Here is a 40,777-nt window from a genome sequence, read left to right as displayed (position 1 = left end):
CCCAGCGAAATCTCGGCTGCGCCGCCGTCGAGGATGCCCGCCGACAGGGAGCGCTTAAAAGCCAGCACCGACAGCATGCCCTCTTCGATCGTTCCTTTGGCAACGTAGTTAACGATTTGTACGGGCTTCCGCTGCCCCATGCGGTGAACACGCGCGATACGCTGTTCAAGTACCGCCGGATTCCACGGCAGATCCATGTTCACGAGCGTCGAGGCGTGTTGCAGGTTGAGTCCCGTGCTGCCCGCGTCCGTCGACAGGAAGACACGGCAGTCCGCATCGCTGCGGAAACGCTCTACCAGCGCAGGCCTCTTTTCCGATGGCACGCCGCCGTGGAAGCTAACGTACCCGATGCCGAGTTTCTTGAGCCGGCGAATGACGATTTCATGAGTCCGCGTCCATTGGCTGAAAACCACCGCTTTCGCTTCCGGCTGGACGAAGAGACCCTCAAACAACGCCGCCAACTCGTCAGCCTTGACGCCATGGTCAGTTTCCTGGTCCAGGAGATAGGTGCTGTTGCACGACATGCGCATGTTCTGCAAGGCGCAGGTGAGTCGTCGCTGGTCCTGATCCGACAGAAACTTCGTTTTGCGCCAGCGCTGGACAATTTTGGCCACGATGTCCGCGTTCTCCGTGTGATGAGCCATCTGCATCTCGGTCATCGGCACCAGTAGGTTCTGGTCGGTACGGTTCGGCAACTGAAGCAGCACCTCGGACTTGCGCCGGCGGATCATGACCGGCGCCAAGCTCTCACCGATCTTCTCAAGTCTGGTGTAACCCGTCACACGTCCGGCTTCATCCTTAAGCTGGTGCTCATGCAGCAGCTTCCAGGTCGGTCCGAGGCGATGCTGGTCGACGAACTGGACGATGGAAACGAGTTCTTCCAGCTTGTTTTCGAGTGGTGTGCCCGTCAGCACAACGGCATAGGGACTGTCGATGCGCTTGAGTGCTTTCGCCGCGATGGTGTTCCAGTTCTTGATGCGCTGTGCTTCGTCCACGATCACAAGCTCAGGTGCCCATGCGGAGATCAGGTCAAGGTCGGATTTCAGCTTCTCGTAGTTGGTGATCTTGCAGAAATCTTCCTCGGCGTATTCGTTCTGCCTCTGCACGAGGCCTCCAGCGACCACTCGCGACGCGCGGCCGGAGAAGCGAAGAATCTCGCTCTGCCACTGATACTTGAGCGACGTCGGGCAGACCACGAGTACCTTCGACACCCCGAAATGCCGCGCCAGAATCTCCGTCGCCGCAATAGCCTGAATGGTCTTTCCCAAGCCCATTTCGTCGCCGATCAAAGTACGCCCGGCGCGCACCGCAAACAACGCGCCTTCGGCCTGATAGGGGTAGAGCGGCGCCTTGAGTAGGTTCTTCAGCAGAGGGTCGGCAGCACCACGCGGGAACAAGTCGTCCAGCGCCGCGACGCGACGCGACGCATCCTTCCGGCCGGCGACGAAATTGAGCGCGTCGTCGTAAGCGCGCAATTCGTGACCTGTCTTCGCCGCATTGGCGAGAAAACGTCCCAGTTCGTTGAAACGAACCTCCGGTAACCGCCAACCATTAGATACGTCGAACAACGCCGCGGCGGCCTTCGCCACCCTCGCCGGACAATCTGTACCGGCGCGAAAATGGATCGTTCGCTCACCGTCGTTGCGCAGATACAGTTCCGAAAATGCAGGCTGGAAGCCGCCGGCAAAAGCCGCCTTGGCACCGCGTTTTTTTACCAGTCTGGCGAGCGTGAATTCGATATGCTTGCAGGTACCCAATTCGTTGGTCGCATAGTCGGGACAGGTACAGAAGTTTTCTCCCGGCCGTGTCCCGCGGATCGCCACACGATAATTGGATTTCGACTCCGGATTGCCGACGCGAAACTCGGAGAAAAACGGCTCCGTCCCGAGATTCTCCAGCCCGAACACCTGCTCGCGCCCAAATTGCCGGCGCAAGGCGCGCTGCCAATCGGCGGGAGGCATGTGATCCGGGGCGTGAGCACGAGAAAGCTTCGGGACTTCAGCTGCCTTGGCAACATTGCGCTTGCGTTTCATAACTTCCGCGTAGTCATGGGTTGATAGATACCTAGCTTGTCGACTCCGCACCCCCGGCATATTTCTTCATGCGCAACTCTTCGAGCACTTTGTCCCTCAGCTTCCACGCATCACCTTTGATGCGGACTATCAGTTCCGCCCACGGAGCGCCAGCCCGCAAGTTCCCTCCACTGTTACCACACTGCGTGGGTGCCGGTGTCGCTCAGCGGTGCCGGTCCTGGACTTGCTATGCGCTAACGCCGCACCGTCGAAGCATCCTGTCCATAGAGGATCTAACGAGGCTCCGCCTCAGATCCACGAGTGGTATTGGTGACTGCGTGACGCTCGGGGTGTAGGGTAGCCTCGCGCGCCCCGGCTTGGACAAGCCCAGAGACGTACGAGCTCGAAGCTCAATGGGGTCCGAAGACCCGTGGACGACCGGAGCCATACATGACGCTATCACAGAGTGTGTGCGATGTTCTATGGGACCACGTCGTGCTTGAGAGCAAGTGCAGCGATCCGATGTGGCACCTATGTCGCCAGGTAGGTAGTCGCCACACCCATCGTTAGCGCGGGATACTTTCTGGACGAGAAGGGCGCGCGAGGCCCGCAGCGGGGCGTGGCCAAGCCTGTGGCGTGGTTCCACGCAACCGCGATTGCCTGCGTGCGCGACTGACTTCGATTTCACGAGCGCGATGACTGCGCCGTGCTCCACGTGCAGGAAAGGCCCAGCGGAGCCGGACATCGACCGAGACGACGCGAAGCCTGGTCATGCGCGCGGTGTAAGGTACAGCGGCGGATCCCCTGCGAAGAAGGCGCGCTGTCGGATCTTGCCGATAGTGGCGAGCATCACCGTTGGTGTAAGGGGCAGAATCATGGGCTTTTCTTGCCGAACGTTTCTGATCGCTCGTGACGATACCCTCTGGCGGCTGTCAAGCACCAAGTTTGACCGGATGCTGCGAGATCCGGCAAGCCACTGTCTGCCCGTTTTTGCGGGGCAACGAGCGCGAATGGCCAGCGTCGTGGTCGAGCTTGTGGCGAGAAACCCGGGGCACGTCGTTCGGAGCACGTTTTCCATTCTCTCTTTCGATGCCGAAGGCCGCATCGACCCGAGCAGATTCGAAAAGCAGCAGTTTGCCCTCGCGGAGTCGGTCGTCGCACCCGTCTTTGCAGTATTCGATGATGACAGCAACCAAACAGTCGTCGACGCGGCTTCCCGATTCATTGCACAGGGAGGCCAATGGGTTCCGTCACACGCTTTGGCGCGCGTCATAGATCAGACCGCGTTAGGCCAACGACAGTGTCGACACCTGTAAGCGGTCGCTCGAGGGCGGCTCTACGGCATCCAGTTCTCGACTCTCGAGTGTTGGAGTGCCGATACCTGCCGACCGACGCCAAGGGATGAATGACGGCTCCACACTAAAAGCTGCCGATCAAGTGGCGCGCGGTCCAGCGTCCGGAGTGGGTCGATACCTGCCGCACCAGTTCGGAACGAACACATATTGAACACTGCCGTGTATCCATTGCGAACACTGAGAGGTGGGACATCGTTCGAACCGCCAGCGTGATCGATACAACGAACACCGCCATTGATTTCGGTGCGCCGAACATCTTGACTTGTGGCCAATTAAACCCTAGCAAAAATATCTTGCTGCCTCACGGTAGCCATTTTCAACAAACCATTGCGGTTTCCGCTCGATCGATCCGATCGCAACCGGGATCAATAACTCTCGCGGATCAACTGTATCCGGGAGTTCAGCCGCGGTGAATTCAGAGATTCGATTCGGCATGACATGACCCCGGACGCTGCTCTTGCCAGCTGGGGCCAACGTGCGATCCGTCGCACCTGCACGTCGAGATGCACATGATGTTTTGATTTAAGCTTGATTTTTACATGATGCGATGTATGATTGATAGATGATGTTTTAGAAAAATCCACCGAGAAACACATCATGAAAATCATACAGGGCGACGACGTCGGTCTGCCGATACGACTGGTCCAAAAGCGAAATGAAGCACAGATGACCCAGCAAGAACTCGCGGAGAAAATCGGTATCGCCCCGCGAAACGTTTCGCTTTACGAAAACGGCCACGCGCGTCCGCGCGGTGAAACGACCCGGAAGCTCGCCGCAGCGTTGGCCTGCGATCCTTACTGGTTAGCGACCGGTAAGAATGCTGATACTCAGAAGTACCTCGCCAACAGCTATCACGAAACGCGTACGATCAAGCCGACGTTGACATCGGTTTTCGTCGAGGACTGGGAAACGCTCAGCGACGAACCGCTCAAGTTTGCGCCTCATTTCACCCTGAACCCGACGGCTCCCTCTCACTCATCGGACCCGAGCCTGTTCGCACACTGGGTGGCGACCACGTTCTCGCTATTCCGTGCGACGCGTTATCCGGGCAGTCGGCCCGAAAACGTCGAATACCCCGCTGGCACCGTCATCGTGTTCGACGCCGGGCCGACGTCTGCCGAAACGCTGCGGAACGGCGATGTGGTGATTTATCGCCTCGCCGATGAGGTTGGCGCGCCAGGTCTCCGCCGAGTTGTTCGCGAGAACGGGGCTAGGGAGATCATGCTCGTCTCGTTCGATCCGGTGATGCCGCCGATTCAGTTCGACGAACTAGACGTCCGGATCATCGGCGTTGTCGTGTCTCGCTGTGTAACGAACCACATCGAGTGGTGAGCGATCAAGAGTTAAATCACTGCTTCTTTTAGGAGGTGCGAGATGCTGATGAAAGCAAACGTAGTGGAATTGGTTCGCCCAGGAGTGATCACCAATCCGCTGGCTTACTGGGCAACCCATATCGGCGCCATTCTCGTGACGCTCGCCGACCAGCAGCGCCTAACGTACCGCTTCTACGGGAAAACCATCCCTGAAGGCGTACCGCAGACCCTTGCCACACTTTGCGGAAACGCACCTGTGAATTTTCTCAAGATGATGGACGGTGCCATCCAAAATTTCGGGATGCAGTATTTCTTAAGCACCTATCTAATGAGCACCGAGGGGTTCCCGTGTCTTCGTCAGTTGCTGGAAGCCATCGGCAAAAGCCGGAATGTCGATCTGATTAGCCCAACCGTTTCGGTTGGTGTTTATGTGTGTGGCAAAGATTCGCGATCGGGACAAGCGTTTCTGGCCAACACCCAAGCCTATCTGTTCGGCTCAAACGGCATGACCCTTAACGAAGCAGCGCGTCAGATCGAGTATGCCGACCTCTGCGTCCTACTCTACCCGCAGTCCGGAGAACACCCCATCGCACTTCTCGGGGAAGTGGAAGGCGTACGCGGTGAAAGACTCACCTGGCCTTCTTTCTGGGATGAGAAGTCGCCGCACTGCTGTTTCGGCATCGGGGTGCATCGGGGCCTGCGCGGTATGAGCGAACTCTTCACCCAGCAACTGTCGTCAGGTTCTCGCACGATCATGCGTTTCGGATCGAGCCACCACGTCGTTTCGGATTTTCACAAAGCAATTACGACGTTGATCTCTCAGATGAGTCACAGCCGTCACGCCGACTTGCATGCGGAAGAGGGTCTCGCCGAAGTCATGAATCTCGTGCGTCACCGCTGGAACGATCCGATTGACCTGTTGATCGAAGAGTTACAAAGCATGAGCATGTTGTCGACAATGCCGACCGAACAACAAATGGATAATTTGTGCGGTTTGATGCACGTTCCGTCGATTGTCGTGTGAGCAGGCCGTTACACATTCAATCGTCCAGCGAAAGCAAAGAGAAAGGGGGGTCCTTGTTCGGGACGCCCTTTTTCTTTTTCAGGTAGCGTTTAGACGACGGAGGCCGAGCCTTCGCTCCACGTTCATCCGTGCCTAGGTCGCCCTATCATCTTGACTTGTGGCCAATTAAACCCTACTTGCAACCGAGCTAGCCTGGCGTCTGTTTGCTCGTGGTCGCTCATGCGACCAACTGATGGCCTCACTACAAATAGGCGCCAAATGAGTTCACCTTCCCGCAATCGGCGACTGTCGGCCATCTACGGCCCTTCGGCCGCGCTTTCGGGCGGACATTCGAACGTCGGCTTCACTCAGATAGCGGACCGCCCTCGAAGAACACGATGGCTAAATTAGCCCATCCCCCACCACGTGAAAATCAGCCGGGCGCCAGCCAGGTGCGCGGAGCGCGCTTACCCAATGCACTTCGGGGAGCCTCGCGTGCGGTCTCTCGGCTGGTCAAGTAGAGCAATTCAGCCTCGCTGGTCGACGACCGTCCCGACACGACCGGACATTCTGCTTGACGCTATCCACTACAGCTGTAGTTGCTATTCTTGCTACAGTTGAGCAACCACTCAGAACGGCGGAAACGGCCTGATTTCATAAGGAATCAAGCGTCTGAGCCAATCGCCCGGAGGGACGGCGGATTCAATACGAAATTGGCCCGTTACCACCTAAGTGCACGGTAGCGGGCCAATTCAGCAAATGGGGGCGCTCAGAGGGTACAGCGCGCTCTGTAGGCGATGTTAGCGACCGGGTGAGTCGCCAACGACTCGCCAATCTGACTGGTTAGTGACCAGAGTAAAGCGAACGTTGGCCGGTAAATGCCGGCACTGCGGGAGCGCCCGATTCCGATGACCCGCTCACCACGCCACCAACGCCGCTCGTCGAGCCATTCTGGGCGGCAACGCGTGCTTCCGCAGCCTGGATGTCCGCCGGGTAGGTGGCATTATCAGCGACTGACGGGTTATAACCCGCCTTCTCGAGCTGGATCAGTTGATTGCGGACTTCGGCGCGCGTCACGGGTTGATTCGACTGCGCGAACGAAGCGACCGGAGCGGCAAGAACGAGAGCGATTGCAACAGCCTTGATGAGCGATTTCATGATTACTACCTCCAGAGATTGTTTTGAACGGCGCTGCAAACATGGTCGTGTGCAGCCAGTGATCACAGTCTAAGAAGGTAGAGACCTAGGGTAAATACCTAAGTTATGAAATCACTTTTCTCACAAGCAGGGGTAATCGTGCGAAATCTGGCGGTACGCACTTGCAGATCTGATTGCAGCAAGGCCCGGCGGCTCCACGGCTTTCGCGCAATCGGCGAATGCGCAAGTCATTGATCAATACCGATTTTTAGGGTCAAACCGCCATAAATTCCACGAAAGGTACAAACACCCCCTTCTATGGGGAATGGCACTTCGACGGCGGCCGGCGGGCCGCCGTGTGAACCTTAGACTTCGCTCGGTTTGCTTAACAACTGTTGTTAATATTCCGCGTCCTTTGGGCTGGGTGCGTGCCGACCACGTAGGATGGCATATGGCCGTTGCTCCTCAAAAGCTGCCAGACGGCGTAGGAAAGTCCGATGGCCGTATCGGGTCGATACCTGCCGCACCAGTTCGGAACGAACACATTTGAACGCTGCCGTGTATCCATTGCGAACACAAAGAGGTGGGACATCGTTCGAACCGCCAGCGTGATCGATACAACGAACAGCGCCATCGATTTCGGTGCGCCGAACATCTTGCTGGTCGGGCCGCCTGGCGCGGGCAAATCGATGCTCGCGGCTCGCCTGCCAAGCCTGCTCCCGCCCATGACCGACGATGAAGCACTCAGCTCGGCGGCCTTGCTGTCCGCCAGCCGGGCCGGCTTTACACCGTCGCAGTGGCGACAACGGCCGTTTCGCGCGCCGCATCATTCGTCGAGCGCACCGGCGCTGGTCGGCGGGTGCAATCCACCGCAACCCGGCGAGATCACCCTGGCGCATCTGGGTGTGCTGTTTCTGGATGAGCTGCCGGAATTCGACCGCCATGTGCTGGAAACCCTGCGCGAACCCCTCGAGGCCGGTCGCATCACAATCTCGCGTGCCGCCTTGCAAGCGGATTTTCCGGCAGCCTGCCAGTTGATCGCCGCGATGAACCCTTGTCCATGCGGATGGCGTGGCGACCCCAATGGCCGCTGCCGCTGCACGCCGGAAATCGCGGCGCGCTACCTCCGCAAACTGTCCGGGCCGCTGCTCGACCGGATCGACATCCAGATCGAGATTCCCGCGCTCACGTCGGCGGAGTTGTCGGCGCGTTCCACCGCCGCCGGCGAATCCAGCGCGTCGATCGCACTGCGGGTGAATGCCGCCCGCGAGCGGCAACTGGCCCGGCAGGGCAAAACCAATCGCGAGCTGGGTGGACGGGAAGTGGACGAAGTCTGCCGCCCCAACTCCGCCGGTGAAGCTTTGCTGCGCCAGGCCGGCGAGCGCTTCGGCTGGTCGGCGCGTGCTTACTACCGGGTCCTGAAGGTGGCGCGGACCATCGCCGACCTGGCCGGCACCGCCATGCCGAGCGCTGAGCAGATCGGTGAAGCCATTCAATATCGGCGGGCTTTCGGGTCGTTATAAGGTGAAAAATCGGCTGTCAAGACTTGACTTATGCACATGTACGCGTTCCTGACGAATTTTGATACATCTGAAAGGCACACGGAAGCATGCATCCAAAAGGCATTGATTCGATTGGGTTTTTTCGGCCATCCGGAGTGGATTCAATCTGACAGAATGCCCACGGGATGGGCATCGGCGGCAAAAAACGCGAAGTTCTCAACAGAGTTATCCACAGGACCTGTGAGTAATCGAAAAACTTCAACGTAAACCGGGAATTAGCGCGTGATGCTGCGAAGGAACTTTCACTGTGCCCTACGATCTATCGCGCGGCCGGAACGCCCGCTCTCAATACAGTTGGAACGACGAAAAAAACTGGTCGACCTGCTCCTGCTGCAAAGGCTTGGAAGCGATGATGGCCGCCTGGTACACATGCCGGCCATGCGCAACCAGCCGCGCATAGACAGTCCGCGTTTCGTGTTTCGACCCGGCCTCACCGGTCAGCTTCATTTCCAGACCCTGCACCTGACCACCGGCGGCGAGCGGGATTTGCACCGCATGCGCGTCCGGCGCGGCGCCGACGTTACGGGCGAGGCCCGTGCGCAGGAATTCGAGAGCGGCGCGCTGGGTCGCTTCGTCGTCGTTCGGCAGCATGACGGTACCGACCGCGAACACGGCGTCGCCGGCTTCGGCCGTCTGCATCGCCATCTGCATTGGCTTGCCGCCGATCTGGACCGCGCGCTGATCGTTATCCGGCTTGGCCGGCAGGTCGACCGTGTAGCCGTTGTCGTTATTCATGATGGTGCGCCAGTCGAAGGTCGGCGAACACGCTGTCAACGCGGCGCCCAATGCCAACGCGCAAGCCATCGTGCCAAGTGCTGCGCGAGCCCGCTGCAAGCGGGAAGCGGTACCGGCCGGGCGGCCGTCGGCTAGGGAGACACTCGGGGAACGGCTAACGGGGCGGTCAAACGGGATGATCGAGATCCGGGCGAGGAAGCGAAAAGCGGTTCGGAGCATGGGGACAGAAGATCGGGCTGACAGGAACGTAAAACTCTATTATCCCCTCCCGGGCCGCCCTCTGCCGCGCGGCCGGAATGGGGCTACAATAGCGACGCTAAGTAACACCGGATTTAACAGTCCAAACCAACGCACTGTTCCGCGCGGCCCGCGCGACTCTCGAGGTTCCGTTCATGAGCTCCACCCCGTCCACCGCCGCACGGCGCGCGAATCCGATTCGCACCATCATCATCGCCGTCGTGGCCATCGCGATTGCGATTGCCGGCTATTTCGCGTTCGCCGGCCAGCAGCGCGTGCCCGAGGCGACCTTCACGTTGCTGTCGGGCCAGAAAGTCTCGACTGCCGACCTGAAAGGCAAGGTCTACCTGGTCAACTTCTGGGCGACCAGCTGCGACACCTGCATGAAAGAAATGCCGCAGATGGTCCAGACCTATAACCGCTTCAAGGGCAAAGGGCTCGAGTTCGTCGCCGTCGCGATGAACTACGACGCGCCGATGTACGTGGCCAACTACACGCTAACGCGCCAGTTGCCGTTCAAGGTTGCAATGGACGACGGCTCGGCCGCCAAGCAGTTCGGCAACGTCCAGCTCACGCCGACCACCTTCCTTGTCGACAAGGACGGCAAGATTCTGAAGCGCTACGTCGGCGAGCCGCAATTCGCGGAACTCGACAAGTTGCTGGAAAAAGCGCTGAACGCGGCCTGATGATTAGGCGCAGCCGCGCTTCGTGATTCAAACCGACTCAAACTGATTCAGACACGCCGGCGCCGCACCCCGCCGCCGGCGCTTCAACTCCTCACCGCTCCCCTTCCCCTTTGGCCGCGAGGCCATATCGCTTGATCTTCTCGTAGAGCGTCGCCTTGCCAAGCTGCAGCTTGTCTGCCGCGACCGCGACGACACCGCCGGCCTGCTCCAACGCCTCCGCGATCACCGCTCGCTCGAACTGCTCGACACGTTCCTTCAACGGTTGGGGCGCTGCGCTGTCGTCGGCGAAAGACATGACCGGATCGTCGGCCACGCCGAGCACGAAGCGGTCAGCTGCATTGCGCAGTTCGCGCACATTCCCCGGCCACTCGCGCTGCATCAGGGCGGCACGCTGCCGGTCCGTGAGAATCGGCGCAGGGCGCTGATAACGCCCCGCCGCGTCCAGCAGGAAGTGCTCGAAGAGCGGCACGATATCTTCACGGCGCTCGCTCAACGGCGGCAGCGCGACCGTCACCACATTCAGCCGGTACAGCAAATCGCGACGGAACGAGCCATCCGCGACATGCTCGGCCATGTCGCCCTTCGCGGCGGCCACCACGCGGCAATTCACGCGAATCGGCTGATTCGAGCCGAGCCGTTCCAGCACGCCGTCCTGCAACACGCGCAGCAGCTTGACCTGCAACGCGAGCGGCATGCTCTCGATTTCGTCGAGGAACAGCGTGCCGCCCGAAGCATGTTCGAGCTTGCCGATGCGGCGTTTTGCCGCGCCGGTAAATGCGCCGGGCTCGTAGCCGAACATTTCCGACTCGAACATCGGCTCCGGTAGCGCGCCGCAATTCACCGCGATAAACGGTTTGTCACGCCGCGGCGACAGCTCATGCAGACTGCGCGCGATCAACTCCTTGCCCGCGCCCGTGTCGCCGTTGATCAGCACCGACGCGTCGGTCGGCGCAATATTCGCGATCAGCCGGCGCACCTGCTCGATCGCCGGGCTACGGCCGATGATGCGCGGCGCCACCGCGTTCTGTCCGGCGAGTTCACGGCGCAGCGCGAGGTTCTCCAGCACGAGCTTGCGGCGCTCCAGCGCACGTCGTACGGTTTCGATCAGACGCTCGGAGGCGAACGGTTTTTCGATGAAGTCATACGCGCCGTCACGCATTGCCTGCACGGCCATCGAAATATCGCCATGACCGGTGACCAGAATCACCGGCACGTCGGGTGCGCGCTCGTGGCACTGCGCGAGCAGTTCGAGACCACTCGCACCAGGCAAACGAATATCGCTGACGATCACCCCGGAGAAATCCGCGCTGATCATCTTCGCAGCGGATTCCGCCGACGCGTGGCCGATCACGTCGAAGCCCGCCAGTTGCAGACTCTGCACGCTGGCGCGCCGCACCAGTTCGTCGTCTTCGATATACAGCACTTGCAAGCCGTGGTTCAGCATGGGGTTCTCGTTTGATTCAGGAACCCGTGGTGAGCGGGTCCGATGTGTGGCTCGTCTGCGCGCGAGCGCGGCGCAGCGTCAACACGAATAATGCACCGCCGTCCGGCGCGTTGCGTGCCACCAATGTGCCGCCGCAGTCGCGCGCGATAGACGATGAAATCGCAAGGCCGAGCCCCAGCCCATGCCCCATCTCCTTCGTTGTGAAGAACGGTTCAAACAGACGCGGCAGCACATCGTCGGGAATGCCTGGGCCGTTGTCGTGCACGGCGAACGATACGCTCGAGTCGGCAGTTTCGATCTCGATCGAAATGCGCGGCGGTGTCATCCCCACCGTTGCGTCGAGCGCGTTGCCGAGCAGATTGATCAGCACCTGTTCGAGCCGCAGTTCGTCGCAATTGGCGATCAGTTCGGGGTGGTCGTCAGCGAGATTCAGCGGCGTACGCACGCCGGTGTCGGCGTCGAGCAAAGCGAACTCGACTTCAACGCCTTGCAAACGCTTTTGCAGCAGCGCGATGACGTTGCGCAACGCTCGCATGATCGGCGCACGCGCACTGCGCGGCCGCGCGCGTCCGACGAACAGCTTCAGCTGATTGGTAATCTTGCCCATGCGCTCGGTGAGCGCCGCGATCGCTTCAAGATTTTCGCGCGCCGACGCCTGGTCGCCGCGTTCGAGCAGCACACGCGTGTTGTCTGAGAAGCCGCGCAACGCCGCGAGCGGTTGATTCAATTCATGCGTAATGCCGGCCGCCATCTGACCGAGTGCGGCGAGTTTGCTCGCCTGGATCAGCTCATCGTGCGCGGCACGCAGTTCCTGTTCGGCGCGCGTGCGCTCGGCGACTTCCTTCTGCAACTGTTCATTCGCCTGCGAGAGATCCGCGGTGCGCTCGGCCACGCGCCGGTTCAATTCAGCGTAGGCCTTTTGCAGCAGAGCGCGGCTGCGCATCACTTCACGCACGCGGGCGCGGCGCATTCTCCAGTAGAACGCAAGCAACACCAGCGACACGTATCCGAAGCCGGTAACAATGGTCGCGTTGCGCGCGTCGGCGTCGACCGGACTGACGGGCGACATCGTAAGCAGATGCCAGTCCGGTTCGCCCATGCCGCGCCGCGAGGCGAGATAGCGCGGCGCATAGCGGCCACCGCCGATGCGCACGATCTGCGCGTTGCCCTCGAGCGTGCGTTCGATCGTGACCGGCAGCGGCGCGATCGGCTGTTGTGCGTACTGGCGCGCCTGATAGATCGAGTCGGCGACTTGGCCCGACAGCGGCCGGATCGTGTGATATTTCCATGCCGCTATCGACGACAGAAAAATCACCCCGTGATCGTCGGTGACAACCAGAGGCTCCGACGCATCCGCGCCCTGAAACCATTCGAGATCGAGTTTAACGACCGCCACACCGACGATCTTGCCGTCTCGTCGCACCGGCTGCGAGATGTAGTAACCCGGCGCCTGCGAAATCGTGCCGATACCGAAGAAGCGACCCACGCCGCCCTTCACCGCATCGAGAAAATACGGCCGGAATTGATAGCCCGCGCCGATGAAGCTGCCCGGCCCGTGCCAGTTGCTCGCGGCAACGCAATAGCCGTCGAGCGGAATGATGTACGTAACCGTTGCCCGCGCGTGGCGGTTAAGGTCTTCGAGATAGAGATTGGCGCGCTCGACGTTGGCTGGACTGGGATTGACCAGCACGTCCTGCACAATCGGATGTTCGGCCAGCAGGTAAGGCAGTGATTCGTAGCGCGCAAGCGTGCTTTTCAGCGCGCTGGTCGTGCGATCGACGCGCACTGCGGCGTTGCGCCGCAAGTTGTCGATTCCGCTTTGCCACGCAAGGCTATACGTGAGCCCGCACGCCACCACGAGCCCGGCGACGAGCGCGAAGAGGATTAGCAGGCGGCGCGTCACGTTGGCAATTCCCGATCGGTGAGGATCGGATATTGTGGCATAAGGCGACGCGCCGTCGGCGCGAGCTTCGTCGGCCGACGGCGCGGGGTCATGGTGCGCGGACGCCGCTTTCATACGTGGGCGTCCGCGGCCGTGATCAGGGTGCTGGCGGGAGTCGTGGCCGGTAGGCTGCTTAGGCCCCAGCTTAAACCCCGGCCGGCTCTTTGACCGCCACTTCACCCCGCAATGCGGCGTTCAGCTTGTTGCGGTCCAGTTCCTTTTCCCATGCCGACACCACCACCGTCGCCACGCCGTTGCCAACGATGTTCGTCAGCGCGCGGCATTCGCTCATGAAACGGTCGATACCGAGAATCAGCACCATGCCCGACAGCGGAATGGTCGGCACCACAGCAAGCGTAGCGGCCAGCGTGATAAAGCCTGCCCCCGTCACACCGCTCGCGCCCTTCGAAGTCAGCATCGTCACCGCCAGCAACGTGAGCTGCTGCGTCCACGTGAGGTCCGTGTTAGTGGCCTGAGCGATAAACAGCACGGCCATCGTCATGTAGATGTTGGTGCCATCAAGGTTGAACGAGTAACCGGTCGGCACCACGAGACCCACCACCGAACGCGAGCAACCAAGCTTTTCGAGCTTCAGCATCAGTTGCGGCAGAGCGGCTTCCGACGAACTCGTGCCGAGCACGATCAGCATCTCTTCCTTGATGTACGCGACAAAGCGCAGGATGTTGAAACCCACCGCGCGCGCGATGATGCCGAGCACGACCACCACGAACACGATCGAAGTCAGATAGAACGTGCCGATCAGCTTGAGCATCGGCAGCAGCGAGCCGATACCGTACTTGCCGATGGTGAAGGCCATCGCGCCGAACGCGCCGATCGGCGCCAGCTTAGTGATGATGCGCACGATGCCGAACAGCACATGCGAGAGCCCGTCGATGAAGTTCGTGACGACTTTGCCCTTCTCACCGGCCGTGGCCAACACCGCACCGAACAGCAGCGCGATCAGCAGGATCTGCAGGATTTCGCCTTGCGCGAAAGCCGACGAGAGCGTGTCAGGAATGATGTGCATCAGGAAGTCGACCGTGGTCTGGCCGTGCGCCTTGGCGGCATACGAAGCGACCGCCTTGCCGTCGAGCGTGGCCGGATCGATATTGAAGCCGACGCCGGGCTTCAGCACGTGCGTGGCGATCAGGCCGAGCACCAGGGCAAACGACGAGACGATTTCGAAGTACAGCAGCGCCTTACCGCCGACGCGCCCGACCTTCTTCATGTCTTCCATACCGGCGATACCTGTCACCACCGTACAGAAGATGATCGGCCCGATCACCATTTTGATCAGTTTGATGAAGCCGTCGCCGAGTGGCTTCATGTCGATAGCGAAGTCCGGCGAAAAATGGCCGAGCGCGATACCGATGATGATCGCCACGATCACCTGGACGTACAGCACTTTGTGGATAGGTTTCTTCACGATGTTTCCTGCGATGTGGATGAGCTCAAGGCCTGCCACGCTGCGCATCATGCGAACGAAAAATCGTCACGCCTGTGCACGGCATTAGGCCGCGACAAGACGACGAATTCAGAAATACCGGGAAGGGAAATCAGACATCGTTGTCTCCTTGCTTTAGTTGTCGGACCGTTGCGGCCGCGTGATCTAAATTGCAAGGTCGATGCCAGCTTGATGCACGGCGAATCGCTTTGATTTTTATAGGTTTTTTGGCGTGTTACGGCACGCGCCGTCCGGGATTCCGGAAATCCGGACGAGAGGTGTCGGGGAATCCGGAATCCGTACAGGCGACAAATCCGGGCAAACCCGGAGAGCCTTTTGGGCTGCGGCTTCCGCCCACTTCAGCCGAAACCGCTCACCCTGTACGCGGGGCTTTCGCACGCGTCGGAAGAACCGCTCAGTCCGTACGCGCGGCCCTCGCGCACGTCAGGCACTGCTGCTCGGCTTCTATGCACCGCCCTCTTCCAGCACCAGCAAGTTCTCGTGCGAGAAACCCAGCGATACCGGTTGCCCCCGTTCGGGCAAGCCGCGATTCGGGTCGTTGAACACATCGAGTGAAATCACCGCGTCTTTCACGCGCGTTCTGATACGTACCACCGCGCCGAGGAAATTCACTTCTTCGACGGTTGCGTTCAGCGTGTTGCGGCCCGGCGCGGCCGGCTCCAGCACAATGGCTTCGGGCCGCAGCGCGAGCATGCGTTTCTTGCCAGCGTCGTCTGCCGGCAATTCTTGCGTGGTGGTCAGCTCCTGACCGTCGACGGCCATCTTGCCGGTTTTCGGGTCGACCACATGGCCCGCCAGAATGTTCAGCGTGCCGACAAACGACGCGACAAAGCGCGTGCGTGGATAGTTGTAGATCTCCGAAGGCGAGCCGATCTGTTCGACGCGCCCCTCGTTCATCACCACGATGCGGTCGGAAATGGACAGCGCCTCTTCCTGATCGTGCGTCACGAAAATCGACGTGATACCCAACTCACGCTGCAATGCGCGGATGTCTTGCCGCAACGAAATGCGAATCTTCGCGTCGAGCGCAGACAGCGGTTCGTCTAGCAACAGGACCTGCGGCTTGCCGGCGAGCGCGCGCGCCAATGCCACGCGCTGCTGCTGACCACCCGACAACTGCCACGGATAACGCTCGCCGAGATTCGGCAGCTTGATCAGCTGCAACATCTCCTCGACGCGCTTGTTGATCTCCGCCTGGGGACGATGCGTGATCTTCAGTCCGAAGCCGATGTTGTCGGCCACCGTCATGTTCGGAAACAGCGCGTACGACTGAAACACCATGCCGACCTTGCGCTGCCGGGTCCGCAGGTACGTCACGTCCTTGTTATCCAGCCGGATGACGCCGCGCGTCGGCGTTTCGAAGCCGGCGATCATCCGCAGCACCGTGGTCTTGCCACAGCCGGACGGCCCAAGGAACGTGATGAATTCGCCGCGTTCGATCTTCATGTCGAAGTGATGCAGCGCCGTGTTCGCCCCGAAGGACTTATGCAGATTTTCGATCTCAAGGAATGCCATGATTCGCTGCCTTAGTCGGTCAAATGAGTCCGTCAAATTTTCTGGCCGCTAAGCGCGCGTGCCGAGCCGAACACCTGAATCAAACCCATCGACGCCCATGTGATCACGAACGCGATGATCGCAAGCGCCGATGGTTCATACGCGCGGTTCGCACCAATCAATTGCAGATACGGGCCGAACGCGGGGCGGTCGAGCAGACTCGCCAGGGTGAACTCGCCGATCACCACGGCAAAGGTAAGAAACGCACCGGACAGAATGCCCGAGCGGATATTCGGGAATATCACCTTGAACAGAATCGTCGGCCAGTTCGCACCGAGACATTCGGCGGCTTCGGTCAGCGAGCGCACGTCGACCGCGCGCAACCCGGCGTCGACCGCGCGATACATGTACGGCAGCGAGAGGGTCACGTAACCGAACACCAGTAACAGGTCGGTCGCGCGTTCGTTGCCGGTGAGCGGCAAAATCGAACTGCTGTTGTAGATACGCAGATAGCCGAACACGATCACGATTGCCGGCACCACCAGCGGCAACAGCGTGATGAATTCGACAATTGGCCGCAGTTTCGGCAGCCGCAACTGCACGTAGTACGCGGTCGGCACCACCAGCAGCACACAGACAATAATCGTCAGCACCGCCATCAGGATCGAATAGCCGAACGAGGCCTGAAAACGCGGATCGCTCAGCACGACGCTATACGCTTCGAAGCTATACACGCCGCGCTTCATGCGCAGACTGAATTCGAATGTCGCAAGTAACGGAATCAGAAAATACAGCGAACCGACGATCATCGCGGTCCATGCGCCCACACGCGATTGGCTTTTCATCGACGGCCCCTTTCAGCGCGTGAGCGCAGCCAGATGTAACCGCCATTCGACAAGCCGGTCACGAGCACCATGCCGAGCGCGAGCGCGTAACCGAGGTTCTGGTTGTGCATCACGTCGCCACGAATCTGTGCGTAGAGCAGGATCGTGACGATGTTCAGCGAACTGCCGGTCAGCGCATAAGCCGTGGCGACGGCACCGAATGAATTGGCGAACAGCAGCAGCGTCGCGCCGAGCACGCTCGGCCACAACACCGGCAACGCCACGTGGCGCCAGTATTGGAAGGCCGTGCCGCCAAGGCAGTCACAGGCTTCACGCCATTCGCGCTTCAGGCCGTCGAGCGCGGGCGTGACGATCAGCACCATCAAAGGAATCTGGAAGTACAGGTAAGTCAGCGTCAACCCGGAGAAGCTTAGAACGCTGAAACCCGTCGAGTACAGATTGAAGCCGAGATACTTCTTCAGCAATACGGTCACGAGACCGACGCGCCCCAACGTGCAGATAAAGGCGAACGCTAGCGGCACGCCGGCAAAATTCGAGGCGACGCCGGAGAACGTCATCAACGTAGGACGAATCCAGCCCGGCAATTTGCCTTGCACGGCCGCCCACGCGAGCAGCGAGCCGATCAACGCGCCGCCAAGCGCGGAAGCGGCGCTCACCTTGAAGCTGATCCAGTAGGCGTCCAGCACGGTGGGCTGGAGCAGATCGCGGAAATTGGCGAGCGTGAAGTGGCCTTGCGAATCCTGGAACGCACCGACCATCAGAAAGCCGGTCGGCAGAATCAGGAACAACAGTGCGAAGGTAAAAAACGGCACCACGCCGACCCACGCGAGGAGCTGCGACGCGCGACCCGGACCGCCGACGCGAGGTGTTGGTGTGGGCGCAGGTGGAACCAGTAATTCCGGCTGCACCGATCCAGCATCCGATGAAGCACTCATAGCTCACCCCTGGCAATCTGACTAACGCCTCACGCGCCGCTCTCGTGGAGCGGCACGCCACCTTTGAAACTGCACGTTGCGGTGAGAAACGGCGGCGTGGGCAGCATTCGATTAATCGCTGTTCCCCTGCCGCCGCAACCACAAGCGCTACGACGATTACTTGACGTTCGCGCCGACCGCTTCGTCCCAGTGCTTCGTAATGGTGTCCTTGTAGGCGTCCTGTTGGGACAGCGTCGGGAACACCACATTCTTGTATGACGACGGCGGCGGCAGCTTGTCGAGCAGCGCTTGCGGGACCTTCTTCGCCGCCACCAATTCGTTATAGCGCATCGGGTGGCAATAGCCGGTCAGCCAGCCAATCTGGCCTTCGTCGGAGTACAGGTATTCCATCCACAGCTTGGCGGCGTTCGGATGCGGTGCGTAGGCGCTGATCGCCTGAACGTACACACCGGCGACCACGCCCGTCTTCGGAATCACCACCTGCACCTTCGGATTGCCCTTCAGCGTGTCGCGGTCGGCGAGCGCGTTGTAGTCCCAACGCACGACGATCGGCGTGGTGCCCTGCGCGAGCGATGCGGCCTTGCCGATCACCGGCACAAAGTTGCCGCTCTTGTTCAGCTCGGCGAAATACTTGAGACCGGCCTGGTCGGCCTTGCTCGCATCGCCCTTGCTTTGCGACAGGCCCGCGGCGAACACGGCCTGGATCGCCTGATTAGCCGTGCGCGGATCGCCGGCCAGCGAGACGGCGTTCTTATAGTCTGACTTAAGCAGATCGCTCCAGTCGGACGGCGCCTTGTCGATCATGTCGACGTTCACTTCAAACGACAGCACGCCGTAGTAATCGCCATACCAATAGCCATCGGCATCTTTCGACTCTTTGGGAATCGAGTTCCACGAAGCTACCTTGTACGGCTGCAGCAAACCCTCGGCCTTCGCGGTCGGACCGAACGACAGACCCACGTCGATCACGTCAGGCGCTTGCGGGCCCTTGTTGCCCTTGTTCGCCTTGATCGCTTCCACTTCGTCGCCCGAACCCGCATCCGGATTCAGCTCGTTGATCTTGATGCCGTACTTCTTCTGAAAGCCCGCCACCAGTTGACCGTAGTTGCACCAGTCGTGCGGCAACGCGATCACGGTGAGTTGGCCTTCCTGCTTGGCGGCTGCGATCAGAGCGTCGAGCGGCGCGGCCGAAGCGCTGCTCACACCGGCTGCGGCGACACCCGCAGCGGCCGACATCGAAAATAAACGAGCTAACACGGTGCGCTTCATGGTCTTCCCCATCCTCTGCCGAAATTGCTACGTTTGGAAAATTTCTAGTTTCTAACGCTATGGGCGCACGCCTGTGCAAGCTCGCACTTGCGCACCCGCGCCATGCTCAGTCTGGCTCAGACTGGATTCGCCGGCGCCTGAAACATGTCGTGTTCCAGTCTATCGATGCGATCTGTACAAATCATGTCGACGCCCCATTGCGCGAGCAGCCTTGCCCGCTCAGCATCGTTCACCGTGTAGGCCAGCACGCGCAACCCGGCCGCCTTGATCTCGGCGACCAGCGGCTCCGTCAGATACCGGTGGCTCGCGTGCAACGACACGCAGTCCAGTTCCCGCACAATGCGCAGCCAGTCCGCAGGGACCTCTTCGAACAGCATGCCGCGCTGCAGCGAAGGTGCCGCATCGCGCGCTGCAGCAAGTGCCTCGAACGAAAACGATGACAGCAGCGGTGGCGTTTGCCCTTGCCACAAATTCAGTGCGCCGTTCGCGACCAGGCGCCCGGTGATCTCGTCACGCCCCGGGCAGGGTTTGATTTCGATGTTGGCGGCAATGCCATCTCGCGCGCAACGCCCGGCGGCCTCGGCGAGCGTCGGCAGGCGCGTGCCGGCGAACTGCGGCCCGAACCAGGCGCCGGCATCGAGTGCGGCCAGTTGGTCCCACGTGTGTTCAGCCGCGGCGCCATGACCGTTGGTAGTGCGCTCCAGCGTGTCGTCGTGCAACAGAAAGAGCTGGTTGTCAGCGGAGAGCTTGGCGTCGAATTCGACCATGCGGTAGCCGAAGCGCACGCACGCGTCGAACCCGGCAAGCGTGTTCTCCGGTGCCAGCGTGCCGCCGCAACGATGCGCAACCAGCTTCGGATACAGCCAGTCTGCGGTTAAGGTGCGATCAATCCCGTTTCCCACGTCTCGTTACCTTCAAGATAGAGCGGATTAAATATGCTCTCGACACGTTCCCATCTGCTACTGCCGCCATGCCACAACTGCCCCATGCAGCCTTTACGCGCGAGCCCAGCGCGTAGTATCGCGGCAATGCGCGACGCCGCGATAGTTGACCACACGGTCAGCGCCGCGCCCCGCTATAGCCTCGCAATCTTATTGTCAGGATGCCGAACCGTGCGGCTTCCAGGCAGCACCGAATGCAGCCGCGAATTGTTCGGGCGGCAGATCCCAATATCTATTATGGCAACGACATGAGTCAATCAAATTGCCAAAAAACGCCGCGAAATGCTCGAAATCGGACATTTCAATTCCTTTTCGAACATTTGATGTTCGAAATCGGCGTCGTGCTTCGATCTGCGAAGGCTAAGGTTAAATACACAAACTTGCAAGCTGCCAAAAAAATACAACACAATTCGGCTAAAGTAGTACGCTTGACATCGTCCAGACACACTTCCGTGTCCACGATGGCGCTATCAAAAACAAGCCGCGTGAGCGCGCGTCCGCATTCAAGGAAAAATGCATGTGGCAGGAAGACCGTCATCAGAGAATTCGCGCGTTGCTGTCGACGCTTCAACGCGTGTCGACCGAACGGATCATGGCGGATCTCGGGGTATCGCGCGAAACCGTGCGGCGCGATCTGCTCGATCTCGAAGCACTCGGTGAACTGAAGCGCGTGCATGGTGGCGCGATCAAACCCGCCGACGAGGCGCCGATCGCCGAGCGCGCCCACATGCGTGTCAAAGCCAAAACCGCGATTGCGAAGGCGGCCACCGGTTTGATCGCGAGCGGCCAGACACTGTTCATCGACGCGGGCACCACCACGGCGGCGCTCGCTGAAGAGCTGGCGAAACTGGCGAACCTGACGATCGTCACCAATTCTATCGACGTCGCGCTGAAAATGCGCGGCGCCGTGGATCAAACGGAAGCGGCCAACGAAGTCATCCTGCTGGGCGGCACGATCAGCGATCGCGCCATGGCGACCACCGGCGCCACCACCGTGCTCGACATCCAGCGCTATCGCGCGGACATGGCCTTGCTCTCGCCGGTCGGCATCGATCACCGGCACGGCGCGACCAACTACGATCATGCTGAAACCGAAGTGGCGCGCGCCATGGTCGCTAACGCCGATCGCGTGGTGATCCTCGCCGACTACAGCAAGATCGGTCAGCGCAGCCGGATCTCGTACTGTCCGGTCGATCGGATCGATGTGCTGGTCACCAACAAAAAGGCGGCCGAAGCCGCCGACTTTGCATCGCTCAAAAAGAAGCTGGAAGAGATCGTTCTGGCTTAGGGCTTAGGGTCTAGGGCTTCGCCCTACTCCTTCACATGCATCGTGTCGAGCACGCGCTTGCGCAAGCGCGTGTCGCGCAGCGCGCCGGCTGCGTCGAGCACCGGATAGGCCGTCGAGCAGAACAGCGAATTGAGCCGCTTCATGTCGCTGATCAGATCCAGATGCAACGCGCTGGTCTCGATGCTGCGCAAGGTTTGCCCGGCGAGCCGGTCCAGGTGCTTGTATGAGTAGGCGCGCTCCAGATCGCGAAAGCGCTCCTTCTCCGCCAGCAGTTGCTCGGCACAACGCAGATCGTTGTTCAGAAACACCGACAGGCCAAGCTGCAGATTGCTGACGAGGCGTGCCTGCAGGTCGTCCAGTTCGCCCAGCCCCTCCTCCGAAAACGACAGACGGTGCGCGATCTTCTTTTCCTCGATATCGCCGACGATCCGCTCGATGATGTCGCCCGCATGCTCCAGGTTGATCGTCAACGAGATGATGTCGGTCCAGCGGCGGCTGTCGGCCTCGTCGAGTTGCTCGCGCGAGATCAGCGTCAGATAGGCTTTGACCGCGGCATAGAGTTCGTCCACGTCGTCGTCCATCCGGACCGTTTCGCGCGCCTTGTCGAGATTGTTGTTATGGATCAGGTCCGCGACGTTATCGAGCATGGTGCGCACGATGTCGCCGATGCGCAGCACCTCGCGCGCGGCGTGCGCGAGTGCGAGCGTGGGTGTGGAAAGCGCGGCGGCGTCCAGATGCCGCGGCCGCAGTTCACCATTGGCCTGAGGCCGGTCCGGCAACACCCGCGTGCAGATGCGCGCCACCGGATCGACCAGCGAAAGACACGCGCAACAGCGCAGTGTGTTGTAAATCACATGAAAACCGACCACCGCTTCGCGCGGATTCGCGATCAGCACCGGCAGCCCGCGTGCAAGCAGCGGCGCGAACGGTAGGATCAGCAGCGCACCGGCCAGCTTGAACGCCAGGCTGCCCAAGGCCAGACGCCGTGCCGCCGCGTTCTGCGCGAGCGTACCCATCAGCGCCAGCAAGCCGCTGCCGAGGTTCGCGCCGATCACGAGACACAGCGCCACCTTCAGTGAGATCACGCCGGACGAGGCCAGCGTCGCGGTCAGCAGGACCGCTGCGAGACTCGAGTAGGACAGCACCGCAAATGTCGCGCCGACCAATGCGTCGAGCATGGTGTCGCCGGTCAGCGCACCGAACATCACGCGCACGCCGGCGCCTTGCATCATCGGCTGAGCGGCCTCGACAATCAGGTGCAGCGCCAGCAGGATCAAGCCGAGCCCGATCAGCGTACGGCCGACCTGGCCGAGGCGCGTTTGCTTGCGCGACAGAAAGAGCGGCACGCCGGACAGAATCAGGATCGGCGACAGCCATGACAGATCGAGCGTAAGCAGCCGTGCCATGAGCGCGGTGCCGACGTCGGCGCCAAGCATGATCGCGAGGCCGCTGGTGAGCGGCAGGAGACCTTGCGCCGCGAACGACGTGACGATCACCGCCGTCGCATTGCTGCTCTGCACGAGGCTGGTGACGCCGACGCCCGAAAGGAAGGCACGCCAGCGGCTGCTGGTGCTGCGCCCGAGGACGCTGCGCAGATCGGTGCCGAGTACGCGCAGGATGCCGGTACGTACGATGTGCGATCCCCACACGAGGAGCGCCACACCAGCCAGAAGGTTAAGGAGAATCAACATAAAGCACTGCGCGTCCGTTCCTGCTGCCATGACCCGAACCGCATGCCGCGTGAACCGGCACCCGGGGCGTTTATGACAGTAGTGTTGCACATTTCTGCCTTATTGTAATTTTGTGCTTTTAAATATACGCTCGTGCCGAACTGCGGATTGTTGTGTGACGGCTCATCGTCCGGAACGCGATTCGCTCGATCCCTTAAGTGTGCCCCCTTCGTCACGAGGACTCTGGATGAGCCGCAACCTTGCGCTGTTTGACCTGGACCATACGCTGCTGCCGCTCGACAGCGATCAGGCGTGGGCCCACTTCATCGCCGGATTGGGCATAGAAGGCGCTGCGCAGCACGCGGAAGAAATCGACGACTACTACCGGCAGTATGTGGCCGGCACGCTCGATATGACCGCCTATCTGAACTACACCTTGGCGCCGCTGGCTCGCCACTCGCGCGAACAGCTCGACGCGTGGCACGCGCAGTTCATGGAAGAGGTGATTGCGCCGGCGATTCTGCCGGCCGCGCGGGAACTCGTGCAACGTCATATCGAAGCAGGCGACCTGTGCTGCATCGTCACCGCCACCAACGTCTTCATCACGAAGCCGATCGGCAAGGCGCTCGGCTTCGAACATCTGCTAGGGATCGATCTCGGCACCGAAGGCGGCGATCCTTTGGCGCGCTTTACCGGACACGCCGTTGGCGTGCCGACCTTCCGCGAAGGCAAGATCACCCGCACCGAGAGCTGGCTGGCTTCGCTCGGACATCGTCTGCAAGATTTTCCGCAGAGCTGGTTCTATAGCGACTCGATCAACGACGTGCCCTTGCTGGACCGCGTCACCCATCCGGTCGCGACCAATCCCGACCCGCGTCTGCGCGCCATCGCCGCGGAACGCGGCTGGCCGGTGATTGAACTGTTTGCTTGAGATTGCGCGAGCCGGCGGCTACACACGCCCCTTCCACGGCACCAGCCGCCGTTCCAGCACACGCATGCCGAGATCGAACAGCCACGCGATCAGTCCGATCAGTACGATGCCCATCACCACCACATCGGTACGCAGAAAGCTCGACGCGTTGAGCACCATCTGACCAAGGCCAGCGGTGGCGGCGACCATCTCGGCGGCGACCAGGGTGGTCCAGCCGAAGCCGATTGCAATCCGCAAGCCGGTCAGAATCTCAGGCAGCGCCGCCGGCAGAACCACATGGCGCACAACCTGCGCGAAGCGGCCACCCAGCGAATACGCCGCATGAATCTGCTCAATGGTCGCGCTGCGCACACCGGCACGCGCCGCCATCGCTATCGGCGCGAAACAGGCGAGATAGATCACGACGATCTTCGCCGTTTCGTCGATACCGAACCAGATCACCACCAGCGGCAGATACGCAAGCGGTGGCAACGGCCGGTAGAACTCCAGCGGCGGATCGAGCAGGCCGCGTGCAACCCGGCTTACGCCCATCAAGATCCCGACCGGCACCGCCGTGACCGCGGCCAGCGCAAACGCGCCGAACACGCGCAGCGCACTCCATGCGAGATGCTCGGAGAGCGGCAAACCGCCTTGAATGCGTCCGTGCCAGGCGTCCAGAAACGCGGCCCAAACCGCCTCGGGCGTCGGCAGAAATAGCGGAGGCAGCCAGTGCAGATGCGTCGCGAACCACCACAGCGCCGCGAGCGTCGTTACCGAGACCGCGCTCAGCGCTGCGGTCGGGCCTTCGCCCGGCAAACGCCAGCCGCGTACCGGCCGGGCTTGACGTCGCGACAGCTCGCTTGCCTGGGTCAGCGGCACGTTGCCCAAAGATTCACGCGAAGCCGTCACGACAGCACCTCTTCCTGATTCCTTTCATTCCGCTCGTGCAGACGGCGCACCAGCCGTTCACGCCATTCGATGAACGCCGGCGACGACTTGACCGCGCGTGCGTCGCGTGTCTCGAGAAAGCGCCGCGCGAATGGCAGGTCGTAGCTCTCGGCGATACGGCCCGGCCCCGGTGTCATTACGACGAGGCGCGTCGCCAGAAACAACGCCTCCTCCACGCTATGCGTAATGAAGAACACCGTCTTGCGTGTGCGGCCCCAAACGTCTAGCACGAGCTCCTGCATCGACTCGCGCGTCATCGCGTCTAGCGCGCCCATCGGCTCGTCCATCAGCAGCACTTGCGGATCGCTTGCCAGCGCGCGTGCAATGCCCACGCGCTGCTGCATGCCGCCCGACAGCGCGTAGACCCGTGAGCGCGCATGCCTTTCGAGCCCGACCAACGCCAGCATCTCCAGCGCGATGCGCTCGCGCTGCGCCTTCGGCACACGCTGAAACCGCAAACCGAGCGCAACGTTGCCGAGCACGTCGAGCCAGGGCATCAGCGCGTACTTCTGGAACACGACACCGCGGTCCGCGCCCGGCCCAAGCACGGGCTCGCCGTTCAAACGCACCTCGCCTTCAGTCGGCTGAATGAAACCGGCGATGCAGTTCAGCAAGGTCGTCTTGCCACAACCGGACGCACCCAGCGCGACGACGAATTCACCCGGTTCAATACGAAGATCGACGTCAGCGAGCGCAATGTGCTGCGCCGCGCCGCGTGCGCCTTCGTAGGCGACGTGCAGCCGCCAGATCTCAAGACCGCTCATCGCCGTGCCTTATGATGCTGATGGATAACCACGCTCAAAAGTTAATGCGCCGCGCGCTGCACGAACTGAGGATCGACGCCCGTCGAGTAATCGGCGAGCACATTCTGAATCGTGCCTTGCGTCTTCAGGAACGCAGCGGTCGCGGCCAGCGATTTAGCCGCGCCTGATTGCGCACCGCCGCCAAGCCACGCATTCGACGCCTGCTGGGCCGGCGTCGGGAACGCATACAGCGCGAGGCTCGCCGGCACTTCCTGTGCGGTGGCGCCAGACTCCTTTGCAACCGCCTCGACCTGCGGCGACGTCGCCGTCCATACCGACGTGTGATCGCGGTAGCTCGCATCGGTTGCGGCGAGCACCTTCACGAAGCGCGCGACGAACTCGGCGTTCTGGCTAGCGAACTTGCGGTCGACAACGAAGCCGTCGAACGTCGCCTTGCCGGTTTGCTGCGCAACCTGACCCGATGTGATCAGCACCTTGCCGTTCTTCTTCACCTTCGCCAGCACCGGGTCCCAGATGTAAGTCGCGTCGATGTCGCCGCGCTCCCACGCCGCCGCGATTTCAGGCGGGCGCAGATTGACGATCGTCACATCGGACGGATTCACGCCGGCGTTCTGCAACGCGACCAGTGTGTGAAAGTGCGAGGTCGATACGAACGGCACACCGATCTTCTTGCCCTTCAGACCGGCGACACTGGTGACGTTGGAACCGTCGCGAGCGACCAATGCTTCAGCATCGTTGATGTTGTCGAGAATCCAGAACAGCGAAATATCGACGCCTTGCGACAGCCCGGCTGCAATCGGGCTCGACCCCGCTTCGCCGAGTTGAACCGATCCGGAAGCCAGCGCGCGAATCACGTCGGCACCGCTGCCGAGCTTGCGATACGTGACCTTGTAGCCGGTGGCTTTTTCGACTTGACCAGTCGCCTGTGCATAGCGCCACGGCACGACCATGTCCTGATATGCGATCACGACTTCTTTGGTGTCGGCGTGTGCAACGGAAGAAAACGGCGCGGACAACGCGAGCAGCGTAGCGAACGCGGCGAGCGGACGAAGGAAGCGGTTCATCGAGAAGCCCCTTTAGTGGGTGTTGTCTGGGAGGCTTTCGACTATAGGGAGTTTGTCCGCGGGCGGTTCTAATTAATCCGCGATTGCTAATGACGCTGTTTGAGCATTGCTTTTCACGCTGAGTTGGATCGGCGCGACTGTTGCGATGGGCAGTAGGTCGGCTCGAGCGAATGATGGCGGGTCGGGTTGCCCTTGCGCAAGCTAGCCGTTCGGCGGATTGACCGCGCATTGAGCGCAGCGGGATGATCTCTGCATTGCCCACACTTCAGTATTCCTATGATCGTTCTACTTAGCCGCTTGAGTTGGTTGTTTTTTAATGTCGGTGTACCGGTGTTCGCGCCGATCGCCCTGCTGCCCTTGTTGAGCTTTTCGCGCTTCTATCGGCGTGCGTCGAAAGGTATTGCAACAAGAGCCATTCGGGACGGACAGTTACTCTGGGTCGTCATTTCGATGTGCGCCAGCGCTTGCTATGACATCGGTTGTGCGTTGGGCGAAGCGTCGACAAACAGCATGCTTGCTTTCATGTTGGCGGGACTGCTCTGGCACGTGCTGTTTATCGTTGCGGCGTCCATACTCGTTTCGTTCGCCGCAGCCGACGCGGCATCCCTGCCGGTATATGACGATAGCGAGAGAACTCGTGACCGAGGATTGATATGGCTTTCACTGTTGATGACAGCAATCGTTTCGACTTCTTTCTCCATATCTCATTATTCGCTAACCTAACTAATTTCCAACCGTTGAGCTATACTTTTCACCATGCCTCACAGGGAGAACCCACATGCCCAATCTGATCGACTATGTCATCGAGAACCGTGCGTTTCGCGAACGCTTTATCTTCTTCATGTACCCCTTCACGATTATCGGTGGAACGCTCGCCTCGATTTGCATGCTGCTCGCGCGGCATTACCGGTAGCTCGCGCGGGTAGACTGCCAATGCATGACTCAGGCGGCAAAAACCAGCGTGCCAAAAAGAACAAAGCCCGCAACATGTGCGGGCTTTGTTTTTCAGACAACGACTCTGTCTAAACCATTCAAACCACCCCGGCTCCATGCGCCTGCAGATCGGCGTGGTAGCTCGAGCGAACCATCGCGCCCACCGCGGCGTGCGTGAAGCCCATCTTGTACGCTTCTTCTTCGTACATCTTGAACGTGTCCGGATGCACATACGAGCGCACCGGCAGATGGTGTTCCGACGGTTGCAGATACTGGCCGATCGTCAGCATGTCAACGTTGTGCTCGCGCAGATCGCGCATCACTTGCAGGATCTCTTCTTCGGTTTCGCCGAGACCGACCATCAAACCCGATTTGGTCGCGACGTCCGGATGCAGCGCCTTGAAATCCTTCAGCAATTTCAGCGAATGCGCGTAGTCCGAACCGGGGCGCGCTTCCTTGTACAGACGCGGTACCGTTTCGAGGTTGTGGTTCATCACATCGGGCGGTGCGGCGTTCAGAATGCCGAGCGCGCGATCCAGACGGCCGCGGAAATCCGGCGTCAGAATTTCAATGCGTGTTTCCGGCGACAGTTCACGCGTCTGACGGATGCATTCCACGAAGTGAGCAGCGCCGCCGTCGCGCAAATCGTCACGGTCGACGCTCGTGATCACCACGTACTTCAGCTTCAGCGCAGCAATGGTGCGCGCCAGGTTGCCCGGCTCATCCACATCGAGCGGATCGGGGCGGCCGTGGCCGACGTCGCAGAACGGGCAGCGGCGCGTGCACTTGTCGCCCATGATCATGAACGTCGCAGTGCCCTTGCCGAAGCATTCGCCGATGTTCGGGCAGCTCGCTTCTTCGCACACCGTGTGCAGGTTGTGCTCACGCAGAATCTGCTTGATTTCGTAGAAGCGCGAATTGCCGGTGGCCGCTTTGACGCGGATCCAATCCGGCTTTTTCAGCTTTTCGATCGGGACGATCTTGATCGGGATACGGGCGGTTTTGGCTTGTGCTTTCTGTTTCGCGGTGGCGTCGTAGGCAGCGGCGGAAGCCGGCACGGCATCAGGAGCGGGAGAAGCTGCGAGGTTCGCGGTAACGTCAGTCATTCGTTCGGTCCAGTCAGGCGGTGAGGGCACCGGCCTGCGGTTGGGCGACGGCCGCGGGACTGCCGTCGAGGTTTGCGGTGAGGCGTGCTGCAAAGGTACGGGCCACGTCGTCCCAGCCGGCGGTAACGCCCAGCGTTGCCATATCGACTGTTTCGAGCCCCGCGTAGCCGCATGGGTTGATGGCCAGAAACGGCCGCAAGTCCATGTTCACATTCAGGCTCACGCCGTGATAGCTGCAGCCGTTGCGGATTTTCAGACCCAGCGCGGCGATCTTGGCGCCGGCATGCAGCCCGGCGTCCGGCCCGGGCGCCACGTAGATACCGGGGGCGCCCGCCTTGCGTTCTCCGGCGAGATTATACGCCGCTAGGGTGTCGATCACGGCCTGCTCGATCCGCGTGACCATCTCGCGCACCATCAGCTTGCGTCGGCGCAGGTCCAGCAGCAGGTAGGCCACCACCTGTCCGGGCCCGTGATACGTGATCTGCCCGCCCCGGTCGACCTTGACAAGCGGAATGCCGCTATCGGCGGCCAATAGATGCGCCGGGTCACCGGCCTGGCCGAGCGTAAAGACGGGGGGGTGTTCGACCAGCCAGATTTCGTCGGGTGTATCGCCGGAGCGCGCGTCGGTGAACGCGCGCATCGCTTCGAAACTGGCTTCGTAAGGTTCGCTGCCAAGCCAGCGCAGCGTAAGCGGCGCCGGGGCGGGCAAGGGAGACGGGGAAACCGGGGTGGCGCACATAGTCCCGACAGTTTACCGAAATCTGGGCATCCCCGCCGGACGCCCCTGTTTCGGGGAGCGGCGGCGCTTCGTTTCGCGACGGAACGCCGTTCAACCGCAGCACCCGCCCGCCATCACGTCGCAGCGCCCCCTGCGCTCACACCGTGCGCCAGCCCCCGCGCATGCGGGCCGCCAGCCGTTCGCCGACCCGCGCGAGCCAGTTCAGCGCACGTTCATCGCAGCGCGTCGGCACCGAAAACGCGACCTTCGCATGCGTGCGGCCCTCAGCGCTCAACCACAACCGTTCGCCGCGCCGCAGCCGCAGCGTGTGGCCTGGTGCCAGCCAGTAGTCTTCCGTGTCGTCGCTGCGCGTGACCCACACCGCGCCGCCGTGCACGACCAGCTTGGTGCTGCGTGCTACCTTCATAGGAATGGTTTCGCCGTTGCGGATTTCAAAACCGATACTTGAGGAAATTTCTCGCATGATGCCCTCGCCAAAGTTCGTTTCATGACTACAATCGTAGGCGTAGCAAGGGTTTACGCAAAACGATCTATTTTCACCTCTATGTGAGAAATATTGCGATGGACCTCCGGCAACTCCCCCCGCTGAACGCCATCAAGGCGTTCGAAGCCGCCGCCCGCCACGAGAGCTTCTCGCGCGCCGCCGACGAACTGTTCGTCACACACGGAGCCGTCAGTCACCAGATTCGCGCGCTGGAGGCGGAGTTGGGTATCACGCTGTTCGCCCGCGACGGCAAACGCGTACGGCTCACGGACACGGGCCGCCGCTACGCCACGCGCGTGAGCACCGCGCTGATGGCGCTTGCCGACGCCACCCGTGAAATCCGCGCCGGCGACCGCGAGCGGCGCCTTGTCGTTTCCATGCTGTCGTCGTTTGCGGCGCGCTGGGTGACGCCGCGCATCGGCAGCTTTATCGAGGCGCATCCTCAGTGGGACCTCGAACTGCTGTCCACTAACGCGCTAACGGACTTCGCGCGCGACGACGTCGACGTGGCGATCCGCTTCGGCTACGGCAAATATTCGGGGCTGCACGCGGAGTTGCTGCTGGAGGAGATCTTCTTTCCGGCCTGCGCACCGAATTTCAACGGTGGCAAGCTGCCGCAAACGCCGGCCGATCTGGCCAAAGCCCCGCTGCTGCGCTCGGACGACGAACTCTGGCGCCCGTGGTTCGACGCCGCCGGGCTTGCCGACTGGCCGGAACCGAAGCGCGGCGTGTTGTATCAGGATTCGTCGAATCTGCTGCAGGCGGCCATCGACGGCCAGGGGATCGCGCTCACGCGCCGTTCGCTCGCCATGCACGAGATCGCGGCAGGCCGCCTTGTGCGGCTATTCGATGTGGATGGACCGAGCCCGTGGCAGTACTACTTCATCTGCCCGCCGCAGATGCTCGAAACCGCGCGAGTCAGGGCGTTCCGCGATTGGGTATTCGAAGAAGTGGGGCGGTTCAAGCAGCTTTTCGAGCGGGCTTGCGAGATGGGACCGACAGCAAGCGCCGATCTGACGGCGGACGCATTGCGCGCCACACCGTAAACCAGCGATACAAAGAGAAACACCAAACCCGGCTTTAAAGCACCACTTTCACCATCGGATGGCCGGTGAGCGCGCGGTAGATGTCGTCGAGCTGCGCCTGGCTCGTGGCGCGCACCGTCACCGTCAAACCGGTGTAATTGCCGCCGCTGGACGGCCGCGTTTCGATGCGCTCGGGGTCGACTTCATTATCGAACTGCCGAACCACCGAGACGATCGTCTCGGCGAACTCGGGGTGCGACTTGCCCATGATCTTGATGGGAAAGTCGCACGGAAACTCAAGCAATGATTCTTTCGCGGGATTCACTTTCTACTCCTTGCTGCGCTTCGCGCGCTTCCTTGGCCTTGGCACGCTGATAAGCCGCGTACAACGCCGCAAACACCGCGCCCGGCTTGCCGTCGCCAACCGGCTGACCGTCGAGTTGCGTGACCGGCAGCACTTCCTTGGTGGCGGAGCTGACAATAATCTCGTCGGCAGCCCGCAACTCGGCCTCGGCGATCTCGCGCGCTTCGAAGCGGATGCCGCATTCGCCCGTCAGCGCCTCGATCAAACCGTAGCGAATCCCTTCGAGAATCTTGTGGCTGCGCGGCGGCGCGTACAACACGCCGTCCTTCACCATCCAGACATTCGAAGACGAACCTTCGGTCAGCATGCCGTCGCGAAACTGGATCGTCTCGAACGCATCGTTTTCGGCCGCGTACTGGGCCATCAGAACATTGCCGAGCAGCGACACCGATTTGATGTCGCAATTCAGCCAGCGACGGTCTTCAGCGGTGACGCAGCGCACGCCGCGCGCGCGGTGTGCCGCGTCCGGCAAGTTCAGCGGCGTGACCATCACGAACACGGTCGGCTGGATGCCGGCCGGGAACGCGTGACCGCGTTTCGCGACGCCCCGCGTGATCTGAACGTAGGCAATCGCGTCCTGATCGGCGCGCAGGCTTGCGTCCGCTTCATTGGCCGCGACCACACGGTCGATCAGCTCGCGCCAGCCGGTGTCGTCGAATGGATTGACGATGCCGATCTTGTCCAGCGAACGCGCAAGGCGCGCCAGATGATGCCTGAAGCGAAACGCCGTACGGCCGCCCGCGCGGGGGTACAACGGCGCGACTTCGTAAATGCCGTCGCCGAAAATAAAGCCGCGATCGAGGACCGGCACGCGCGCTTCGGACAAGGGCACCAGCTCGCCGTTCAGATAAACGATCGGGTCGAGCGAAACATCGGAAACAGCGGTCATCGCAATCAGACTCTTACTTCTTCTTGTTGAACATCAGCATCAGCGAATCCCACACGCGGCCAACCACACCGGCTTGCGGCACGGCTTGCAACGCAACGATCGGGAATTGCGCCAGCACCTTGCCGTCGGCCACGAGCTTCGCCGTGCCAACCTGCTGACCGTTCGCGATCGGTGCGATCAGCGGATCGATCTGTTCGATCTGCGGCTTCACCTTGTCGCCCATGCCCTTCGGCACGGTGATGGTCTGATCGCCCTTCACACCGATCTGCACGGTGTCCTGCGCACCCTTGTAGACGCGCGGCGTGCCGACCACCTGGTTCGCCTTGTACAGCCGCACCGTGTCATACGCGCTGTAGCCGTAGTTCAGCATCTTCAGGGCGTCCTGCACGCGGTCGTGTTCCTTGGTCTCGCCCATCATCACCGCGACGAGACGGCGCGAGCCGTCGGTCGTGCCCGGCAGCGAACGCTTCGCGCTGGCGATCAGACAGTAGCCGGCGGCCTGCGTGTGACCGGTCTTCAGGCCGTCCACCGTCGGATCGATCCACAGCAGACGGTTGCGGTTCGGCTGCTTGATCTTGTTGTACGTGAATTCCTTGACCGAGAAGATGTTGTAGTAGTCGGGGAAGTCACGAATCAGACGCGCCGACAGAATCGCGAGGTCGCCCGCCGTGGTGTAGTGCTGCGGGTCGGGCATACCGTTCACGTCAGCAAAATGCGTGTGCGTCATGCCGAGTTTCTGTGCTTCGGCGTTCATCATGTTGACGAACTGCGCTTCGCTACCGCCCACCAGTTCGGCCAGCGCGATCGCCGCGTCGTTACCGGACTGGATGATCATGCCGTACACCAGATCGTGCACGGTCACCGGCTTGTTCGCTTCGATGAACATGCGCGATTCGTCGGTTTTCACACGGCGCACCGCTTCGCTCGGCTCAATCGTCTGGTCCATCGCGATCTTCTTCGTCTGCAGTGCTTCGAAGACGAGGTACGCGGTCATCAGCTTGGTCAGCGAGGCCGGCTCGGCGCGTTCGTCGGCATTGCCCGATGCGAGCACCTGATTGCTGGTGGCGTCGACGAGCACCCACGAGCGCGCGTTCACCGCGGGCGGCGGCACCTGCGCGAACGCCGTGCTGGCAACAAGCGTGGCCGGCAGCACGATGCCGAGGGTCACGGCACGGGTAAGCGTAGGGGGAACGAAAGAAGAAACTGAAGGGAATGACGTGCGGCCGGAGGTGGAGAAACGCATAGGGTCGGTTCGTGCGAAAAAATACATCGCGCGCAGGGCGCACAGTTTGGAGGAGCCGGTCGGCGAGCGTCAGGCCGTAAAAACGGCGCGGCGCCCATTGGACTTCCGGCGACGCGATCGGTTCGCGCAGCACGCCTCGCATCCGGCACCGCTGCGCGCGAGAAAGAAGCTACGCGTCGCGCGAACTGCCGGGTGGGCAATGCTGCGCCCAAAAAAGAGCGCTCATTATACGCGCGCTATCCTGGTATCTTTGACCAAAGGACAGCGATTAATTTGCGTTTGCGCGTACCTGTACCCCGGAAAACACGCGCGGCGCGCCCCCACGCACCCCATTAGCGCCAAGCGTCGACGATGATCCGCTTCAGGACGTGCAGCTTGCGATGCAGAAAATGCTCTGCCCCCGGAATCACAACGACCGGCAATTCCTGCGGCCGCGCCCAGTCGTAAACCGACTGAATGGGAACGGTCTCGTCGGTTTCGCCGTGAATCACGAGCGTATTTTCCGGCACAGGTGCGACCTCCCAACGGCTCGCCGCCGTGCCGACGAACACGATCCGCTCGATCGCCTGACCTTCTTCGCGCAGCTTCGCGGCCACATGCGAGAGCACGAAGGTGCCGAACGAAAAACCCGCCAGTACGAGGGGCAGATCGCCCTGCCCGGCTTGCGCGCGCATGTGATCGAGCACGGCGCGCAGATCGTCGCGCTCGCCGATGCCGGCGTCATGCTCGCCTTGCGTTTCGCCGACACCCCGGAAATTCGAGCGGTACGTCACGTAGTTCAGCTGCACAAGCGTGCGCGCGAGCGTCTGCGCGACCTTGTTGTCCATCGTGCCGCCAAACAGCGGGTGCGGATGCGCGACCAGCGCGATGCCGCGCGGCGCGGCGCCGTTTTCGCGCATGTCGTCGAGCAGATCGAGCGCGACCTCGATCTTGCCGACCGGGCCGTCGATCAGATACTTCTTGGTATGACCGTTCATGGCGGGGCTTATTGATCGATTTTCAGACGTTCGACGATCTTGCCGTTCACGAGGTGCGAATCGACGATTTCATCGATATCGCTCTCGTCGACGTACGTGTACCAGACGCCTTCCGGATACACGACGAGCGTCGGGCCGAGTTCGCAGCGATCAAGGCACCCGGCCTTGTTGATCCGCACCTGGCCGGGGCCGGCGAGGCCGAGCTGCTTGACACGCTTTTTCGCGTATTCCTGCATCGCCTGCGCGTTGCAATTCGCGCAGCTCGGGCGTTCGGAGCCGGGTTCGCGCTGATTGAGGCAGAAGAAGACGTGGTGCTTGTAGAAGGAGTCCATGATGTCCGGGGGCGAGACTGTAAGAGTGGGAATGGTGCTGGAGGCGCTGCTGCGCGTTTGTTGTGCGGACGATTATAGCGAGCGGGGCTGGCAGTCGCTGAGCGGCGGCCGGACTGCGGCTCGCGGCCCGGCCGGGGTTGCACCACGTAGCGTGCGCCCTGCACGACATCAAGCGGCTTGGGCCTGGCACGACTTATCCAGCCGCGCGCCTGCACCGCCCGTGCTTCATGCGTGCTTCACGCGCCGCTTGAGCCACACCTGTTCGACGAGATAGGCGAGCCACACCAGCGCCGCATACGGCCAGATCCACGCGATCCAGTGCGCGATACCGTTGAAGTGCAGATACCGGCCCTGTCGCCAGTCGGCCAGCACGGCATCGAAATACGGATTCACCGGCAGCAGATTGACAAACACCAGCGCGACCGTGAGCGCGCAGGCCGCAAGCGCCGCACGCGACCTGCGCCGCAGCCGCAGCGCCAGCAGTGCCGCGACAGTGCCGCACACAAGCCCCGCCAGCGCGCCAGGCGTCGCCCAGTCGAACGCAAGACCGGATTGCGATTGCAGAAAGGTGGCGCCCGCCTTGACGCACAAGGTCGTGACGATCAGCGCGATCAGCAGGCGCACGAGCGGCGCATGACGGCGCACCGGTAGCGAGGCCAGCGCGAGTGCGGCGAACAGATTGAGCGTGGTGATGACGGTTTCCCAGGCGTCGTCCGGCAGCCAGGCGGCAACCAGCGCCGGCCACGCGCCGACGTGCCAGGCCGGCGGTGTCCATGCGAGCAGGGCATCCTGCGTCGTCGAATCGAAACCGAGCCATAGCGCGCGCGGCCAGTTACCCAGACCGAAGAGGCGTGGCGCCGGGTACATGGTCGCGAACGGCCACAAGGCGACAAGACACGCGAGCGCCGCCGTGTCGCGCTCGAACCAGAGAAGCCGCAACCGCCGCAGTAAACCGCGATCGAGCAACGCGCCGGTGGCCGGCGATATGATCGCCGCGCCGAGCAGCGCGCCGAGCGCATTGGCGGCCAGATCGAGGTTGGAGGCGACGCGCGTCGGCAGATAGGTTTGCACCGCTTCCATCACCCCCGACAGCAACCCGCCGAGCACAAAGGCCAACGCGACGGCCAGCGTGCCGCGCCAGCGCGGATACACCGCGAGCACCACCAGCGCGCCCAACGGCATATAGCCGAGCACGTTAGTGACGACGTCGAACGCCGTCAGGTACTGCGGCATGGGATCGGACAGATAGGCAAACGGCGCGAGGCCGAGCGAACGCCAGCCGGAAAACGGATACCACGAACCGTAGACGATCAGCGCCGTGTACAGCCCCAGCGCCTGCCGGGCAAGCGCCGAAGGACGGCGCTGCCAGGGTTTAACGCTCATGCAGCGATCCGTTGCGTGCGCTGCAAGCCGGTCATTGCGCGGCGACCAGCGCCTGCACGCCAAGCCATGCGCTGATCTGCGCGACGAGGTCGTCGCTGGCCGCAGCGAGCGCCTGCGCGCCGCCGGCGGCGTCCGCGGAACTGGATGGCGCGCGCGCGATGAAGGTGCGCTGGCTGATCACCTTGCCGCTTTGCGTCAGCGTGGCACGCGCGGTGACCGCCGCGTGGCTTTCCGACTGGCTATCGAAGACCTGTTCGAACTCGCTCAGATCGACCTTGAGAACCGGGGCGCGCACGCCGTCGGCCCCCGTCAGCACGGTGCCACGCGAACTGAGCGCACCGCGCAGACGCTGGGTCAGCAATTGCGACGGCGCCATGGTCCAGTGGCTATTCGCATACGACGCCGTCTGCTGCGCGTCAGCGTAGCTGAGCCGGTAAATCAGCTTGTCGGATTCGAGGTTGTCGGACGCGCTGACATCGAGCACCTTCACCGCCGGCAGCGTGCCGGCCGAGGCCGCCGGATTGGGCGGCCCAAAGTCGTAGCGGATGTCCGAGAGCGCCGCGGGGTTACCCGCGCAGCCTGCAGCCAGCACGCCGAACGCGAGCAGCATCGCAAGCGCGGCGCTCGAGGACAGCAATCGGTGAATCGAGCGTGACATAACCATGTTCCTTCTTCAAAACCTTCAAATCATTTCATTGGGCGGCGTGCGCAGCGGCGGGCCACGTGAAGCCGGCTTCGCCGGGGCCTGGCGTCGCTCTCGGCGCACCGAACAGCACGCTGCGCGGATTGGTGCTGAACGTGTCGGCAGCGCGGTCTACCGAACGGGCCGCGGAGCGCACGTCTTCGGCGAGCGAATTGACGCGCGGCAGGGTGTCGTAACCGACGCGCGCCGACAACTCCTGGATCGAGCTATCCATCGACACCAGCGCGTCACCCGCTTGCTGCGCCGCCGTCCCGACCTTGTTCAGGTTGGTCTCGAACGGCCCGTCCGGGCGGTTCAGACTGGTGATCAGCTCATTGGTCGACGCCAGCGTGCGATCAAGCGCGTTAATCGTGGCGGGCAGCTTGCCGGCCGCCGGCGCCATCTGCTGGGTTAGCGTGGCGACGCCGTCGGCGGCCTTCTGAATGCTCGCCGCCGTGCCGTGCAACTGGCTGACCATTTCCGGCGACAACAGATTGTCGACGTCCTCGGTGACTTTTTCGAGTTTGCGCAGCAAGATATCACCGCGCTGCTGCAACTGATCGAGCAAGCCCGGATGCATCGGCAATTGCGCCACCTCTTTCACCGACGACGCGAGCGGCGTCGGATCGCGCCCATTGTCATCCAGCTGGATGAAGGCGATACCCGTCACGCCCTGGAACCCGAGGCTGCCGAACGTGGAGTGCGTAATCGGCGCGTGCGTGTCGACGAGGATGCGAATCAGAATCTGTCCCGGATGATCCCGATCGAATTTGATCGACTGCACCTTGCCGACGTCGAGCCCGCGATAGCGCACCGCCGCGTCGGTATAGAGCCCCGTGACATTGGTGCGCGCAATCAGATCGTACGGCACCCGCACGGAACGGTCGACGTTGAACAAAAAACCCGCCACTGCAATTGCAGCCAGCAAGGCCACCGTGAAGATCCCTGCCCAGAAGGCATGTGATTTATTTTCCATTGTCAGGTTCCCTGGTTCACAGCGGCAATTCGGACGACGCCGACTCGAGTGCCGCGCGCGGCAGCTTCGCGCGGCGTTCCGGTGGCAGCGCCTGCAGCGCGCGACGCCCGCGCAGGCCGAGGAAATATTCGCGGATAAAAGGATGATCGACGCCCGCCGCCTCTTCGACCGGCGCGGCGACCAGCACCTTGCGATCCGCCAGCACGGCGACACGGGTAGACAGCGCGATCATCGTGTCGAGATCGTGCGTGACCATCACCACGGTCAGACCGAGCGCGCGATGCAGCGCGGAAATCAGTTCGACGAATTCGTCGGACGCCTGAGGATCGAGGCCGGCGGTCGGTTCGTCGAGAAACAGCAGTTCGGGTTCTAGCGCGATGGCGCGCGCGATACCCACGCGCTTGATCATCCCGCCCGAGAGCGCCGACGGCATCTTCGACGCGTGCTTGCACGGCAAGCCGACCATCTCGAGCTTGAGCATCACGATGTCGCGCAGCAGGTCGTTGGGCACCTTGCCGAGTTCGCGCAACGGCTGCGCGACGTTGTCGAACACCGAGAGCGACGAGAACAGCGCGCCGCGCTGAAACAGCATTCCGGAGCGGCTGCGCATGCGCAGCGCGGTTTCAGGCGAAATGGTGGAAATGTCCTCGCCAAACAGCTTGATGGTTCCCGACGACGGCCGCTCCAGCCCGAGAATCTGCCGCACCAGCGTGGTCTTGCCCGAGCCCGACCCGCCGACGATCGAGACGATCTCGCCGCGCCGCACGTCGAAGTTCAGATGCTGATGCACGATATTGCGACCGTAGCGCTTGGTGATGTCGATCACCTCGATCACCGGCTCCGCAATCTCGGGCATCGGTTGGCCGCGTACGGCCTGGGTCAGTGGCGCGATCATCCTAGCCCCACGTTCTGGAAGAGGATCGCGAACACCGCGTCCGCGAGAATCACGATGGTGATCGACGTCACCACCGAGGTCGTCGTGCCTTCGCCAAGGCTTTGCGAATTGGCCTTGATACGGAAGCCGAAGTGACAGCCGACAATCGCGATCAGCATGCCGAACGCGACGCCCTTGCCAAGGCCGATCCACAAGTTCGCGACCGGCACCACGCTGGGCAATGCGCGCGCGAAATAGCTCATGTCGATGCCGAGCACGATCTTCGCGGCAAGCGCGCCGCCCGTCAACGCGATGATGTTAGTCCACATCACGAGGAGCGGCATGGCCACGCCGAGCGCGACCACACGCGGCAGGATCAGCCGCAGCCCATGCGGGATGCCCATCACGCGCATGGCATCGAGTTCTTCGGTGACGCGCATCACGCCGATCTGCGCGGTAATCGCCGAGCCCGAGCGGCCCGCCACCAGAATCGCCGACAGCACCGGCCCCAATTCGCGAATTACCGACAGCCCAAGAATATTGACGATGTACTGATTCGCGCCAAAAAGCCGCAGTTGCTGTGCAGACAGATAGCTCAGCACGATGCCGATCAGGAACGCGACCAGCGCGGTGATCGGCAACGCCTTGGTGCCGGCGTTATAAACATTCGCGGAAATTTCGGTCCACGGCGTGATTTTCGGTTTGCGCAGAATCGCGAGAAGATCCAGCACGACCTGCCCGAGCATGCCGAATCCGCCGTACAGGTGCTCGAAGAACGAGAAGATCGCGAGGCCCAGCCGGGTGAACGGATCGAACTTCATCACCGGCTCGACCTTTTCGCGCGCCGTGTCGAGCAGCGCTATGCGCTCGAAAATGTCGCGTTGCGTATCGGTGAGCGTGGTGTCCGGGGGCATCTTGTGGCCCCACACGCGCCACAGCGCCTGACCGCCGACGTGGTCCATCCGGTCGATGCGCGACAGGTCCCACTGGCGGATCCCTTCGGCGCCCACCAGCGAGCGCAACAGCGGGATCACGTGGCCGGTGGCCTTGTCGCGCGCGAGCGCGAGCGCCGTCCACTGGCCCGAGAGCCGGACGATCTTGCCTTGGCTGCCAGCCGCGACTTCAAGGCCGGGCGGAGTGTCGTAGTTCAAGGATCGCTGGAATCTGGTTATCGGATTAGGGGTCATTGTAGCGAAGGCGCGGCGGATGAACTGTGCTCGTGGGCTCGCAGCGTTCGCTGTCGCTACAATATGAGACATGAACGCTTCCAAGACCCCACCCCAAGCCGCTGCGGCTTCCGACTGGCGCATCGACCGCGAGCGCGCCGTCGCGCTATTCGGTCCGCACGCGCACGACTGGCCGATCGAAATCGTCGAGGAAACCGGCTCGACCAACGCCGATCTGATGACGCGCGTCAAAGCATTGCCGCGCAAAGCCGACGCGCTGCCGCGGCCGATCGTGCGGGTCGCGTATCTGCAAACTGCGGGCCGCGGCCGGCGTGGCCGCCCGTGGTATGCGGAGCCGGGAAATGCGCTGCTGTTTTCGGTGGCGTGCGTGCTGCCGCGTCCGCTCGAAGGGCTGGCCGGTTTGAGTCTCGCGGTGGGCGTGGCGCTGGTCGACGGGCTGCGCGCGCTGCCGGTCGCAGGCCCCGGACAGATCGCGCTGAAGTGGCCCAACGATGTCCTGCTCGAAGGCGACAAGCTGGCCGGTATCCTGATCGAAACGGCATGGAACACGGATGACGCTAGCGC

At 61.8% G+C, this 40,777-nt stretch carries 38 protein-coding genes and 1 pseudogene; 10 read left to right on the top strand and 29 right to left on the bottom strand.

What is annotated here, in order from left to right; all coding sequences use genetic code 11:
* Together GNZ12_RS26555 and GNZ12_RS26550 are read right to left on the bottom strand one after the other, a co-directional pair.
* A partial coding sequence (locus GNZ12_RS26555) for a DEAD/DEAH box helicase (protein WP_172315170.1) occupies positions 1-2,033 on the bottom strand: 2,033 nt, incomplete at its 3' end.
* A gap of 911 nt (positions 2,034-2,944) precedes the next feature.
* Positions 2,945-3,208, bottom strand: coding sequence for a hypothetical protein (locus GNZ12_RS26550; RefSeq protein ID WP_172315169.1), 264 nt, complete (start codon positions 3,206-3,208; stop codon positions 2,945-2,947).
* Positions 3,209-3,922: 714 nt separating this feature from the next.
* Here GNZ12_RS26550 and GNZ12_RS26545 point away from each other — a divergent pair.
* On the top strand, positions 3,923-4,699 hold the full coding sequence (locus tag GNZ12_RS26545; RefSeq protein ID WP_172315168.1) for a helix-turn-helix domain-containing protein: 777 nt from the start codon (positions 3,923-3,925) through the stop codon (positions 4,697-4,699).
* 42 nt (positions 4,700-4,741) lie between these two features.
* Positions 4,742-5,704 (top strand): hypothetical protein, encoded by a 963-nt coding sequence (locus GNZ12_RS26540; RefSeq protein WP_172315167.1) that lies wholly within the window; start codon positions 4,742-4,744, stop codon positions 5,702-5,704.
* A gap of 822 nt (positions 5,705-6,526) precedes the next feature.
* Here the strand turns inward: GNZ12_RS26540 and GNZ12_RS26535 are convergent.
* Entirely contained in the window at positions 6,527-6,841 is a 315-nt protein-coding gene (locus GNZ12_RS26535) for a DUF4148 domain-containing protein (RefSeq protein WP_172315166.1), read from the bottom strand.
* A 620-nt stretch (positions 6,842-7,461) separates the two neighbouring features.
* On the opposite strand from GNZ12_RS26535, the pseudogene GNZ12_RS26530 reads away from it, so the two are divergent.
* Positions 7,462-8,343: pseudogene (locus GNZ12_RS26530) on the top strand (YifB family Mg chelatase-like AAA ATPase); the annotation flags it as partial.
* A gap of 324 nt (positions 8,344-8,667) precedes the next feature.
* On the opposite strand, the gene GNZ12_RS26525 reads toward GNZ12_RS26530, so the two are convergent.
* Entirely contained in the window at positions 8,668-9,186 is a 519-nt protein-coding gene (locus GNZ12_RS26525) for a hypothetical protein (protein WP_235993896.1), read from the bottom strand.
* Positions 9,187-9,509: 323 nt separating this feature from the next.
* Between GNZ12_RS26525 and GNZ12_RS26520 the strand changes: the two genes are divergently transcribed.
* Positions 9,510-10,040 (top strand): TlpA disulfide reductase family protein, encoded by a 531-nt coding sequence (locus GNZ12_RS26520; protein ID WP_172315164.1) that lies wholly within the window; start codon positions 9,510-9,512, stop codon positions 10,038-10,040.
* Between the two features lie 91 nt (positions 10,041-10,131).
* On the opposite strand, the gene GNZ12_RS26515 is transcribed toward GNZ12_RS26520, so the two are convergent.
* From GNZ12_RS26515 to ugpQ, 8 genes are all read right to left on the bottom strand, one after another.
* Positions 10,132-11,484 (bottom strand): sigma-54-dependent transcriptional regulator, encoded by a 1,353-nt coding sequence (locus GNZ12_RS26515; RefSeq protein WP_172315163.1) that lies wholly within the window; start codon positions 11,482-11,484, stop codon positions 10,132-10,134.
* A 16-nt stretch (positions 11,485-11,500) separates the two neighbouring features.
* Positions 11,501-13,501, bottom strand: a complete 2,001-nt coding sequence (locus GNZ12_RS26510; RefSeq protein WP_172315162.1) for a sensor histidine kinase — start codon at positions 13,499-13,501, stop codon at positions 11,501-11,503.
* A 70-nt stretch (positions 13,502-13,571) separates the two neighbouring features.
* Positions 13,572-14,852, bottom strand: coding sequence for a dicarboxylate/amino acid:cation symporter (locus tag GNZ12_RS26505; RefSeq protein ID WP_120304968.1), 1,281 nt, complete (start codon positions 14,850-14,852; stop codon positions 13,572-13,574).
* Between the two features lie 483 nt (positions 14,853-15,335).
* Entirely contained in the window at positions 15,336-16,406 is a 1,071-nt protein-coding gene (locus GNZ12_RS26500) for an ABC transporter ATP-binding protein (RefSeq protein WP_172315161.1), read from the bottom strand.
* Positions 16,407-16,438: 32 nt separating this feature from the next.
* A complete protein-coding gene (locus GNZ12_RS26495) occupies positions 16,439-17,230 on the bottom strand; it encodes an ABC transporter permease (RefSeq protein WP_172315160.1) in 792 nt (263 codons plus the stop codon).
* Positions 17,227-18,165, bottom strand: coding sequence for an ABC transporter permease (locus GNZ12_RS26490; protein ID WP_120302475.1), 939 nt, complete (start codon positions 18,163-18,165; stop codon positions 17,227-17,229). Before GNZ12_RS26490 ends, GNZ12_RS26495 begins: the two co-directional genes overlap by 4 nt.
* Before the next feature lie 156 nt (positions 18,166-18,321).
* Positions 18,322-19,434, bottom strand: a complete 1,113-nt coding sequence (locus tag GNZ12_RS26485; RefSeq protein ID WP_172315159.1) for an ABC transporter substrate-binding protein — start codon at positions 19,432-19,434, stop codon at positions 18,322-18,324.
* A 116-nt stretch (positions 19,435-19,550) separates the two neighbouring features.
* Positions 19,551-20,336, bottom strand: a complete 786-nt coding sequence (gene ugpQ / locus GNZ12_RS26480; RefSeq protein ID WP_172315158.1) for a glycerophosphodiester phosphodiesterase — start codon at positions 20,334-20,336, stop codon at positions 19,551-19,553.
* Between the two features lie 556 nt (positions 20,337-20,892).
* On the opposite strand from ugpQ, the gene GNZ12_RS26475 reads away from it, so the two are divergent.
* Positions 20,893-21,663: a DeoR/GlpR family DNA-binding transcription regulator gene (locus GNZ12_RS26475; protein WP_074285579.1), complete on the top strand. Its 771-nt coding sequence runs from the start codon at positions 20,893-20,895 to the stop codon at positions 21,661-21,663.
* 23 nt (positions 21,664-21,686) lie between these two features.
* Here the strand turns inward: GNZ12_RS26475 and GNZ12_RS26470 are convergent, their stop codons facing one another.
* Positions 21,687-23,354, bottom strand: coding sequence for a Na/Pi cotransporter family protein (locus GNZ12_RS26470; RefSeq protein WP_172315157.1), 1,668 nt, complete (start codon positions 23,352-23,354; stop codon positions 21,687-21,689).
* A 226-nt stretch (positions 23,355-23,580) separates the two neighbouring features.
* On the opposite strand from GNZ12_RS26470, the gene GNZ12_RS26465 reads away from it, so the two are divergent.
* Positions 23,581-24,264 carry a histidinol-phosphatase gene (locus GNZ12_RS26465; RefSeq protein WP_172315156.1) on the top strand — a complete coding sequence of 228 codons (684 nt, stop codon included), beginning with the start codon at positions 23,581-23,583 and terminating at the stop codon, positions 24,262-24,264.
* Positions 24,265-24,282: 18 nt separating this feature from the next.
* On the opposite strand, the gene GNZ12_RS26460 is transcribed toward GNZ12_RS26465, so the two are convergent.
* From GNZ12_RS26460 to tauA, 3 genes are read right to left on the bottom strand one after another with little or no spacing between them, the layout of a single operon-like run.
* Complete coding sequence (locus GNZ12_RS26460) at positions 24,283-25,152, bottom strand: ABC transporter permease subunit (RefSeq protein ID WP_172315155.1); 870 nt, start codon at positions 25,150-25,152, stop codon at positions 24,283-24,285.
* Complete coding sequence (locus GNZ12_RS26455; protein ID WP_172315154.1) at positions 25,149-25,955, bottom strand: taurine ABC transporter ATP-binding protein; 807 nt, start codon at positions 25,953-25,955, stop codon at positions 25,149-25,151. The genes GNZ12_RS26460 and GNZ12_RS26455 overlap by 4 nt, the downstream gene beginning before the upstream one ends.
* A gap of 41 nt (positions 25,956-25,996) precedes the next feature.
* The gene (tauA, locus tag GNZ12_RS26450; protein ID WP_172315153.1) at positions 25,997-27,019 is read right to left on the bottom strand and encodes a taurine ABC transporter substrate-binding protein; all 1,023 of its coding nucleotides are present in this window, start codon (positions 27,017-27,019) and stop codon (positions 25,997-25,999) included.
* Positions 27,020-27,295: 276 nt separating this feature from the next.
* On the opposite strand from tauA, the gene GNZ12_RS26445 reads away from it, so the two are divergent.
* Positions 27,296-27,742, top strand: coding sequence for a hypothetical protein (locus tag GNZ12_RS26445; RefSeq protein ID WP_172315152.1), 447 nt, complete (start codon positions 27,296-27,298; stop codon positions 27,740-27,742).
* Positions 27,743-27,797: 55 nt separating this feature from the next.
* Positions 27,798-27,932, top strand: a complete 135-nt coding sequence (locus GNZ12_RS45100; protein ID WP_268959059.1) for a hypothetical protein — start codon at positions 27,798-27,800, stop codon at positions 27,930-27,932.
* 118 nt (positions 27,933-28,050) lie between these two features.
* Here GNZ12_RS45100 and lipA read toward each other — a convergent pair whose 3' ends face one another.
* The 3 genes from lipA to GNZ12_RS26430 form a co-directional block, all read right to left on the bottom strand.
* Positions 28,051-29,058 carry a lipoyl synthase gene (gene lipA, locus GNZ12_RS26440; RefSeq protein ID WP_120302477.1) on the bottom strand — a complete coding sequence of 336 codons (1,008 nt, stop codon included), beginning with the start codon at positions 29,056-29,058 and terminating at the stop codon, positions 28,051-28,053.
* Between the two features lie 13 nt (positions 29,059-29,071).
* A complete protein-coding gene (gene lipB / locus GNZ12_RS26435) occupies positions 29,072-29,797 on the bottom strand; it encodes a lipoyl(octanoyl) transferase LipB (protein ID WP_172315151.1) in 726 nt (241 codons plus the stop codon).
* Positions 29,798-29,933: 136 nt separating this feature from the next.
* Positions 29,934-30,260, bottom strand: a complete 327-nt coding sequence (locus GNZ12_RS26430; protein ID WP_172315150.1) for a DUF2917 domain-containing protein — start codon at positions 30,258-30,260, stop codon at positions 29,934-29,936.
* 98 nt (positions 30,261-30,358) lie between these two features.
* Between GNZ12_RS26430 and GNZ12_RS26425 the strand changes: the two genes are divergently transcribed.
* Positions 30,359-31,327 carry a transcriptional regulator GcvA gene (locus tag GNZ12_RS26425; protein WP_172315149.1) on the top strand — a complete coding sequence of 323 codons (969 nt, stop codon included), beginning with the start codon at positions 30,359-30,361 and terminating at the stop codon, positions 31,325-31,327.
* Between the two features lie 34 nt (positions 31,328-31,361).
* Here GNZ12_RS26425 and GNZ12_RS26420 read toward each other — a convergent pair whose 3' ends face one another.
* The 10 genes from GNZ12_RS26420 to GNZ12_RS26375 all read right to left on the bottom strand — a co-directional run bounded on the left by GNZ12_RS26420 (position 31,362) and on the right by GNZ12_RS26375 (position 40,177).
* Complete coding sequence (locus GNZ12_RS26420; protein WP_074285587.1) at positions 31,362-31,631, bottom strand: DUF493 family protein; 270 nt, start codon at positions 31,629-31,631, stop codon at positions 31,362-31,364.
* Positions 31,603-32,559, bottom strand: coding sequence for a D-amino acid aminotransferase (locus GNZ12_RS26415; RefSeq protein ID WP_172315148.1), 957 nt, complete (start codon positions 32,557-32,559; stop codon positions 31,603-31,605). The genes GNZ12_RS26420 and GNZ12_RS26415 overlap by 29 nt, the downstream gene beginning before the upstream one ends.
* 13 nt (positions 32,560-32,572) lie before the next feature.
* Entirely contained in the window at positions 32,573-33,802 is a 1,230-nt protein-coding gene (locus tag GNZ12_RS26410) for a D-alanyl-D-alanine carboxypeptidase family protein (protein WP_172315147.1), read from the bottom strand.
* A 332-nt stretch (positions 33,803-34,134) separates the two neighbouring features.
* Positions 34,135-34,779: an alpha/beta hydrolase gene (locus GNZ12_RS26405; protein ID WP_172315146.1), complete on the bottom strand. Its 645-nt coding sequence runs from the start codon at positions 34,777-34,779 to the stop codon at positions 34,135-34,137.
* An 8-nt stretch (positions 34,780-34,787) separates the two neighbouring features.
* Complete coding sequence (locus GNZ12_RS26400) at positions 34,788-35,111, bottom strand: (2Fe-2S) ferredoxin domain-containing protein (protein ID WP_172315145.1); 324 nt, start codon at positions 35,109-35,111, stop codon at positions 34,788-34,790.
* 225 nt (positions 35,112-35,336) lie between these two features.
* Complete coding sequence (locus tag GNZ12_RS26395; protein ID WP_172315144.1) at positions 35,337-36,494, bottom strand: VanZ family protein; 1,158 nt, start codon at positions 36,492-36,494, stop codon at positions 35,337-35,339.
* A 31-nt stretch (positions 36,495-36,525) separates the two neighbouring features.
* Positions 36,526-37,152, bottom strand: coding sequence for an ABC-type transport auxiliary lipoprotein family protein (locus tag GNZ12_RS26390; protein WP_172315143.1), 627 nt, complete (start codon positions 37,150-37,152; stop codon positions 36,526-36,528).
* Between the two features lie 34 nt (positions 37,153-37,186).
* Complete coding sequence (locus GNZ12_RS26385) at positions 37,187-38,152, bottom strand: MlaD family protein (RefSeq protein ID WP_172315142.1); 966 nt, start codon at positions 38,150-38,152, stop codon at positions 37,187-37,189.
* 16 nt (positions 38,153-38,168) lie between these two features.
* Positions 38,169-39,047, bottom strand: coding sequence for an ABC transporter ATP-binding protein (locus GNZ12_RS26380; protein WP_172315141.1), 879 nt, complete (start codon positions 39,045-39,047; stop codon positions 38,169-38,171).
* Positions 39,044-40,177 (bottom strand): MlaE family ABC transporter permease, encoded by a 1,134-nt coding sequence (locus GNZ12_RS26375; protein WP_172315140.1) that lies wholly within the window; start codon positions 40,175-40,177, stop codon positions 39,044-39,046. Before GNZ12_RS26375 ends, GNZ12_RS26380 begins: the two co-directional genes overlap by 4 nt.
* Before the next feature lie 106 nt (positions 40,178-40,283).
* Here GNZ12_RS26375 and GNZ12_RS26370 point away from each other — a divergent pair.
* A partial coding sequence (locus GNZ12_RS26370) for a biotin--[acetyl-CoA-carboxylase] ligase (RefSeq protein WP_172315139.1) occupies positions 40,284-40,777 on the top strand: 494 nt, incomplete at its 3' end.

The organism is Paraburkholderia solitsugae, assembly GCF_013177695.1.
GTDB classification, from domain to species: domain Bacteria; phylum Pseudomonadota; class Gammaproteobacteria; order Burkholderiales; family Burkholderiaceae; genus Paraburkholderia; species Paraburkholderia solitsugae.
The sequence above is the reverse complement of the archived record's forward strand: the minus strand, read 5'-3'. Positions and strand labels throughout refer to the sequence as shown.

Excerpts from the sequence above, each read along its gene's own strand:
- GNZ12_RS26540 (WP_172315167.1), top strand. The coding sequence starts at position 4,742 with ATGCTGATGAAAGCAAACGTAGTGGAATTGGTTCGCCCAGGAGTGATC.
- GNZ12_RS26535 (WP_172315166.1), bottom strand. The coding sequence starts at position 6,841 with ATGAAATCGCTCATCAAGGCTGTTGCAATCGCTCTCGTTCTTGCCGCT.
- GNZ12_RS26525 (WP_235993896.1), bottom strand. The coding sequence starts at position 9,186 with ATGGCTTGCGCGTTGGCATTGGGCGCCGCGTTGACAGCGTGTTCGCCG.
- GNZ12_RS26520 (WP_172315164.1), top strand. The coding sequence starts at position 9,510 with ATGAGCTCCACCCCGTCCACCGCCGCACGGCGCGCGAATCCGATTCGC.
- GNZ12_RS26515 (WP_172315163.1), bottom strand. The coding sequence starts at position 11,484 with ATGCTGAACCACGGCTTGCAAGTGCTGTATATCGAAGACGACGAACTG.
- GNZ12_RS26510 (WP_172315162.1), bottom strand. The coding sequence starts at position 13,501 with ATGAAAGCGGCGTCCGCGCACCATGACCCCGCGCCGTCGGCCGACGAA.
- GNZ12_RS26500 (WP_172315161.1), bottom strand. The coding sequence starts at position 16,406 with ATGGCATTCCTTGAGATCGAAAATCTGCATAAGTCCTTCGGGGCGAAC.
- GNZ12_RS26495 (WP_172315160.1), bottom strand. The coding sequence starts at position 17,230 with ATGAAAAGCCAATCGCGTGTGGGCGCATGGACCGCGATGATCGTCGGT.
- GNZ12_RS26490 (WP_120302475.1), bottom strand. The coding sequence starts at position 18,165 with ATGAGTGCTTCATCGGATGCTGGATCGGTGCAGCCGGAATTACTGGTT.
- GNZ12_RS26485 (WP_172315159.1), bottom strand. The coding sequence starts at position 19,434 with ATGAAGCGCACCGTGTTAGCTCGTTTATTTTCGATGTCGGCCGCTGCG.
- GNZ12_RS26475 (WP_074285579.1), top strand. The coding sequence starts at position 20,893 with ATGTGGCAGGAAGACCGTCATCAGAGAATTCGCGCGTTGCTGTCGACG.
- GNZ12_RS26470 (WP_172315157.1), bottom strand. The coding sequence starts at position 23,354 with ATGTTGATTCTCCTTAACCTTCTGGCTGGTGTGGCGCTCCTCGTGTGG.
- GNZ12_RS26465 (WP_172315156.1), top strand. The coding sequence starts at position 23,581 with ATGAGCCGCAACCTTGCGCTGTTTGACCTGGACCATACGCTGCTGCCG.
- GNZ12_RS26455 (WP_172315154.1), bottom strand. The coding sequence starts at position 25,955 with ATGAGCGGTCTTGAGATCTGGCGGCTGCACGTCGCCTACGAAGGCGCA.
- tauA (WP_172315153.1), bottom strand. The coding sequence starts at position 27,019 with ATGAACCGCTTCCTTCGTCCGCTCGCCGCGTTCGCTACGCTGCTCGCG.
- GNZ12_RS26445 (WP_172315152.1), top strand. The coding sequence starts at position 27,296 with ATGATCGTTCTACTTAGCCGCTTGAGTTGGTTGTTTTTTAATGTCGGT.
- GNZ12_RS45100 (WP_268959059.1), top strand. The coding sequence starts at position 27,798 with ATGCCCAATCTGATCGACTATGTCATCGAGAACCGTGCGTTTCGCGAA.
- lipA (WP_120302477.1), bottom strand. The coding sequence starts at position 29,058 with ATGACTGACGTTACCGCGAACCTCGCAGCTTCTCCCGCTCCTGATGCC.
- lipB (WP_172315151.1), bottom strand. The coding sequence starts at position 29,797 with ATGTGCGCCACCCCGGTTTCCCCGTCTCCCTTGCCCGCCCCGGCGCCG.
- GNZ12_RS26430 (WP_172315150.1), bottom strand. The coding sequence starts at position 30,260 with ATGCGAGAAATTTCCTCAAGTATCGGTTTTGAAATCCGCAACGGCGAA.
- GNZ12_RS26425 (WP_172315149.1), top strand. The coding sequence starts at position 30,359 with ATGGACCTCCGGCAACTCCCCCCGCTGAACGCCATCAAGGCGTTCGAA.
- GNZ12_RS26415 (WP_172315148.1), bottom strand. The coding sequence starts at position 32,559 with ATGACCGCTGTTTCCGATGTTTCGCTCGACCCGATCGTTTATCTGAAC.
- GNZ12_RS26410 (WP_172315147.1), bottom strand. The coding sequence starts at position 33,802 with ATGCGTTTCTCCACCTCCGGCCGCACGTCATTCCCTTCAGTTTCTTCT.
- GNZ12_RS26405 (WP_172315146.1), bottom strand. The coding sequence starts at position 34,779 with ATGAACGGTCATACCAAGAAGTATCTGATCGACGGCCCGGTCGGCAAG.
- GNZ12_RS26400 (WP_172315145.1), bottom strand. The coding sequence starts at position 35,111 with ATGGACTCCTTCTACAAGCACCACGTCTTCTTCTGCCTCAATCAGCGC.
- GNZ12_RS26395 (WP_172315144.1), bottom strand. The coding sequence starts at position 36,494 with ATGAGCGTTAAACCCTGGCAGCGCCGTCCTTCGGCGCTTGCCCGGCAG.
- GNZ12_RS26390 (WP_172315143.1), bottom strand. The coding sequence starts at position 37,152 with ATGTCACGCTCGATTCACCGATTGCTGTCCTCGAGCGCCGCGCTTGCG.
- GNZ12_RS26385 (WP_172315142.1), bottom strand. The coding sequence starts at position 38,152 with ATGGAAAATAAATCACATGCCTTCTGGGCAGGGATCTTCACGGTGGCC.
- GNZ12_RS26380 (WP_172315141.1), bottom strand. The coding sequence starts at position 39,047 with ATGATCGCGCCACTGACCCAGGCCGTACGCGGCCAACCGATGCCCGAG.